The organism is Streptomyces sp. TBY4 (assembly GCF_024213195.1).
Lineage (GTDB): Bacteria > Actinomycetota > Actinomycetes > Streptomycetales > Streptomycetaceae > Streptomyces.
Window position 1 is genome coordinate 114,200 of record NZ_JANAVF010000007.1, and the last position, 53,744, is coordinate 167,943.

Annotated in this window: 51 protein-coding genes (1 of these 51 cut by a window edge); 23 read left to right on the top strand and 28 right to left on the bottom strand. The window is 71.7% G+C overall.

Annotation, left to right across the window (positions count from 1 at the left end; translation table 11 throughout):
* Both NLX94_RS18625 and NLX94_RS18630 read right to left on the bottom strand, forming a co-directional pair.
* Nucleotides 1-764 carry the 5' portion of a carbon starvation CstA family protein gene (locus NLX94_RS18625; protein ID WP_254384081.1) on the bottom strand. It extends 1,399 nt beyond the left edge of the window, so the window shows 764 of its 2,163 coding nt (coding positions 1-764); the start codon lies at nt 762-764; the stop codon falls past the left edge of the window.
* 223 nt (nt 765-987) lie between these two features.
* Nucleotides 988-1,752: a GntR family transcriptional regulator gene (locus NLX94_RS18630; protein WP_254384082.1), complete on the bottom strand. Its 765-nt coding sequence runs from the start codon at nt 1,750-1,752 to the stop codon at nt 988-990.
* A gap of 296 nt (nt 1,753-2,048) precedes the next feature.
* On the opposite strand from NLX94_RS18630, the gene NLX94_RS18635 reads away from it, so the two are divergent.
* The 4 genes from NLX94_RS18635 (at nt 2,049) to NLX94_RS18650 (ending at nt 6,917) form a co-directional block, all read left to right on the top strand.
* Nucleotides 2,049-3,329 carry an extracellular solute-binding protein gene (locus NLX94_RS18635; RefSeq protein WP_254384083.1) on the top strand — a complete coding sequence of 427 codons (1,281 nt, stop codon included), beginning with the start codon at nt 2,049-2,051 and terminating at the stop codon, nt 3,327-3,329.
* A 183-nt stretch (nt 3,330-3,512) separates the two neighbouring features.
* The gene (locus tag NLX94_RS18640; RefSeq protein ID WP_254384084.1) at nt 3,513-4,535 is read left to right on the top strand and encodes a carbohydrate ABC transporter permease; all 1,023 of its coding nucleotides are present in this window, start codon (nt 3,513-3,515) and stop codon (nt 4,533-4,535) included.
* 47 nt (nt 4,536-4,582) lie between these two features.
* A complete protein-coding gene (locus NLX94_RS18645) occupies nt 4,583-5,419 on the top strand; it encodes a carbohydrate ABC transporter permease (RefSeq protein ID WP_254384369.1) in 837 nt (278 codons plus the stop codon).
* Between the two features lie 7 nt (nt 5,420-5,426).
* A complete protein-coding gene (locus NLX94_RS18650; protein ID WP_254384085.1) occupies nt 5,427-6,917 on the top strand; it encodes a glycoside hydrolase family 3 protein in 1,491 nt (496 codons plus the stop codon).
* 127 nt (nt 6,918-7,044) lie between these two features.
* On the opposite strand, the gene nagB is transcribed toward NLX94_RS18650, so the two are convergent.
* Nucleotides 7,045-7,830: a glucosamine-6-phosphate deaminase gene (nagB, locus tag NLX94_RS18655; protein ID WP_254384086.1), complete on the bottom strand. Its 786-nt coding sequence runs from the start codon at nt 7,828-7,830 to the stop codon at nt 7,045-7,047.
* Between the two features lie 624 nt (nt 7,831-8,454).
* Here nagB and NLX94_RS18660 point away from each other — a divergent pair.
* A complete protein-coding gene (locus NLX94_RS18660; RefSeq protein ID WP_254384370.1) occupies nt 8,455-9,924 on the top strand; it encodes a sensor histidine kinase in 1,470 nt (489 codons plus the stop codon).
* Nucleotides 9,925-10,099: 175 nt separating this feature from the next.
* Here the strand turns inward: NLX94_RS18660 and NLX94_RS18665 are convergent, their stop codons facing one another.
* Both NLX94_RS18665 and NLX94_RS18670 read right to left on the bottom strand, forming a co-directional pair.
* Nucleotides 10,100-10,357: a WhiB family transcriptional regulator gene (locus tag NLX94_RS18665; protein ID WP_004937597.1), complete on the bottom strand. Its 258-nt coding sequence runs from the start codon at nt 10,355-10,357 to the stop codon at nt 10,100-10,102.
* 332 nt (nt 10,358-10,689) lie between these two features.
* The gene (locus tag NLX94_RS18670) at nt 10,690-11,655 is read right to left on the bottom strand and encodes a diacylglycerol kinase family protein (protein WP_254384087.1); all 966 of its coding nucleotides are present in this window, start codon (nt 11,653-11,655) and stop codon (nt 10,690-10,692) included.
* Between the two features lie 84 nt (nt 11,656-11,739).
* Between NLX94_RS18670 and NLX94_RS18675 the strand changes: the two genes are divergently transcribed.
* Complete coding sequence (locus NLX94_RS18675) at nt 11,740-12,186, top strand: hypothetical protein (RefSeq protein WP_254384088.1); 447 nt, start codon at nt 11,740-11,742, stop codon at nt 12,184-12,186.
* Nucleotides 12,187-12,262: 76 nt separating this feature from the next.
* Here NLX94_RS18675 and NLX94_RS18680 read toward each other — a convergent pair whose 3' ends face one another.
* The 3 genes from NLX94_RS18680 to NLX94_RS18690 form a co-directional block, all read right to left on the bottom strand.
* Nucleotides 12,263-13,324: an RNA polymerase sigma factor SigF gene (locus NLX94_RS18680; RefSeq protein ID WP_254384089.1), complete on the bottom strand. Its 1,062-nt coding sequence runs from the start codon at nt 13,322-13,324 to the stop codon at nt 12,263-12,265.
* Nucleotides 13,321-13,734: an anti-sigma regulatory factor gene (locus NLX94_RS18685; RefSeq protein ID WP_214949331.1), complete on the bottom strand. Its 414-nt coding sequence runs from the start codon at nt 13,732-13,734 to the stop codon at nt 13,321-13,323. The genes NLX94_RS18680 and NLX94_RS18685 overlap by 4 nt, the downstream gene beginning before the upstream one ends.
* A gap of 234 nt (nt 13,735-13,968) precedes the next feature.
* On the bottom strand, nt 13,969-14,229 hold the full coding sequence (locus tag NLX94_RS18690) for a UBP-type zinc finger domain-containing protein (RefSeq protein ID WP_254384090.1): 261 nt from the start codon (nt 14,227-14,229) through the stop codon (nt 13,969-13,971).
* Nucleotides 14,230-14,292: 63 nt separating this feature from the next.
* On the opposite strand from NLX94_RS18690, the gene NLX94_RS18695 reads away from it, so the two are divergent.
* Nucleotides 14,293-15,870 carry a Na+/H+ antiporter gene (locus tag NLX94_RS18695; RefSeq protein ID WP_254384091.1) on the top strand — a complete coding sequence of 526 codons (1,578 nt, stop codon included), beginning with the start codon at nt 14,293-14,295 and terminating at the stop codon, nt 15,868-15,870.
* A gap of 61 nt (nt 15,871-15,931) precedes the next feature.
* On the opposite strand, the gene NLX94_RS18700 is transcribed toward NLX94_RS18695, so the two are convergent.
* From NLX94_RS18700 to NLX94_RS18715, 4 genes are all read right to left on the bottom strand, one after another.
* Entirely contained in the window at nt 15,932-16,822 is an 891-nt protein-coding gene (locus tag NLX94_RS18700) for a 1-aminocyclopropane-1-carboxylate deaminase/D-cysteine desulfhydrase (RefSeq protein ID WP_254384092.1), read from the bottom strand.
* A 60-nt stretch (nt 16,823-16,882) separates the two neighbouring features.
* The gene (locus NLX94_RS18705; protein ID WP_254384093.1) at nt 16,883-17,473 is read right to left on the bottom strand and encodes an N-acetylmuramoyl-L-alanine amidase; all 591 of its coding nucleotides are present in this window, start codon (nt 17,471-17,473) and stop codon (nt 16,883-16,885) included.
* 110 nt (nt 17,474-17,583) lie between these two features.
* Complete coding sequence (locus tag NLX94_RS18710; protein WP_254384094.1) at nt 17,584-18,780, bottom strand: globin domain-containing protein; 1,197 nt, start codon at nt 18,778-18,780, stop codon at nt 17,584-17,586.
* 212 nt (nt 18,781-18,992) lie between these two features.
* A complete protein-coding gene (locus NLX94_RS18715) occupies nt 18,993-19,445 on the bottom strand; it encodes an Rrf2 family transcriptional regulator (RefSeq protein ID WP_254384095.1) in 453 nt (150 codons plus the stop codon).
* A gap of 225 nt (nt 19,446-19,670) precedes the next feature.
* Here NLX94_RS18715 and NLX94_RS18720 point away from each other — a divergent pair, with 225 nt between their 5' ends.
* The 5 genes from NLX94_RS18720 (at nt 19,671) to NLX94_RS18740 (ending at nt 23,870) form a co-directional block, all read left to right on the top strand.
* Nucleotides 19,671-21,077, top strand: coding sequence for a family 2B encapsulin nanocompartment shell protein (locus tag NLX94_RS18720; protein ID WP_254384096.1), 1,407 nt, complete (start codon nt 19,671-19,673; stop codon nt 21,075-21,077).
* Nucleotides 21,074-22,144, top strand: a complete 1,071-nt coding sequence (locus NLX94_RS18725; RefSeq protein ID WP_254384371.1) for a family 2 encapsulin nanocompartment cargo protein polyprenyl transferase — start codon at nt 21,074-21,076, stop codon at nt 22,142-22,144. Before NLX94_RS18720 ends, NLX94_RS18725 begins: the two co-directional genes overlap by 4 nt.
* Nucleotides 22,145-22,292: 148 nt before the next feature.
* On the top strand, nt 22,293-22,892 hold the full coding sequence (locus NLX94_RS18730) for a GNAT family N-acetyltransferase (RefSeq protein WP_254384097.1): 600 nt from the start codon (nt 22,293-22,295) through the stop codon (nt 22,890-22,892).
* Nucleotides 22,893-23,042: 150 nt separating this feature from the next.
* Complete coding sequence (locus NLX94_RS18735; RefSeq protein WP_254384098.1) at nt 23,043-23,627, top strand: dihydrofolate reductase family protein; 585 nt, start codon at nt 23,043-23,045, stop codon at nt 23,625-23,627.
* Nucleotides 23,628-23,663: 36 nt separating this feature from the next.
* Nucleotides 23,664-23,870 carry a hypothetical protein gene (locus NLX94_RS18740; RefSeq protein ID WP_254384099.1) on the top strand — a complete coding sequence of 69 codons (207 nt, stop codon included), beginning with the start codon at nt 23,664-23,666 and terminating at the stop codon, nt 23,868-23,870.
* Between the two features lie 55 nt (nt 23,871-23,925).
* Here the strand turns inward: NLX94_RS18740 and snpA are convergent, their stop codons facing one another.
* Nucleotides 23,926-24,585, bottom strand: a complete 660-nt coding sequence (gene snpA / locus NLX94_RS18745) for a snapalysin (protein ID WP_254384100.1) — start codon at nt 24,583-24,585, stop codon at nt 23,926-23,928.
* A gap of 206 nt (nt 24,586-24,791) precedes the next feature.
* On the opposite strand from snpA, the gene NLX94_RS18750 reads away from it, so the two are divergent.
* Nucleotides 24,792-25,736, top strand: a complete 945-nt coding sequence (locus NLX94_RS18750) for a LysR family transcriptional regulator (RefSeq protein WP_254384101.1) — start codon at nt 24,792-24,794, stop codon at nt 25,734-25,736.
* Nucleotides 25,737-25,745: 9 nt separating this feature from the next.
* On the opposite strand, the gene NLX94_RS18755 is transcribed toward NLX94_RS18750, so the two are convergent.
* Nucleotides 25,746-26,555: a hypothetical protein gene (locus NLX94_RS18755; protein WP_254384372.1), complete on the bottom strand. Its 810-nt coding sequence runs from the start codon at nt 26,553-26,555 to the stop codon at nt 25,746-25,748.
* A gap of 148 nt (nt 26,556-26,703) precedes the next feature.
* On the opposite strand from NLX94_RS18755, the gene NLX94_RS18760 reads away from it, so the two are divergent.
* Complete coding sequence (locus NLX94_RS18760; RefSeq protein ID WP_254384102.1) at nt 26,704-27,654, top strand: DUF4097 family beta strand repeat-containing protein; 951 nt, start codon at nt 26,704-26,706, stop codon at nt 27,652-27,654.
* A 1-nt stretch (nt 27,655) separates the two neighbouring features.
* Nucleotides 27,656-28,588, top strand: coding sequence for a PadR family transcriptional regulator (locus tag NLX94_RS18765; protein ID WP_254384103.1), 933 nt, complete (start codon nt 27,656-27,658; stop codon nt 28,586-28,588).
* Here the strand turns inward: NLX94_RS18765 and NLX94_RS38975 are convergent.
* The 5 genes from NLX94_RS38975 to NLX94_RS18790 form a co-directional block, all read right to left on the bottom strand.
* Nucleotides 28,585-29,775 carry an ALF repeat-containing protein gene (locus NLX94_RS38975; protein WP_308402464.1) on the bottom strand — a complete coding sequence of 397 codons (1,191 nt, stop codon included), beginning with the start codon at nt 29,773-29,775 and terminating at the stop codon, nt 28,585-28,587. The two genes, NLX94_RS18765 and NLX94_RS38975, sit on opposite strands and share 4 nt — an antisense overlap.
* A gap of 103 nt (nt 29,776-29,878) precedes the next feature.
* Nucleotides 29,879-30,391 (bottom strand): Clp protease N-terminal domain-containing protein, encoded by a 513-nt coding sequence (locus tag NLX94_RS18775; protein ID WP_254384104.1) that lies wholly within the window; start codon nt 30,389-30,391, stop codon nt 29,879-29,881.
* Nucleotides 30,391-30,600 carry a helix-turn-helix domain-containing protein gene (locus NLX94_RS18780; protein ID WP_243336126.1) on the bottom strand — a complete coding sequence of 70 codons (210 nt, stop codon included), beginning with the start codon at nt 30,598-30,600 and terminating at the stop codon, nt 30,391-30,393. Before NLX94_RS18780 ends, NLX94_RS18775 begins: the two co-directional genes overlap by 1 nt.
* A gap of 73 nt (nt 30,601-30,673) precedes the next feature.
* Entirely contained in the window at nt 30,674-31,636 is a 963-nt protein-coding gene (locus NLX94_RS18785; RefSeq protein ID WP_254384105.1) for a zinc-binding dehydrogenase, read from the bottom strand.
* 223 nt (nt 31,637-31,859) lie between these two features.
* Nucleotides 31,860-33,065, bottom strand: a complete 1,206-nt coding sequence (locus NLX94_RS18790) for an NADP-dependent malic enzyme (RefSeq protein WP_254384106.1) — start codon at nt 33,063-33,065, stop codon at nt 31,860-31,862.
* 524 nt (nt 33,066-33,589) lie between these two features.
* Between NLX94_RS18790 and NLX94_RS18795 the strand changes: the two genes are divergently transcribed.
* The 3 genes from NLX94_RS18795 to NLX94_RS18805 all read left to right on the top strand — a co-directional run bounded on the left by NLX94_RS18795 (nt 33,590) and on the right by NLX94_RS18805 (nt 36,321).
* On the top strand, nt 33,590-34,537 hold the full coding sequence (locus tag NLX94_RS18795; RefSeq protein ID WP_254384107.1) for an ABC transporter substrate-binding protein: 948 nt from the start codon (nt 33,590-33,592) through the stop codon (nt 34,535-34,537).
* 69 nt (nt 34,538-34,606) lie between these two features.
* Nucleotides 34,607-35,557: an amino acid ABC transporter permease gene (locus NLX94_RS18800; RefSeq protein ID WP_254384108.1), complete on the top strand. Its 951-nt coding sequence runs from the start codon at nt 34,607-34,609 to the stop codon at nt 35,555-35,557.
* Nucleotides 35,558-35,568: 11 nt separating this feature from the next.
* Nucleotides 35,569-36,321 carry an amino acid ABC transporter ATP-binding protein gene (locus NLX94_RS18805; RefSeq protein WP_254384373.1) on the top strand — a complete coding sequence of 251 codons (753 nt, stop codon included), beginning with the start codon at nt 35,569-35,571 and terminating at the stop codon, nt 36,319-36,321.
* 83 nt (nt 36,322-36,404) lie between these two features.
* Here NLX94_RS18805 and NLX94_RS18810 read toward each other — a convergent pair whose 3' ends face one another.
* Entirely contained in the window at nt 36,405-37,190 is a 786-nt protein-coding gene (locus NLX94_RS18810) for a trans-aconitate 2-methyltransferase (RefSeq protein WP_254384109.1), read from the bottom strand.
* A 67-nt stretch (nt 37,191-37,257) separates the two neighbouring features.
* On the opposite strand from NLX94_RS18810, the gene NLX94_RS18815 reads away from it, so the two are divergent.
* Nucleotides 37,258-37,887: a CGNR zinc finger domain-containing protein gene (locus NLX94_RS18815; RefSeq protein ID WP_254384110.1), complete on the top strand. Its 630-nt coding sequence runs from the start codon at nt 37,258-37,260 to the stop codon at nt 37,885-37,887.
* Here the strand turns inward: NLX94_RS18815 and sodX are convergent.
* Nucleotides 37,791-38,258, bottom strand: coding sequence for a nickel-type superoxide dismutase maturation protease (gene sodX, locus NLX94_RS18820; RefSeq protein WP_302169893.1), 468 nt, complete (start codon nt 38,256-38,258; stop codon nt 37,791-37,793). The genes NLX94_RS18815 and sodX overlap by 97 nt on opposite strands.
* Nucleotides 38,259-38,451: 193 nt before the next feature.
* Between sodX and sodN the strand changes: the two genes are divergently transcribed.
* On the top strand, nt 38,452-38,847 hold the full coding sequence (sodN, locus tag NLX94_RS18825) for a superoxide dismutase, Ni (protein ID WP_030709803.1): 396 nt from the start codon (nt 38,452-38,454) through the stop codon (nt 38,845-38,847).
* A 90-nt stretch (nt 38,848-38,937) separates the two neighbouring features.
* On the opposite strand, the gene NLX94_RS18830 is transcribed toward sodN, so the two are convergent.
* Complete coding sequence (locus tag NLX94_RS18830) at nt 38,938-39,123, bottom strand: DUF6104 family protein (protein ID WP_010061466.1); 186 nt, start codon at nt 39,121-39,123, stop codon at nt 38,938-38,940.
* Nucleotides 39,124-39,281: 158 nt separating this feature from the next.
* Between NLX94_RS18830 and NLX94_RS18835 the strand changes: the two genes are divergently transcribed.
* Nucleotides 39,282-40,508, top strand: coding sequence for an HEXXH motif-containing putative peptide modification protein (locus NLX94_RS18835; RefSeq protein ID WP_254384111.1), 1,227 nt, complete (start codon nt 39,282-39,284; stop codon nt 40,506-40,508).
* A gap of 166 nt (nt 40,509-40,674) precedes the next feature.
* Here NLX94_RS18835 and NLX94_RS18840 read toward each other — a convergent pair whose 3' ends face one another.
* The 5 genes from NLX94_RS18840 to NLX94_RS18860 form a co-directional block, all read right to left on the bottom strand.
* Nucleotides 40,675-44,601 carry a multifunctional oxoglutarate decarboxylase/oxoglutarate dehydrogenase thiamine pyrophosphate-binding subunit/dihydrolipoyllysine-residue succinyltransferase subunit gene (locus NLX94_RS18840; RefSeq protein WP_254384112.1) on the bottom strand — a complete coding sequence of 1,309 codons (3,927 nt, stop codon included), beginning with the start codon at nt 44,599-44,601 and terminating at the stop codon, nt 40,675-40,677.
* 257 nt (nt 44,602-44,858) lie between these two features.
* Nucleotides 44,859-45,953, bottom strand: coding sequence for a HAMP domain-containing sensor histidine kinase (locus tag NLX94_RS18845; RefSeq protein WP_254384113.1), 1,095 nt, complete (start codon nt 45,951-45,953; stop codon nt 44,859-44,861).
* Nucleotides 45,950-46,690: a response regulator transcription factor gene (locus NLX94_RS18850; RefSeq protein WP_254384114.1), complete on the bottom strand. Its 741-nt coding sequence runs from the start codon at nt 46,688-46,690 to the stop codon at nt 45,950-45,952. The genes NLX94_RS18845 and NLX94_RS18850 overlap by 4 nt, the downstream gene beginning before the upstream one ends.
* A 545-nt stretch (nt 46,691-47,235) precedes the next feature.
* Nucleotides 47,236-49,017 (bottom strand): glycoside hydrolase family 3 protein, encoded by a 1,782-nt coding sequence (locus tag NLX94_RS18855; protein WP_254384115.1) that lies wholly within the window; start codon nt 49,015-49,017, stop codon nt 47,236-47,238.
* Between the two features lie 62 nt (nt 49,018-49,079).
* Complete coding sequence (locus tag NLX94_RS18860) at nt 49,080-50,390, bottom strand: MFS transporter (protein ID WP_254384116.1); 1,311 nt, start codon at nt 50,388-50,390, stop codon at nt 49,080-49,082.
* A 148-nt stretch (nt 50,391-50,538) separates the two neighbouring features.
* Between NLX94_RS18860 and NLX94_RS18865 the strand changes: the two genes are divergently transcribed.
* Nucleotides 50,539-51,219 carry a TetR/AcrR family transcriptional regulator gene (locus NLX94_RS18865; RefSeq protein WP_254384117.1) on the top strand — a complete coding sequence of 227 codons (681 nt, stop codon included), beginning with the start codon at nt 50,539-50,541 and terminating at the stop codon, nt 51,217-51,219.
* A 16-nt stretch (nt 51,220-51,235) separates the two neighbouring features.
* Here NLX94_RS18865 and NLX94_RS18870 read toward each other — a convergent pair whose 3' ends face one another.
* Entirely contained in the window at nt 51,236-51,874 is a 639-nt protein-coding gene (locus tag NLX94_RS18870; protein ID WP_254384118.1) for a hypothetical protein, read from the bottom strand.
* A 260-nt stretch (nt 51,875-52,134) separates the two neighbouring features.
* Here NLX94_RS18870 and NLX94_RS18875 point away from each other — a divergent pair, with 260 nt between their 5' ends.
* The gene (locus NLX94_RS18875; protein ID WP_254384119.1) at nt 52,135-53,361 is read left to right on the top strand and encodes a hypothetical protein; all 1,227 of its coding nucleotides are present in this window, start codon (nt 52,135-52,137) and stop codon (nt 53,359-53,361) included.
* The last annotated feature ends 383 nt before the right edge of the window (nt 53,362-53,744 follow it).

Consider the following 53,744-nt stretch of genomic DNA (forward strand, 5'->3'; position numbering starts at 1 on the left):
ACCAGCGTCTCCTTCTCCAGGGTGAAGGTGCCCGCCAGCGAGGACTCGGCGACCCAGCCGCCCGCGACGATGGCGAGCAGCAGCAGCGCGACACCGAGGACGGAGACCTCGGTGACCCGGCCCGGGCGCAGGACGCGCAGGTAGAACCCCATGAAGAGGGCGATCGGGATGGTCATGCCGATGGAGAAGACGCCCCACGGGGAGTGCGCCAGCGCGTTGACGATCACCAGGGCCAGCACGGCCAGGAGGATGATCATGATGGCGAAGACGCCGACCAGCGCGGCGGCGCCGCCGACCGGGCCGATCTCGTCCCGGGCCATCTGGCCGAGCGAACGGCCGTTGCGCCGGGTGGAGAAGAAGAGCGTGACCATGTCCTGGACGGCGCCCGCGAAGATCACGCCCACGACGATCCAGATGGTGCCGGGCAGGTAGCCCATCTGCGAGGCGAGTACGGGACCCACGAGCGGTCCGGCGCCGGCGATGGCGGCGAAGTGGTGGCCGAAGAGCACGCGCCGGTCGGTCGGGTGGAAGTCGACACCGTTGTCAAGGCGTTCGGCGGGGGTGGCGCGGGTCTTGTCCACCTTCAGTACGCGGTGCGCGACGAAGCGCGCGTAGAAGCGGTAGCCGATCGCGTACGAGCCCAGGGCGGCGGCGAGCAGCCAGGCGGCCGAGATCTCCTCGCCGCGCGAGAGCGCCAGCACGCCCCAGCCGATGGCCCCCACGAGTCCGACGAGCACCCAGACGGCCACGGACTTGGGGGACATTCCCGATGTGCCCCCTGATGGAGAAGGCGAGTCCGGCGTGGTGCCCGGACTCGCCGCGTTCCCTGCCGACCCCGTTGCTGTCGGCTGTGCCGCTTCCGGCACTGGTTCCGTCATGATCCTTCGTCCCCTCGTTGATCATCTGCGTAAGCGCAGGGAATCTACGGGGGACCGCCCGCTGGGCGTAAGCCCCCGTCCGTATAGCGGAACGAGAGTCAACTACGAATCAGAGGGCGGGACGCTGGAGTCGGGCGACGAACTTGTAACGATCGCCGCGGTACACGGAACGCACCCACTCGACGGGCTCCCCGTCGGCGTCCAGCGAATGGCGGGAAAGCATCAGCATCGGCAGTCCGACGTCGGTGCCGAGCAGTCCGGCCTCCCGCGGGGTGGCCAGCGAGGTCTCGATGGTCTCCTCCGCTTCGGCGAGGCGCACGTCGTACACCTCGGCGAGGGCGGTGTAGAGGGAGGTGTACTTGACCAGCGAACGGCGCAGCGCGGGGAAGCGCTTGGCCGACAGGTGCGTGGTCTCGATGGCCATCGGCTCGCCGCTGGCCAGGCGGAGGCGTTCGATGCGCAGGACCCGGCCGCCCGTGGCGATCTTGAGGAGGCCGGCGAGGGTGTCGTCGGCGGTCACGTAGCCGATGTCCAGGAGCTGGGAGGTGGGTTCCAGCCCCTGGGCCCGCATGTCCTCGGTGTACGACGAGAGTTGGAGCGGCTGGGAGACCTTCGGCTTGGCGACGAAGGTTCCTTTGCCCTGAATCCGTTCCAGCCGCCCCTCGACGACGAGCTCCTGGAGGGCCTGGCGCACCGTGGTGCGCGAGGTGTCGAATTCGGCCGCGAGCGTGCGCTCGGGCGGCACCGGGGTGCCGGGTGGAAGGGTTTCGGTCATATCGAGCAAGTGGCGCTTGAGCCGGTAGTACTTGGGCACGCGTGCCGTGCGGGTGGCCGCCCCGCTGTCCGGCTCCGTGATCGCCCCTTCGGTGGCCATCGCCGCCCGCCTTCCCGACTCCAGTTTCGTTGCCGTCACCGGCTCCTCCGATATGTGCGGTCACATCGTGACACGGGAGGGAGGGCGGGCCTCCTCCCTCCCCCAGGTGTCGGTCCGATAACGGACCGAGCACCCGCTCATTAGACCCTTGACACCCCTAAAGGTCTAGGCCAAGCTCCAGCTACTGGTCTACACCAATATGGATCAGATCCCGGCCCCACGGGCAGTACTTGGTGCTTTTTGAGTCACCGCGGCGGGCAAGGGAAGTTGCAGGCAGCATCCCTGAGGAGGGTGGCGTGAAGCGCAAGCTCATCGTGGCGGTCAGTGTCGTGGGCATGATGGCCGGAGTCGCAGCGTGCGGCAACGGTGACGACGGCAAGGCCAAGGCCGAGGCGGGCCCCAAGGAGATCACCGTCTGGGTGATGGACGGCTCCGCGCCGAAGGCCTGGATCGACGCGGTCAACGCCGAGTTCTCGGCCAAGCACCCCGGTGTCACGGTCAAGGTCGAGACGCAGCAGTGGAAGGGCATCCAGGAGAAGGTCACGACGGCCCTCTCCGAGAACACCCCGCCGGACGTCCTGGAGCTCGGCAACACCCAGACCGCGGGTTACGCGGTCACCGGTGGCCTCGCCGACCTGACCAAGGACAAGGCGAAGCTCGGCGCGGACGCCTGGGCGAAGGGCATGCTGGCTTCGGCCGAGATCGACGGCAAGCTCTACTCGGCTCCGTGGTACGCGGCCAACCGCGTCGTCGTCTACGACAAGAAGGCCTACGCGAAGGCCGGCGTCACCCCGCCGACCACCCGCGAGGAGTGGGTCGCCGGTCTGGAGAAGCTGAAGGCGGCCGACCCGGCCTCGCAGCCGATCTACCTGCCCGGCCAGAGCTGGTACGTCCTCGCGGGCTTCATCTGGGACGAGGGCGGCGACCTCGCCGTCAAGGACGGCGCCAAGTGGAAGGGCGGCCTCGCCACCCCCCAGGCCGCCTCCGCGATCGACTTCTACAAGAAGCTCCAGTCCTTCTCCACCGCCCCGAAGGACAAGGACGAGGCGACCCCGCAGCAGTCCACCGACATCGTTCCCAAGGGCGGCGTCTCGTCCTGGATCGGTCTCGGCTGGGAGGCCGGCGGCGCGGAGAAGGCGCTGAAGGACGCGGGCAAGGAAGCCGACTTCGGTTACTTCCCGATCCCGGGCAAGACCGCCGACAAGCCGGGCACCGTGTTCCTCGGTGGCTCGAACCTGGCGATCGCCGAGCGCTCCAAGAACAAGGAGCTCGCCAAGGAGTGGCTGGCCCTCGCCGCAGGCAAGGACCAGATGACCAAGTACGCCGCCGAGACCAAGGGTGCGCTGCTCCCGAACCAGGTGGGCGCGAACTTCGCCCCGCCGGCGGGCTCCTTCGCCGAGGCCATGGCCAAGGCCGGCGCCAACGGCAAGATCACCCCGGTGACCGCGGGCTGGGCGAACGTCGAGACCGAGCCGAACCCGATCAAGGACTTCATGACCAAGGTCCTCAACGGCACCGACCCGGCCAAGGCCGGCGCGGACGCCGACGCCGAGATCGCGAAGCGCATCAACCAGTAGTACCGGGCACCACCTGAAGTACCTGCACTACCCGCAGTACCAGTAGTGATCGCACCGGGGGGTGCGGCGGGCGCCCTGAGCGCCCGCCGCGCCCCCGGTCGCGCATTGACACAAGTAAGCGCCGCCTGCTCCGAGCGGGGAAGCGGGTCCGGGTCGCCACAGTCAACCGCGAGGAAGCCAGACATGACCGTGCACTCCCAGGGAGCGGCGACCTCCGCTCCACAGGACGCACCACAGAAGTCCGTACGGGTGGCCGAGACGCCGCCGCCCGCCGGAGCCAAGGGAACGTCCACGTCTCCTCGCAGGGGCAGAAAGTCGCTCCCTGAAGGGTGGTGGCCCTACCTCCTGGTCGGGCCGGCCGTGCTCAGCATGGCGGGCCTGCTGCTGTATCCGCTGGTCAAGAACATCATCCTGTCGTTCCAGAAGGTCGACAAGATCGAGTTCATCCAGCGGAAGTCGCCGTTCACCGGTCTGGACAACTACACCCAGCTGCTGGGCGACTCGCAGTTCTGGACCGTCGTGGTCCGAAGCTTCGCCTTCACCGCGGCCAACGTCGCGCTGATCATGATCATCGGCAGCCTCATCGGCATCCTGCTGAACAAGCTCGGCAAGTGGATGCGCCTGGTCCTGTCGATGGCGCTGGTGATGGCCTGGGCCATGCCGATCGTCGCCTCCGTGACCGTCTTCCAGTGGCTGTTCGACGAGCAGTTCGGCGTCATGAACTGGGTGATGCGCACGCTCGGCTTCTCCGGCTACGAGCAGCACAACTGGTTCGGGACCGGCTTCGCCACCCTCGTGATCGTGACGATCCTGGTGGTCTGGGGCTCGATCCCCTTCGTCGCCCTGAACATGTACGCCGGTCTGACCACCGTCAGCGGCGAGCTGTACGAGGCGGCCCGGATGGACGGCGCCAACGGATGGCAGACCTTCTGGAAGGTCGTCTTCCCGAACCTCAAGTCCTTCTTCCTCGTCACCACCTTCCTCGAGGTCATCTGGGTCTTCAAGGCCTTCACCCAGGTGTACGCGATGAAGGCGGGCGGTCCCGACCGGGGCTCCGAGATCCTGCCCGTCTTCGCCTACGTCGAGGGCCAGAGCCAGTTCCACTACGGCCTGGCCGCGGCGATCTCCGTCCTGACGATCCTGATGCTCGTGATCGTCATGTCCTTCTACTTCCGTCTGATCCTGAAGCAGGAGGAGGAGCAGTGACCACCACCACCGCCCCGAAGCCCGCGCCGTCCGCGAAGCCCGCACAGCTGCGCAACCGCCGGCCGGTCCGTCCCGGAGCCGTCGCCAAGAACGTCGGCGCCCTGCTCCTGGCCCTCCTCTTCATCTTCCCCGTCTACTGGATGTTCTCCTCGGCGCTCAAGCCGTCCAGCGAGATCCTCTCCAAGGACCCCGTCTTCGTCTTCACCCCGACGCTGGACAACTTCACCAAGGCCACCGGTGTCGACCTGTTCTGGACCTACGTCACGAACAGCCTGATCGTCACCGTCGGGGCCGTCGCGCTGGCCCTGCTCGTCGCCCTCGCCGCGAGCTTCGCCATCGCCCGGATGAAGTTCAAGGGCCGCAAGGGCCTCGTGCTCGCCGTGATGCTGGCCCAGATGGCGCCCTGGGAGGTCATGGTCATCGCGATGTACATGATCGTCCGCGAGGCCGAGCTGCTGAACAACCTCGCCGTGCTGACCGCGATCTACTTCGTGATGGTCCTGCCCTTCACCATCTGGACCCTGCGCGGCTTCATCGCCGCCGTCCCGGTGACCCTGGAGGAGGCCGCCCAGATCGACGGCTGCACCCGCGGCCAGGCCTTCCGCAAGGTGATCTTCCCGCTGCTGGCGCCCGGCCTGATGTCCACCTCGCTCTTCGGCTTCATCACGGCCTGGAACGAGTTCGCGATGGTCCTGATCCTGCACAAGGACAAGACCGCGCAGACCCTGCCGCTGTGGCTGACCCAGTTCCAGACGGCCTTCGGCAACGACTGGGGCGCCACCATGGCCGCTTCCTCGCTCTTCGCGGTCCCGGTGCTGCTCATCTTCGTCTTCCTCCAGCGCAAGGCCGTCGGCGGCATGACCGCCGGCGCCGTGAAGGGATAACGGCCCCATGACTGTCCTTGCGCACCGCACGGATACTTTGACCCAGGACGCGCTGGCGGTGCTCCAGCCCGGGTTCGAGGGGACCACCGCCCCCGCATGGCTGCTGCGCCAGGTCTCCGAGGGACTCACCGCCGTCGGCCTCTTCGGCCGCAACATCGCCTCGCCCGACCAGCTCGCTGCGCTGACCGCGCAGCTGCGGGGCGAGCGGGACGACGTCCTCGTCGCCATCGACGAGGAGGGCGGCGACGTCACCCGCCTGGAGGTCCGGGGCGGCTCCTCCTTCCCCGGCAACCTGGCCCTCGGCGCCGTGGACGACGTGGACCTGACCCGCGACGTCGCCCGCGAGCTGGGCCGCTGGCTCGCCGAGTGCGGGGTCAACCTCAACTGGGCCCCGTCCGCCGACGTCAACTCCAACCCGGACAACCCGGTCATCGGCGTACGGTCCTTCGGCGCCGACACCCACCTCGCCGCCCGGCACACCGCGGCGTACGTCGAAGGCCTCCAGGCCGCCGGCGTCGCCGCCTGCACCAAGCACTTCCCGGGCCACGGCGACACCAACGTCGACTCGCACCACGCGCTGCCGCGCATCGACGTGGACCTCGACACCCTGGCCGCGCGCGAGCTCGTACCGTTCCGCGCCGCCATCGAGGCCGGCACCAAGGCGGTCATGAGCGCGCACATCCTGGTGCCCGCCCTGGACCCGACCCGCCCGGCCACCCTCAGCCCGCAGATCCTGACCGGTCTGCTGCGCAAGGAGCTCGGCTACGAGGGCCTCATCGTCACCGACGGCATGGAGATGAAGGCCATCGCCGGGACGTACGGGATCGAGCGCGGCTCGGTGCTGGCCATCGCGGCCGGCGCCGACGCCATCTGCGTCGGCGGCGGGCTCGCCGACGAGGGCACCGTCCTGGCCCTGCGCGACGCACTGGTCGCGGCGGTACGGGACGGCTCGCTGCCCGAGGAGCGGCTCGCGGAGGCGGCGGCCCGGGTCCGCTCGCTGGCCGAGTGGACCCGCCGGGTCCGTCAGGGCGCGCGGCCGGAGGGGAGCAGCGCGCCCGGCATCGGACTGGCGGCGGCCCGCCGCGCGGTGGTGGTGACGGGTTCGCCCAAGGCCGCCGCCCCGGTGAACGCCCCGTACATCGCCACGCTCACCCCGGTGGCGAACTTCGCGGTCGGCGACGAGACCCCGTGGGGGGTGGCCGGGGAGGTGTCCGCACTGATCCCGGGCACCGAGTCGGGCGTGTACCCGCAGGGCTCCACGGCCGCCGACATCCTGGCCGCCGCGGGGAACCGCACGGTCGTCGCGGTGGTCCGCGACGCGCACCGCCACCGCTGGATGACCGAGGCCCTGGACGCGCTCGTCGCGGCCCGGCCGAAGACGATCGTGGTCGAGATGGGCCTGCCGCGGGCCGAGCCCCGCGGCGCGCTGCACATCGCGACCCACGGCGCCGCCCGGGTCTGCGGGCGCGCTGCCGCGGAGGTCATCGCGGGCGTCTAGCAGGGCGAGCGGACCGGAGCCGGGCACCCGTCACGGGGGCGCCCGGCTCCGCCGCGTACGGAGCACACAGCGAAGGGCCGGGCCCCCCGACGGGGGAGCCCGGCCCTTCGGCGTGCGGCGGTGAGGCTTACAGACCCTGCCAGGCGGGCTTGTTGGCGTAGGTGTGCCGGAAGTAGTCCGCCAGCTTCAGCTTGGACGCGGCGGCCTCGTCCACGACCACCGTGGCGTGCCGGTGCAGCTGCAGCGCGGAAGCCGGTACGAGGGCGGACAGGGGGCCCTCGACGGTCTGCGCGACGGCCTCGGCCTTGCCCTCGCCGGTGGCCAGCAGGACCAGGTGGCGGGCGTCGAGGATGGTGCCGATGCCCTGGGTGATGACGTGGTGGGGCACCTGCTCTATGTCGTTGTCGAAGAAGCGCGCGTTGTCCACGCGGGTCTGCTCCGTCAGCGTCTTGATGCGGGTGCGGGAGGCCAGCGAGGAGCAGGGCTCGTTGAAGCCGATGTGCCCGTCCGTGCCGATGCCGAGGAGCTGGAGGTCCACGCCGCCGGCCGCGGCGAGGGCGCGGTCGTAGGCGTCGCAGGCGCCCACGATGTCCTCGGCCGAGCCGTCCGGGCCCATGAAGGAGGCCTCGGACAGCCCCAGGGGCTCCACGACCTCGCGCAGGACCACGGCGCGGTAGGACTCCGGGTGGCCGGCCGGCAGGCCGACGTACTCGTCGAGCTGGCAGACGCGGGCCTTGGAGGCGTCGACCTGTCCGGCCTTGACCTTGGCGGCCAGCGCCTCGTAGATGGGCAGCGGGGTAGAGCCGGTCGCCACGCCGAGCAGGGCGTCGGGCTTGCGGCGGACCAGGGCGGCCATGGCCTCCGCGATGAGCTCGCCGCCTGCCTTGGCGTCCGGGACGATGACAACTTCCACGCGGGGCCTGCCGATCTGGAGTGTGACGATGTGGTATAGACCAATCTAGCAGAGGCGAGACCCCGTCGCCGGGTTTCGCACACACTCATGGTGGGCCGGATCCGCGGCTCCGGCCTGTCGGGCTCGGGGAGCGGCGGTACGGGTGCGTGGGGGCTCTACGGCGCTGCGCCGGAGCGGTGTGGCGGGAGGCGGCCCGGCGGGCGCTCTACGGCGCGGGGCGGGGCGGGAGGGGCTGGGGGCGGCGGCCCTGTGGGCCCGGCCGCGGCATTCCTCTGCGACATTCCTCTGGGCCACGGTGCCGGAGCGGGACCCTCAGCCCGCCCGGCACCGTAGCCCGGAGTACTTACGGCCGTCGGGTGTGCGGTGCCCGACAGCCGGTGGGAGGTGACGCGCGGTCAGGGCAGAGCGCGCGGTTACCTCGATCCGTCCTCCTGTGCGGGGAGGGCGGAAGTCTTGATGCAATTGTGGACTAGACCAATCTGTTCTGTCCATCCAATGGAGCGACCCGGGTTACCGTCGCTTCCTCCAAGCCTACGCGGAAGCGGGGTCTCCTGGATACTCCGGAGTATCCACGCTGAGGAAAGTCATGGCCCGTACCCGGGGTACGCTCGCCACGTGCCCTCCATGAACGACCTCGTACGCCAGCACACCGCTCTCAGTGAAACCGACCTGGAGTGGCTCCACCTGCTGGTCTCGGAGTGGCAGCTGCTCTCCGACCTCTCCTTCGCCGACCTCGTGCTGTGGGTTCCCACGCTCGACGGCAGCCGGTACGTCTCCGTCGCGCAGATGCGCCCGAACACCGGCCCCACCTCGTACCAGGACGACATGGTCGGCCACTTGGTCCCGCGCGGCCGGCGCCCGCTGCTCGACGCCGCGCTCGACGAGGGCCGCATCGTGCGCGAGGGCGACCCGGAGTGGCGCGAGGAGGTGCCGGTCCGCGTCGAGTCGATTCCCGTCCGCCGCGAGGGCCGGGTCCTCGGGGTGATCGCGCGCAACACCAACCTGCTCACTGTGCGTACACCCAGCCGGCTGGAGCTCACCTACCTCCAGTCCGCCTCCGACCTGGCCCAGATGATCGCGGCGGGCGCCTTCCCGTTCCCCGGCCAGCAGGTCGACATGGACGCCTCCCCGCGGGTCGGCGACGGCCTGATCCGGCTCGACGCCGAGGGCGTGGTCACGTACGCCTCGCCGAACGCGCTCTCCGCCTACCACCGGCTCGGCCTCGCCTCCGACCTGGTCGGCCAGCACCTGGGCACCATCACCTCCGAACTCGCCCCCTCCCGCGGCCCGGTGGACGAGGCCCTGGTCAAGCTCGCCAGCGGCTGGGCCCCCCGCGAGACCGAGGCCGAGGGCAGCGGCGGGGTCATCCAGCTGCGGGCCATCCCGCTCAAGCCCAAGGGCACCCGGATCGGCTCGCTCGTCCTGTGCCGCGACGTCACGGAACTGCGCCGTCGCGAACGTGAATTGATCACCAAGGACGCGACCATCCGGGAGATCCACCACCGGGTCAAGAACAACCTCCAGACCGTGGCCGCGCTCTTGCGCCTGCAGGCCCGCCGGATGGATTCGCCGCAGGGGCGGGAGGCGCTGAACGAAGCCGTCCGCCGTGTCGGATCGATCGCGATCGTGCACGAGACGCTTTCTCAGAACCTGGACGAGCGGGTGGAGTTCGACGAGATCGCCGACCGCGTGATCGCGATGGTCGCCGAGATCTCCCCGGGCAAGGTCGCCTGCCGGCGCACCGGCCGCTTCGGAATCCTGGACGCGGAGGTGGCCACCCCGCTGTCGATGGTGCTGACGGAGATCCTCCAGAACGCCCTGGAGCACGCCTTCACCCAGGGGGAGGGCGGCACCGTGGAGGTGTCCGCGGCCCGTTCGGGCAGCGGCCGCGACGACGCCCGGCTGCTGATCTCGGTGGTCGACGACGGCTGCGGTCTGCCCGAGGGCTTCGACCCCCAGCGGGCCGGGAACCTCGGGCTGCAGATCGTACGGACCCTGGTGGAGGGCGAGCTCGGCGGCACCTTCGACATGGTCGCGTCCGAGCCGCGCGGCACCAAGGTCGTCCTCGACATACCGGCGAGCCCGCAGAAGTAGCGCGCCGGCCCGGTGACTCAGGGTGATGTCACGGACGGTGACGCCCTGGGCTGCGCACCGGGCCCGGACAGCACTGAACCCCGGACCGAATGGTTTTCGGTACGGGGTTCAAGAGCACGTTGCTGAGCGCTTATATGGGTACTACGCGCTGCGGCTCGAGGCTCGAAAGTCGATGTCAGGCGGTTGCGTTGCGCGCCCGATTGCGAGCGGCGCGGCGCTTCATTGCGCGGCGCTCGTCCTCGCTGAGACCGCCCCAGACACCGGAGTCCTGACCGGACTCGAGCGCCCACTGCAGGCACTGCTCCATGACGGGGCAACGGCGGCAGACGGCCTTGGCTTCCTCGATCTGCAGCAGCGCAGGACCGGTGTTGCCGATGGGGAAGAAGAGTTCCGGGTCTTCCTCGCGGCAAACGGCGTTGTGACGCCAGTCCATGGCTGCTCCATCTCCTTGTATTGCGGGCAGGTTGCTTGTGAATGTGAACGCTTTCACGAATCCCTTCGTGAGGGAAGGGAGACCGCCCAGTTTGGGGAAAAACTCGCCCTGGGCTGCCGGAGATTCGTGGAGGGGTTCTGGCGGTCTGTGTGGGTGCCGGGTTCTGCGGGCTGTCCCGATCGCCATGTAGAGATTCGCAAACCTCGGACGGGGATACAACCCCTTCCGGAAAGTTTTTTTTGATTCGTCGGTGTCTACTAGGTCACAGCCCTACTTCCTAGGGGTGGACCGGCGTGTAAACGTTCGAGTGGAAGGACTTTCGGCCCTTCCACTCACACAATCACACGCAGTGCACGGCGTACGCCTGTGAACCGAACGCTGGTGCGCAGACCGAGGTGGTCTCCGTCCATCTGGAACGGAAGCGGCACCTTCGAATGCAAGGTGAAGTCGGTCAGATCGTGCAGAGACACCGCGTGCTTGCCGTGCGGACCGCGCTCAGGAGTCGAGGTCAGGAGCTGTGTCGCGTAGCGAGCGACCGCCGGAGTTGACAAACGGTTCAGTGCCAATACGTCAAGTGCGGTATCGAACGACGCCTCCGGGGAGGCGTACAGCGGCCGATTGCCCAGATATGTCCAGGGTGACGTGTTGCACACTATCGACAGCACCAGGTCCGTCACCGGATCCGCACCGGGCCGTTCCAGCGTCACCGTGCCGTGCCGGCGGTTGGGCTCTTCCCAGAACTGGCGCATCAGCTGTCGCACGTACAGGGCATGGGTCGAACGCTTGCCCCGTTCCCGCTGCTGTTCGACGCGGCCCACGACGCCCGCGTCGAAGCCGAAGCCCGCGCAGAAGGTGAACCAGCGCGCCGGAACCGACTCGTCCTCCGTGCACGGGGTGCCGGCCGCGAGCCCGAGGCCCACCGTGCGTTCGCGCCGCTCCCGCAGCGCGTCCAGCAGGGCGCCGGTCGCCTCGACCGCGTCGTTGGGCAGGCCGAGCGCGCGGGCGAAGACATTGGTGGAGCCGCCGGGGACCACCGCGAGTCCGGGCAGCCGGTCCGGATCGGGGCCCTCGTGCAGCAGTCCGTTGACCACTTCGTTGACGGTGCCGTCACCGCCCAGGGCCACCACCAGGTCCATGCCGGTCTCGGCCGCCCTGCGGCCCAGGTCCCGGGCGTGGCCGCGGTACTCGGTGGTGACCGCCTCCAGCTTCATCTCGCTGGCGAGCGCGTGGGTCAGGACGTCGCGCGTGCGCGCACTGGTGGTCGTCGCTGCTGGGTTGGCCACGAGGAGTGCACGCATGGACGCCAGCCTACCGACCCGTTCATACGCATCCCATACTGGCCGTCCCCTTCGGGACGGGAGGGGCGCGGCTACCCTGCTGGGGTGAGTACGAAGCCCACCCCCACCGAGTCCGCCGTCCCCGCCCCGCTGCCGCGCCGGCTGACCGCGGCCGCCGCACTGAACGCGCTGCAGGGGCTGGCCCTGGCCTGCTTCGGCGTCTACATGCTGTACGTGGGCATCGCCGGCGCCCCCGACTCCCCGCAGCAGGCCGAGACCGGCGGGGTCACCCTGCTCGTCCTCGCCGCGCTGCCGCTGACCGCGGCGCGCGGACTGCTCCTGGGCCGCCGCTGGAGCCGCGGTCCGGCGGTGATCACCCAGGTGATGTCCCTGCCGGTGGCCCTGACGCTGTGGAGCGGCGGCGGCGCGCTGAAGACCGGCTCGGTGTTCCTGGCGCTGGCCGCGGTGGCCGTCCTCGTACTCCTGGTGAACCCCACGGCGACCGAGGCGCTGGTGCGCACCGCCGCCGGGCCGGGCGAGCAGACCCGGTAGCGGTACCCGGTAGCAGGTACGGAGGCCCGTTCCCCGGTGGGGAACGGGCCTCCGTGTTCTTGAGCCTCCTGCGTTCCTACTCCTCGACCAGCAGCTTCTCGCGGAGCTGGGCCAGGGTGCGGGCCAGCAGCCGGGAGACGTGCATCTGGGAGATGCCGACCTCCTGCGCGATCTGCGACTGGGTCATGTTGCCGAAGAACCGCAGCAGCAGGATCCGCTTCTCCCGCGGCGGCAGCCCTTCGAGCAGCGGCTTGAGGGACTCGCGGTACTCGACGCCCTCCAGCGCCTCGTCCTCCGACCCCAGGGTGTCCGCGACCGCCGGCGATTCGTCGTCGGTGTCCGGGACGTCCAGCGAGAGCGTGCTGTAGGCATTGGCCGATTCCAGGCCCTCCAGCACCTCCTCCTCGGAGATCCCCAGCCGCTCGGCCAGCTCGTGCACCGTGGGGGAGCGGCCGTGCTGCTGCGAGAGTTCCGCCGTCGCCGTGGTCAGCGAGAGCCGCAGCTCCTGCAGGCGCCGGGGGACCCGTACCGCCCAGCCCTTGTCGCGGAAGTGGCGCTTGATCTCGCCGACCACCGTGGGCGTGGCGTACGTGGAGAACTCGACCCCGCGGTCCGGGTCGAAGCGGTCCACCGACTTGATCAGACCGATGGTGGCGACCTGGGTCAGGTCGTCCAGCGGCTCGCCGCGGTTGCGGAAGCGCCGGGCCAGGTGCTCGACCAGCGGCAGGTGCATCCGTACGAGCCGGTTGCGCAGCTCCGCCTTCTCCGGGGAGCCGTCGGGCAGCGCCCGGAGCTCGATGAAGAGGGCCCGCGCACCGCTGCGGTCGCGCGGATCCGGCAGGGGCGCCGGCGCCGTGAACACCGGAGCCCGCAGGGCTTCCGCGGGGTCCGCGGCCGGGGCCGGGGCCGCCGACGGGGCCGTGGCAGCGGCCCCCGGTGGCTGGACCGGCAGTGTCTGGTCGTGCTGGTTCTCGCTCACAGGGCCCGCCCGTCGCTCCGCCGAGTCCAAAAAGCCGTCATCCGCATCCGTGTCAGCCGGGTGCGGCCGGGCGTGCTGCTGCTCCGGAATGCCGCCGTCGACCTCGTGTCCTACCCGGGGCCGATCCCCGCCCCGCACCGGGACCTCCCCGCCGCTCACGCCGGGCCTGGTCCCGCGCCGCGCTGTTTGTAGAGGCTGATGCTCACCGTCTTGTTCTCCTCGACCGTGGCCTCGACCTTCCCGGCGAGAGCCGAGAGGACCGTCCACGCGAACGTGTCGCGCTCCGGCGCCCGGCCGTCGGTGGTCGGGGCGGAGACGGTCACCTCCAGCGAATCGTCCACCAACCGGAAGACGCAGCTGAGGACGGAGCCGGGCACGGCCTGCTGGAGCAGGATCGCGCAGGCCTCGTCCACCGCGATGCGGAGGTCCTCGATCTCGTCGAGGGTGAAGTCCAAACGTGCCGCGAGGCCGGCCGTGGCCGTCCGCAGCACCGACAGGTAGGCACCCGCAGCGGGCAGCCGGACTTCCACGAAGTCCTGGGTCCCGGGCTCGCCTGCGATCTGGGACACCCTCACCTCCAAGGTGGTACGAGCTCTGTTCGCCGTGACGCTATCGCGATCCGGGCGATCGTGTCGCGGCACCCCTGTCGGAGGGTGCACACCCCCTTGCGCACAGCTGCACACAGCTGGCCGAAAGGCCGTGCCTGCGACCAGTGACTGATGGTAAGCCCATGGGTACGCACAGTGGCTAGGGGTCTGCGGGCCCAAATCAGGGGAACCGGCGGAGGGTTGACCTACCCCGCTTCAGACGATCGAACCGTCGACAAAACACCAACGCCAGGTCTCGCCCGGTTCGAAGCTGCGCATCACCGGATGTCCGGTCTCGCGGTGGTGCGCCGTGGCGTGCCGGTGGGGCGAGGAGTCGCAGCAGCCGACGTGCCCGCACGCCAGGCACAGGCGGAGCTGGACGGGATGGCTGCCGTCAGCCAGACATTCGGGGCAGGTCTGGGCAAGCGGGGCCGGCTCGGGGCGCGGCAGTTCGGCAACGTGCGTGCACTCGCTCATGATGGCCAGCGTACTGAGGTGTGGGCGCCCGGGATGACGTGACTCAAGCGAGGGTGATCTTCGATGGAGGTATTGCCGCTGGTGGCGCTGGTCGCCGGCTGTGCGGTCGTCGCGGGCCTGGCCCGCCGCACCCCGGTGCCCGCGCCCCTGCTGCTGGTGGCCGCAGGACTGGCCGCGGCCTACGTGCCGGGCGTGCCCGAGTACGGCCTGGACCCGCACATCGTGCTGCCGCTGCTGCTCCCACCGCTGCTCTACACGGCCGCGGTGGACAGCTCGTACCTGGACCTGCGGGCGAACCTGCGGCCCGTGGCGCTGCTCTCCGTGGGGTACGTGCTCTTCGCGACCCTGGTCGTCGGGTACGCGGCGTACCTGGCGGTGCCGGGGCTCTCGCTGCCGGTGGCGCTGGTGCTGGGAGCGGTCGTCGCCCCGCCCGACGCGGTCGCGGCGACGGCCATCGCCCGCAAGCTCGGGCTGCCGAACCGGATCACGACCATCCTCCAGGGCGAGTCCCTGGTCAACGACGCCACCGCGATCACCGCGTTCAAGGTCGCGCTGGCCGCGGCGGTCGGGGTCAGCGCCGGCTGGACGGACGGGATCCAGGAGTTCCTGCTGGCCTCGGTGGGCGGGGTCGCGATGGGCCTGCTGCTGATGGTCCCGATCCACATCCTGCGCAAGCGGATGCGCGAGCCGCTGCTGCAGAACACTCTGTCGCTGCTGATCCCCTTCGTGGCCTACGCGGCCGCCGAGCGGGTGCACGCTTCGGGGGTGCTGGCGGTCGTGGTGGTCGCGCTGTACCTCGGGCACCGCAACTGGCAGGTCGACTTCGCGACCCGGCTCCAGGAGGAGGCGGTCTGGAAGATGGTCGCCTTCATCCTCGAATCGGTGGTCTTCGCGCTGATCGGGCTCCAGCTGCCGGTCGTGCTGAAGGGGCTGGGGGAGTACGAGGGCCTGGCGGCGGCGGGCTACGCGATCATCGTGTTCCTCGTGGTGGTGGCGGCCCGCTTCGCGTGGGTCTTCCCGGCGACGTTCCTGCCGAGGCTCTCGCCGCGGATCCGCGCGCGGGAGCCGGAGACGACCTGGAAGGCTCCGGTCATCGTGGGCTGGGCGGGCATGCGGGGCGTGGTCTCGCTGGCGATCGCCTTCTCGGTGCCGATGAGCGTGCCGCACCGGAACCTGATCCTGTTCCTCACCTTCACGACGGTGATCGGCACGCTCGTGGTCCAGGGTCTGACCCTGCCGCCGCTGATCCGGCTGCTGCGGCTGCCGGCCAGGGACACCCACGCGGAGACCCTGGCGGAGGCGCAGGCCCAGAGCGAGGCGTCGAGGGCGGCGGAGGACCGGCTGACGGAACTCCTGGCCTCCCCCGCGAACGCCCTCCCGCCCCCGCTGGCGGACCGGCTGCGCACGGTGCTGGAGCGCCGGCGCAACGCGGTGTGGGAGCGGCTGGGGGAGGTCAACGCGGTGACGGGCGAATCCGCGGACGACGTCTACCGCCGCCTGGCGGGGGAGATGATCGCGGCGGAACGCGAGGTCTTCGTCTCCCTGCGCGACGCCCGCCGCATCGACGACGAAATGCTCCGCGCCCTGCTCCGCCGCCTGGACCTGGAGGAGGCGGCGGCCTACCGGGAGGAGTCGACGTAGCGAATCCGGCCCCGCCGGCGTTCGAGTCAGCCCGCGGCCCGGTCCGTATCCGTCGGGCGGGTCAGGGGCGGCCCGTGATGACGGCGGCCAGGGTCGTGCCCCGGGGGAAGGCGCCCGCGCGGGTCAGGTCGAGCAGGGCCCAGAGGAGCTTCGCCACGTAGATCCGCTCCACCGGCAGGCCGTGGCGGGCTTCGAAGTCCGCCGCGAAGCCGTCCAGTTCGGCGGGGACCCGGGCGTAGCCCCCGTGGGTGTAGCCCTCGGCCAGCGACCAGTCGCCCGCCGGACCGCCGAACGCGGCCGCCTGGAGGGAACGTATCTCCGCCTCCAGGAACCCGCCCCCGACCACCGGTACCCCCAGCGCCCGCGCCCCCGCGCCGAGCCCCGCCGCCAGCCCGGCCAGCGTGCCCCCGGTCCCGCAGGCCACGGCGGCCACGTCGCAGGTGCCGTCCAGCTCGCGGCCCAGCTCGGCGCAGCCGTGCAGGGCGAGGGCGTTGCTGCCGCCCTCGGGGATCACGTAGGCCCCCTCCGCGCCCGCCAGCGCGGGGAGGCCGGCCTTGTCCCGGTAGGCCGACCGCGTGACGAAGTGGAGCCGCATGCCGTCCGCCGCGCACCGGGCCAGCGAATCGTTCAGCGGCCGCCCCGCGAGCTCGTCCCCCCGTACGATCCCGACCGTCGCCAGCCCCAGCAGCCGGCCGGCCGCGGCGGTGGCCCGCAGGTGGTTGGAGTAGGCCCCGCCGAAGGTCACGAGCTCCGGGTACCCGCCCGCGACGGCGGCCCGCAGATTCGGCGCGAGCTTGCGCCACTTGTTGCCGGGCAGCTCCGGATGGACCAGATCGTCCCGCTTGAGCAGCAGGCGCACCCCGTGCGCGGCGAACCGCTCGTCCCGGGCCTCCCGGACGGGGGAGGGCGGCCGGGGCCGCAGGATCTGCTCGGGGTCGACTGGATGTTCCACCCGCCCATTGTGGGTACCGGAGCGCGCCGCGCGCCGCGCGGGGTTCAGTGCCGGCGGGGCCTACTTCAGGCGTTCTTCGACGCGGGTGCGCATCGAGGCCATCGTGAAGCCCTTCGGGTCGATCTTGCCCGGGCGCCATTCCAGGTGGCCGATGACCGAGCGGGCCGTCCAGCCGTGGGCGCGGCACAGGGCGGCCGCGGCGCGGGCCATCGCGTCGAGCTGGGGGGCGGGCCAGGGGTCCTCGCCGTCGCCGAGGTTCTCGCACTCGAAGCCGTAGAAGTGGCGGTTGCCGTCGGTGTTCGCGTGCTGGTCGGGCGGGAGGCGCTTCTCCGCGATCACCGCCGCCAGGACGTCGGAGTCGCCCGCGCCCGCGTGGTTGGTGCGGCCGTGGCCGACCAGGTGGACCCGGCCGTCCTTGCTGATCACGCCGTGGCAGAGCGGGCCGGGGAGGTCCGCATCGCCGTCCCGGCAGAGCTGGACGGTGTACGCGGTCCCGCGGGTGACGGTGTGGTGGAGCATCACGCCGTGCACCGGGCCCCAAGGGCCCTTGTGGTTGCGGTTGCGGGTGCGCCAGTCGCCGACTTCGACGACCGTCAGGCCTTCCGCCCGCAGGGCTGCGATGAACCGGTCAGCGGACAGGGGTGCGGACATGACCGCCTCCTCTTGCTGTGAGTAGCCGTGTGATTACTCAACGTGTAGTGGAGGTGGTCGTTCCGTCGCAAGGGCGCGCACCCGGCGCACGGTTCACGGCTCGCGGCGGTTCACGCCGAGGCGAGCCACAGGTCGGGGCCGAAGACCTCGTAGGCGATGTCCGCGGGCGCCACGCCCTTGGCGATCAGCTGCTCGCGCGCCGCCCGCATGAAGGGGAGCGGTCCGCAGAGGTAGGCCTTGGTGCCCGGGGCGACGGGGACGGAGGCGAGGTCGAGCCGGCCCTCGTGGTCTCCGGCTTCGGCGCCGGCCTCGTACCAGAAGTGCGCCGAGGCATCGGGGAGCTTGCCGGTCAGGGTCCGGTGGCCGGCGCGCAGGGCGTGGTCGGCGGGGGAGCGGTCGGCGTGCAGGACGGTCACCGGGGCTGTGTGTGCGGTGTCGGCGAGGTGTTCCAGCATCGAGAGCATCGGGGTGCAGCCGATGCCGGCGGAGGCGAGGATCACCGGGGCGGTGGAGTCCTGGAGGACGAGGTCGCCGTAGGGGGTCGAGACGCGCAGGGCGTCCCCGGTGCGGACGTGGGCGTGCAGGTGGTTGGAGACCTCGCCGTCGGGGCCGTCGGCGGCCGGGCCGTGGACCCGCTTGACGGTGATCGAGCGGACCGGGGAGCCGGGGGCGCTGGAGAGGCTGTACTGGCGGATCTGGCGGGCGCCGTCGGGGAGTTCGACCTGTACGGAGACGTACTGGCCGGGCTTGAAGCCGGGCGCCGGGGAGCCGTCGGCCGGGGTCAGGTGGAAGGTGGTGCAGTCGGCGGTCTCCTCGACGCGGGCGGCCACCGTCCAGGCGCGCCAGACGTCGCCGGCGAGGACCTGCTGCTCGGCGTAGAGGCGCTCCTCGATGGTGATGAGGGCGTTCGCCATGAGCCAGTAGACCTCGTCCCAGGCCTCGGCCACCTCGGGGGTGACGGCCTCGCCGAGGATCTCCACGATGGCCTCGAAGAGGTACTTGTGGACGACGGGGTACTGCTCGCGGGTGACGCCGAGGGAGGCGTGCTTGTGGGCTATCCGGTTCAGCATCACGTCGGGGCGGGCGTCGGGGTGCTCGACCAGGTAGGTCGCGAAGGCGGCGATGGAGCCGGCGAGGGCCTGCTTCTGGAGGCCGGCGTTCTGGTTGCCGCGGTTGAAGAGGTCGCGGATCAGCTCGGGGTGGGCCGCGAAGAGCTTCCGGTAGAAGAGCTCCGTGATGTCACCGATGGTCGCGCCCACGGCGGGAAGGGTGGCTCGTACGGTCGCGGTCGACTTCTCCGAAAGCATCGGGTGACTCCTCGGGTCGGGGTGGAGCGCTTAAATGGAATGTGAGATGCGTATTTGTGGGCGCAGGTGGGCCGCGGCCGTCCGGGGGCGTGCGGGGGTGTCCGCGGTCGTCGGGGGTGTCCCGGACGGTGCGGACTTCTGTTCGAAGTGTCCGCGGAGATCAGGCTATGCGGGCCGGTGGCCGGTGCGAACCGGCCATCCGGCCCTTGCCGTCAGGGACTTCCGGCCCCCGGCGATCCGCCCGAAATACCGAGCAGGAGCGGCCCTGTCGGGGCTGCGACCAGGTCGTTCACCGTCAGCGGGTCCAGGGAGGCGAAGAAGGCCTCCTGGGCCCGGCGCAGCGCCCCGCGTAGGACGCACGCGCTCCGCAGCGGGCACGGGACGGTGCCGTCGCAGTCCACGACGTCGCCGGCGCCCTCCAGTTCGCGGATCACCCCGCCCACCGAGGCGGCGCGGCCGGCGGGGGTCAGGGCGAGGCCGCCGCCGCGTCCGCGGCGGGCCTCGACCAGACCGAGATGCTGCAGCTTGGCGACCACTTTGGCGGTGTGGGTGTACGGGACCTCCATGGTCGCCGCCACGTCGCGGGTGGTGGGGAGGTCCGCCTCCGCGACGGCCAGGCGCATCAGGACGCGCAGGGCGAGGTCGGTGAATCGGGTCAGCCGCATGGGTTCAGCGTAGAAAACTTGCATCCACGGTGCAAATTTAAACGGGGGCCTCACCGGGGATGGCTGAAACGGGTGGGGTCCGAGTGCCTCGCGGGGTGGGAGGTGAACCGATGAGCGTGCCCAGCCACGAACGGAGTAGTCCCACCCTTTTGTGTAATGGTCCCACCACGGTCCGTGCTGAAAGGCTCCCCCCGCAGATTCATGGAGTGATCGAAGGGGAAATTCATGTCGGTCCAGGCGGGTTCCGAATCCGAGACCCAGGCACCGCAGCGCAGTCTGGGAACATCGGCCGCGCGGAACTTGGCAACCACGACCAAGTCCGCTCCGCAGATGCAGGAGATCACCTCGCGGTGGCTCCTGAAGATGCTCCCCTGGGTGTCCGTCCAGGGCGGCACGTACCGGGTCAACCGGCGGCTGAGCTACTCCGTCGGCAACGGCATCGTGGAGTTCGTCAAGACCGGCACGCAGGTGCAGGTGATTCCGGCGGAGCTGGGAGAGCTCCCGGTCCTGCGCGACTACGACGACCCCGACGCACTGGCCGAACTCGCCGCCCGCTGCCAGCAGATCGACTTCGAACCGGGCCAGGAACTCACCTCCTTCGGCAGCCCCGCCGACAGGGTGTTCCTGCTCGCCCACGGGCGCATCGACCAGATCGGCCCCGGCCCCTACGGTGACGACGCCGTCCTGCAGACCGTCGCCGACGGGGCCTACTTCGGCGAGGACGCCCTCGTCGACGAGGAGGCCATCTGGGAGTACACCGCCCGCGCCGCCACCGCCGGCACCGTGCTCGCCCTCTCCCGCCAGGACTTCCAGCTCCTCGCCGACCGGGTCGACTCGCTGCGGGCGCACCTGGACTCCGTACGGGCCCTGCCGGAGCAGCGCACCAACACGTTCGGCGAGGCCGCGATCGACCTCTCCGCCGGCCACCAGGGCGAGGCCGTGCTCCCGGGCACCTTCGTGGACTACGAGGCCCGGCCGCGCGAGTACGAACTCTCCATCGCGCAAACGGTTCTGCGCGTCCACACCCGCGTCGCCGACCTGTACAACCAGCCGATGAACCAGACCGAGCAGCAGCTGCGGCTCACGGTCGAGGCGCTGCGCGAGCGCCAGGAGCACGAGATGCTCAACAACCGCGACTTCGGCCTGCTGCACAACGCCGACTACGACCAACGCATCCAGCCCCACGACGGAGCGCCCAGCCCCGACGACATGGACCAGCTGCTCAGCATGCGGCGCGACTCCAACCTCTTCCTCGCCCACCCCAAGGCCATCGCCGCCTTCGGGCGCGAGTGCAACAAGCGCGGCCTCTACCCGGAGACGGTGGACGTCGCAGGGACCCGGGTCCCGGCCTGGCGCGGGGTGCCGATCTTCCCGTGCAACAAGATCCCGATCAGCGACGCCCGGACGACCTCCATCCTCTGCATGCGCACCGGCGAGGAGCAGTCCGGCGTGATCGGACTCCACCAGCCCGGAATCCCGGACGAGATCGAGCCGAGCACCTCGGTGCGGTTCATGGGGATCAGCGAGCAGGCGATCATCTCGTACCTGGTCACCACCTACTTCTCCGCCGCGGTGCTGGTGCCGGACGCCCTCGGCGTCCTGGAGAACGTCGAGATCGCGCGCTGGCGCTGACCGTGTCGACCACCGAGGCGATCGCCACCGGCGAGGGGCAGGAAGCCGCCGTCCTGCTGGAGCGGACAAGAGAAACGGTCAACCCGGAACTGCGCCGGGCCGTCGGGAGCCTGCCCGGCTCGATGCGGAACGTGGCGATGTACCACTTCGGCTGGGAGCACGAGGACGGCACCCCGGCGGCGGGCAGCACCGGCAAGGCCATCCGGCCCGCCCTGGTGCTCGCCGCCGCGCAGGCCCTGCGCGGGGACGGGGCGGCCGGGGGAGCGGGGGAGCCGGGGGAGGCCGTGCGGGCGGCGGTGGCCGTGGAGCTGGCGCACAACTTCACGCTGCTGCACGACGACGTCATCGACAAGGACGTGCGCAGGCGCGGGCGGCCGACGGCCTGGACGGTCTTCGGGATCTCGGACGCGATCATCACGGGCGACGCCATGATGGCGCTCGCGCTGCGGCTGCTCGCCGAGGACCCGCATCCGGCCTCTGCCGCGGCCTCGGCGCGGCTCGCCGCCTGCATCGTCGAGCTCTGCGCGGGCCAGCAGGCGGACTGCGCCTTCGAACAGCGCCACAGCGTGTCGCTCGACGAGTGCCTGACCATGGCGACGGCCAAGACCGGAGCCCTGCTGGGCTGTGCGTGCGCGCTCGGCGCCCTGTACGCGGGGGCCGGCCCGGAGGAGGTCGACGCCATGGACGCCTTCGGCCGGGAGGCCGGGCTGGCGTTCCAGCTCATCGACGACCTGATCGGCATCTGGGGGGACCCCGGCCACACCGGGAAACCCGCCGGGGCCGATCTGCTGGCCCGCAAGAAGTCCCTCCCGGTCGTGGCCGCCCTCACCTCGGGCACCGCGGCCGGCGAGGAGCTGGCAGCCCTGTACGCGGGTCCCATGGCCGGGGACGACGTGGCCGCGGCGGCCGCGGCGGTGGAGCGGGCCGGTGGCCGGGACTGGGCGCAGGCGCACGCCGCCGACCGGATGGGGCGGGCGGTGCAGCAGCTGTCGCGGGCCGTCCCGGACCTCGGGGCGGCGGGCGGGATGCTGGCGCTGGCGGAGTTCGTGACGCGGCGTACGAACTGACCGGGCGAGGGGGGCGCGGGGGCGCGGGGGGACCCCGGAGGCCTGTTCCGGCACCGCACGGTGCCGGAACGGGCCTTTCTGCGTTCCCGGGGCAACTCTAGGATCGCTCACGGTTGTTGACGCGTGAGTGATGTGAAGGGTGTGACCCATGGGGCTGGAGATACGTCAGGCCGGGCCGTCCGACCGGGACGCCGTGGCGCGGCTGCTCGACGAGGCCTTCCGCAGTGATCCCGTGAGCAGCTGGGTGTTCCCGGACCCGGAGCACCGCGCCGCGGTGCACGGGAAGTTCCTGGGCGTCTTCGTGGACGTGGCGCTGGCCGAGGGCCGGATCGACTGTGCGGTGGACGGTTCGGCGGCGGCGCTGTGGCTGCGGATCCCGGCGGCCGATCCGGAGGCCGGGCACGTCGAGGACGAGATCCCGGCGAAGATGCGGGCCGTCGCGGACCCGGACAACGAGCGGTGCGAGCTGGTGGGCCGGCTCACAGGGGCGGTGCACCCGGTGGCGGAGGAGCACGAGTACCTGCTGATGATCGCGGTCGCCCCGGGGCGGCAGGGCGAGGGCCTGGGCACGGAGCTGATCCGGCCGGTGCTGGAGCGCTGCGACCGCGACGGCGTACCGGCCTACCTGGAGGCGAGCAGCGAGCGCAGCAAGGGGCTGTACGAGCGGCTGGGCTGGGAGTTCACGGGCGAGGCGGTGCGGCTGCCGGACGGGCCGCTGATGTGGCCGATGTGGCGCAAGCCGCGGTGAGTCCTCGGGCGTGGCGAGTACCCGGGCGCGGTGGGTCCTCGGGCGCGGTGAGCCCTCGGCCACGATGACCCCCTTGCGATACCACTTCACCTGAAGTACTTTGATCGACGTGCCTCGCTGGGGGCGCACTGTCGAACGGAAGAGAATCGCTTGCGCAAGCTCACGTACTTCGTCGCCGCCTCGGTCGACGGGTTCATCGGTGCCCCGGACGGCGACGCCGATTTCATCTACAGCTACCTCGACCCGGAGTTCATCGGCTTCCTCAAGGCCGAGTACCCCGAGACCATCTCCACCCCGGGACGCGCACAGCTGGGGATCGCGGACGCCGAGCCGAAGCACTTCGACACGGTGATCATGGGGCGCGGCACGTACGAGCCCGGCCTCAAGCAGGGCGTGACCAGCCCGTACGGGCACATGCGCGAGCAGTACGTCGTCTCGCGCTCGCTCACGGTGTCGCCGGACCCGGAGGTGCGGCTGATCGGCGGCGACGTGGTGGGAGCGGTCCGCGAGCTGAAGGCGCGGGACGGGCTCGGCATCTGGCTGTGCGGTGGAGCGGACCTCGCGGGGCAGCTGATCGACGAGATCGACGCCTTCGTCGTCAAGACGTACCCGGTCTTCGTCGGCACCGGCATGCCGATGTCGCGCGCCGGATTCGGGTCGCGCCCCCTGGAGCTGACCGGGGTCGAGCCCCTGGGCGGCGGCCAGGTCGTCACCTCGTACGCCGTCAAGCGCTGACCCGCCGAAGCGGCGAAACCGGCCTACCGTGGAGGTATGGCCGGTGAACAGCATGACCAGCAGGCGCACGGGAAGGTCGCCCCGCGGGCCGGGCACGACCAGCAGTCGTGCCCGGCCTGCGGGAGCCCCGTCGACACGATCGTCGGACGGCGCAAATCCCTCGGGATCTTCGTTCCGGAGTGGACCGCGGGTCCCTGCCGGAACGCGGAGTGCCCGCGGTACGTCGGCCCCGAGGCGGGCTAGCGGGGCGGCCCGGTAGGAGGACCGGTCCCGGCGCGGGACCGGCCCCCGGCGGGGATCAGCCCTTCGCGTCCAGACCGGACGCGACGAGGCCGTTCGCCCACAGCTGGTTGACGCGCGAGCGCTCGGCGGCGTTCGGGGTGGCGTTCTGGCAGGAGGTGCCGGGGCCGCCGCCCGACATCAGCTCGCTGCACGGACCCGAGTAGTGGTCCGGCAGGCCGAGCACGTGACCGGTCTCGTGCGAGGTCACGCGGGTGGAGTTGTACTGCTGGTTCTGCCGGTAGTCCAGGAAGATGTAGCCCCGGCCGTGGCCGTCCGTGCTCGCGTAGGAACCGCGCGAGTCGTTGCCCTCGCGGTACGAGAAGTTCCCGCCCGAGGACACCTCCTGCAGCCGGACGTTGGTCACCGAGCTGTTCCAGATCTGCGTGGAGCGGGCTATCTGCGTGCGGAAGCTCGGCGCGTTGCGGGTGTTGTAGGTGACGGTCACGGCCGCCAGGCCCGGGTTCGCGGCGCGCTGCTCGGCCACCGAGCGCTGGACCGCCTCGAAGAAGGCGCGGTTGGCGGCCTGGTTCTCCTTCGACTGCTCGTACGCGGCGTACGTGCCGGGGCTGCCGGCGCCGGCGGAGGCGGTGGCGGTGGTGCCCGGGACGACGGCGCCGAGGACGGCGGCGACGCCGAGGCCGACGGCGGACAGGGTGGTCTTGCGGGAGTGGCGCATGTGGGGGACTCCTGCTCATCCGGTGCGGTGGGGGGTCGTTCGGTACCGGAGTCTGCGGGAGCGGGAGGGGTCGGCGGATGATGTCAGACCCCGATAGCGCCGGGCTATCGGGAGGATTTCGGAAGCCCAACTCACAAGAGAATGGCGGGATTCGAGGGGATACCGGTTACTGGTGCGGTCGGCTCGCACCGGCCTACCCTCGGGGCATGGAGCTTGAGGTCAGGCACCTGCGCGCCCTGTGCGCCATCGCCGACGCCGGCAGCCTGCACAAGGCCGCCCGGCAGCTCGGCGTGAGCCAGCCCTCCCTGACGACCCAGCTGCGGCGCATCGAACGGGCCCTGGACGGGGAGCTGTTCCTGCGCGAGCGCACCGGATGCCGGCCGACTCCCTTCGGGCGCACCGTACTCGGACGGGCGCGCCCGCTCCTCGCCGAGATGGCCGCCCTCGTCGCGGAGGCGCGGGCGCTGTCCCAGGGCCCCCGGCTGAGGATCGGCTCGACGGCCAGCCGCGCCCTGCCCGGCTGGCTCCGGCGGCTGCACCGGCGGCTGCCCGACACGGAGACCGACCTGATGGTCGACGTGTCCGCCAACGCGCTGCTGCGGATGACGGCCTCGGGCCGGCTCGACGTGGCCTTCGTGCACGAGGTCGAGGGCAGCCCGCTGCGGGTGCCGGACGGCTTGGAACTACGGGTGCTGATGGAGCGGGAGCCGCAGTTCGTGTCCATGTCCCGGGACCATCCGGCGGCGGCGCTGGCCGTGGTGGAGCTGCGGGACCTCGCCGCCGATCGGTGGACCGTGGACCCGTCGGTGGACGGCGAGTGGGACGGACTGCGCCGGGTCCTCGCGGGCGCCGGCCTCGACCCGCCCCTGCTGCACGCCGATTACCACACGGCCGCCTCGCTGATCGTCTCCGGCGAGGCCGTCGCCCCCTGCCAGCCCACTTCGGGACCGCGCGAGGACATGGCGATCAGGCCGCTCTCGGGCGACCCGCTCGCCGTGCGCCTCCTCCTCGCGACCCGCCCCGGGGTGCACGCGCAGATGTCCGAGGGGGTGTACGAGGACCTCCGCGCGGCCTACCGCGAAGCGGCCCTGGAGACTCCGCCCTACCGGGCCTGGCTGCGCCGCAACGCGAGCCCGCTGCTGGCGGTGTAGGGGGACGGCCTAAGTGCGGCGGCGGGCCCGGTCGTAGGCCAGGGCGGCCGCGCCGTGGGTCACCAGGACGGTCCCCGCGGCCAGCCAGCCCGGGCTGCGGCGGCGGGCCGCCCACAGCATCAGGGGGGCTCCGGCGGCCAGTTGGGCCGCACCCGCCAGGCGTGCCTTGGGGCCCCGGAGCCACGGGCCCAGGGGGCTGTCCTCGACCACCGCGAGCTCCGCCCGCACCGTGTCGCGCCAGCCCGCCCACTCCACCCGCTCCGCCCCCGGCGCGACCCGGGCCGCCTCCCGCAGCCGGTCGGCCGGTTCGCCCGGGGTCAGGCCCGCCGGCAGCGCCAGCCCCGCGCGGGCCAGCAGCGCGATGACGCCGAGCAGCCGGGCCTCGCCGTCCGCGGCGGCGTCGGGGCGGGTGAGGCGCTCCAGTTCCTCCAGGTCCAGGACCGGGTCGAGGCCGAGCCGGGCCGCCAGCGTCCGCATGGCCCCGGGATCGGGCTCGCCGTGCGGACGGCCCGCCGCGTCCCACTCGTAGGCCGCCGACCTCCGGAACCCCGAGGAGAGCACGAAGCCGGTCCGGCCCTCCTCCCACCACAGGCTCAGCACCGGCCAGTTGGAGCTCAGTGCGACCGCCGCGCCCCAGCCCGCCAGGACCTCCGCCACGGATTCCGCGCCGCCGAGCCAGGGCTTGGCCTCGGGCACCAGCGCGCTCCACTCGCCGGCCGGGGCCAGCAGCAGGCGTTCGCGCAGGATGTGCGCGGCGGGTCGGGCGGCGAGGGGATCGGCGCGGCAGAGCAGGAGGCCGCCCGCCGTGGTCTGGGAGATCGACATGCCCACACGCTAAGCCAAAACCGCCCAAAGTGATGATTTTGGATCATCCTGGCGCGCTTGACTTCCCGAAACCGCGATATATCGTGTTGGACAGAAGACGCGATATGTTGCGTGCACGTACGCCCGAGGAAGGATCAGCACCATGGCAGAGGCAGCGCGGGAGCCGCAGAGTCCGCCGAAGGTATGGTCGGTCGCCGAACCGCAGAAGCTCGCCTTCGAGGAGCCGGTGACCGAGGTCCGCGTCCGGGTGGCCGGCGGCACGGTCAATGTGGTCGCCGGCGACGCCGACGCGGGCCCGGCCCGGCTGGAGGTGTCCGAGGTGGACGGGCCGCCCCTGTACGTGGTGCAGGAGGGCGGAACCCTCACCGTCTCCTACGAGGACCTCCCCTGGAACGGCACCCAGGGGCTCAAGCAGTGGTTCGAGAGCAAGCCCTGGAAGGCCTGGTCCGCCTCCGACTCCGGCCGCAAGGCCTGGGAGCGCAGTGCGACCGTGACCCTCACCGTCCCGGCCGCCACCCGGGTGCAGCTGGCCGCCGTCAGCGCCACCGTCTTCGTCTCCGGCATCGACGGCGGCACCGACATCCACGGGGTCTCCGGCGACACCACGCTCGTCGGCCTGTCCGGCCGGGTCAAGGCGCACACCGTCTCCGGCGGGGTCGAGGCCCAGTCCGTGACCGGGGAGCTCGGATTCCACTCCGTGTCGGGCGGCCTGACGGTCGTCGACGGCGCCGTGGGCAGCGTACGGGCCGACTCGGTCAGCGGGGACATGCTGATCGACCTGGCCCTGGACGACCGGCCCGCGCCCCGCCCCGTGGACATCTCCCTCAACTCCGTTTCCGGGCAGGTGGCCATCCGCCTCCCGCACCCGGCCGACGCCCGGGTCGAGGCCAACACCGCCACCGGCGGCGTCTCCAACGCCTTCGAGGACCTGCGCGTCTCCGGCCAGATGGGCGCCAAGAGGATCACCGGCACCCTGGGCGCCGGCACCGGCACCCTGCGCGCCACCACCGTTTCCGGCTCCATCGCGCTGCTGCGCCGCCCGGCCGAAGAGCCGGCCGCCGCCCCGCTCGCGCTCGACAAGAAGGTGCTCTGACATGCCGCCCGTCTTCGCCCACGGCCGCCTCCGCCTCTACCTCCTCAAGCTGCTCGACGAGGCCCCGCGCCACGGGTACGAGGTGATCCGGCTGCTGGAGGAGCGGTTCCAGGGGCTCTACGCGCCCTCCGCGGGCACCGTGTACCCGCGCCTGGCCAAGCTGGAGACCGAGGGCCTGGTGACGCACGCGACCGAAGGCGGGCGCAAGGTGTACTCGATCACCGACGCCGGCCGGGCCGAACTGGCCGACCGCGGCGGCGAACTGGCCGATCTGGAACTGGAGATCCGCGACTCGGTCTCCGAGCTGGCCGCCGAGATCCGCGCCGACGTGAGCGGTGCGGCGGGCGATCTGCGGCGCGAACTGCGGGCCGCGGCCAGCGCGTCGGCCACGCAGGTGGAGGACGAGGGCTGGAAGGCCGCCAAGGAGGAGCTCCGCAAGGCCAAGGCCGAGTGGAAGGAACAGGCGCGCCGGGCGAAGGACGAGAGCAGGCGGGCCCGCGAGGAGGCCCAGCAGGCGCGCCGGCAGGCCAAGGAGGCGCAGGAGCGGGCGCGCGAGGAGGTCCAGCGCATCGCCGGCCAGCTGCAGGAGCAGTTCGCGAAGTCGGGCGGAGTCCTGGGCAGCCTGGCGGGAGCCTGGCTCGGCGGCTCGGGCACCGGCTCCGGTTCCGGCTCTACGACGGCACCCCCGGCCCCCTCCGCCCCGTCGGCCCCCTCCGCCGCGGCTTCCGCCCCCGACGCGGACTGGGCGCGGGACGTGCCCGCGACGGGGGACCCGGCCCGCGACCTGGACCGGCTGCTGGACCGCTTCCGCGACGACATCCGCGACGCGGCCCGCGACCGGGGGGTCAGCGCCGATCAGCTGGCGCAGGCCCGTACCCACCTGGCGGAGGCGGCCGCCCGCATCGCCTCCGCCCTCGGGGGTTCGGCGGTCTAGGCCGTCCGGCGCTCCGAGCCGGCGCGGCGCATCCGGGCGGCGAGCAGCAGGCCCGCGCCGGCGACGAGCGCGGTGCCCGCACCGCCCGCGATCCACACCGAGTCTCCGGCGCCGGTGGTGGCGAGGGGGCCGCCGTTGCCGCCCTGCGGGGTGACATCGGTGTTCCCCGCGCCGCCCCCGGAGCCGGAGCCGGAGCCGGAACCGGAGCCCGTGCCGGGGCCGGGCTTGTTCTCGCCCGGCTTCTCCTCCTCGTTCCCCTTGCCCTGCTCCTCCTCGGCCTTCTTGTCCTTCGCGCGGGCCTCGTGCTGGCCCGTCTTCAGGAATTCGGCGCGGTCGGCGGGGGTGCCCGCCAGTGCGGCGCGGCCGGCCTTGACCACTTCCGGGCCGCCGGCGTCGATGATCTTCGCGATCGCGACCCGGTTGTCCTGGTCGCGGGCCTCGTGCTGGCCGGTCTCCAGGAAGGCGACGCGGTCGGCGGGAGTGCCGTTGAGCGCCGCGAGGCCCGCCTTGACCAGTTCCGGGCCGCCGCCGTCGATGGTCTGGGCGATCGCGACCCGGTTGTCCTGGTCGCGGGCCTCGTGCTGGCCCGTCTTCAGGAACTCGATGCGGTCGGCGGGGGTCCCCTTGAGCGCCTCCTTGGCCTTCTCCTTCAGGATGGGGCCGGCGCCGTTGATCAGCCGGGAGATGTCGACCTTGTTGTCTTCGTCGCGCAGCTCGTGCTGGGTGACCGCGAGGAAGTGGCGCATCTGCTCCAGGTTCGGGTTGCTCTTGAGGAGCTGCTGGATGCCCTCCTTCAGCCCGGGGCCGGCGCCGTTCAGCAGGCGCAGGATCAGGATCCGGTAGTCGTCGAGGCGGATGTCGTGCTGGTCGGTCTCGATGAACTTGCGCATGGCCGCCGGGCCGTCGGCGATGGCCTTGTGGCCGGCGTCCTTCATGTGCTGGCTGGCCATCGGGTCGGCGATGATCGCGAGGATGGTCTTGCGGTCCTGCTCGGCCTGGTCTTCCTTGCCGGACTCGTCCTTGCCGGACTCGTCGGCGGTGCCCTGGTCAGGGGCGGTCGGGGCCGTCGGGGTGCCGGTGGCCGGCGTGCCCGACTCCTGGCCGGTCGCGAAGGCCGGGGACGCGAGGAATACGGCCGGAGCCAGAGCGGTGGCGGCTACCGCCGCCGCGATACGGGACAACTTCACGGTCAAACCCCCCAGGGAAACGTTCTTTCGTCGTAGACGACCCGCCGGAGGCGCCGATGGTTGTACGCGACAGCAAAGAACTTGGAGGGGGTGTTCCGCTTCCTCAGGCCGCCAGGGCCGCCTCGGCCCTTGCGTACGTGACCCCGTGGTCCGCGAGGACCTCGGCGGGCGTGCCGGGGCGGGAGAGGAGGGAGAGGAGCAGGTGGAGGGTGGAGATGTGGCGCTCCTTGCGGCCCAGGGCGATCCGCAGGGACTGCTCCAGGACCTTCTTGGCACCCGGGGTGAAGCGGGTGTGGCCGGAGCGGCCGCGGGGGGCCGGGTCCGACAGGGAGCCCTCGCCGTGGGTCTCCTCGACGCGGGAGACGATCTGGGCGAGGTCGATGCCGAGGCCCGCGAGGGCCTCCTCGTCCGCCCTGGACATCCCGCCCCGGCGGCGGGCCGCCGCCAGGTCCGCCGTGATCGCGTCCTGGTCGACGCCCAGGGGGTCCAGGGCTCCGAGCGAGAGCAGGGAGAGGAGCAGGTGCTCCTCCCCGACCCGCTGCGCCCCGGTCCGCTGGGCCTCGGTGACCGCGCCCGTCACGGTGGAGCGGGCTTCCCGGGTGAATCGTTCGAACATCAGAGCCTCCCGTGCTTCTTGTGAACGGCCTGCCGGCTGACGCCCAGCTCGGCCGCGATCTCCTGCCAGGACCAGCCCTGTGCGCGGGCTCCGCGCACCTGTACGGCCTCCAGCTGCTCCAGCAGCCGCCGGAGGGCGGCCACGGCACGCAGGCCCACGCGCGGGTCACGGTCACCGGCACGCTCGGCCAGATCGGTAGCTTCCGTCATGCGTGTCAATGTAGGTTGACGCACGGGAGGGTGTCAACCCACATTGACAACAGCGGGGGCCGGGCGGTGAGGGCTAGACGGTGAGGACGATCTTCCCGAAGACGTCGCCCGACTCCAGCTTCTCGAAGCCCTCGCGGGCCCGGTCCAGCGGCAGGGTCTCGTCGATCACCGGGCGGACCCCGGTCGCCGCGCAGAAGGACAGCAGGTCCTCCAGCTCGTCCTTCGAGCCCATCGTCGAGCCGACCACCTTGAGCTCCAGGAAGAAGATCCGGGTCAGCTCGGCGTGCGCCGGGCGGTCCCCGCTCGTGGCGCCCGAGATGACGAGGGTGCCGCCGGGCCGCAGCGATTTGACCGAGTGCGACCAGGTGGCGGCGCCGACCGTCTCGATGACCGCGTCGACCCGCTGGGGGAGCCGCGCGCCGGGCTCGTAGGCCTCCACGGCGCCCAGCTCGACCGCCCGCTTGCGCTTGGCCTCGTCGCGGCTGGTCGCGAAGACCCGCAGGCCGGCCGCCTTGCCGAGGACGATGGCGGCGGTGGCGACCCCGCCGCCCGCGCCCTGGACCAGGACGGAGTCACCGGGACGGACGCCGGCGTTGGTGAAGAGCATGCGGTAGGCGGTCAGCCAGGCCGTGGGCAGGCAGGCGGCCTGTTCGAAGGAGAGCTCGGCAGGCTTGCGCAGGACGTTCCAGGCGGGGACGGTGACCTGCTCGGCGAAGGTGCCCTGGTAGTGCTCGGTCAGGATCGAGCGGGGCTCGCGGGGGCCGACTCCGTGGCCGGTCTGGCCGATGACGGAGTGCAGGACGACCTCGTTGCCGTCCTGGTCGATCCCGGCGGCGTCGCAGCCGAGGATCATGGGGAGCTTCTCCTCCCCGAGGCCGACCCCGCGCAGCGACCAGAGGTCGTGGTGGTTGAGGGAGGCGGCCTTGACGTTCACGGTCACCCAGCCTGGGCGGGCCTGCGGGGCGGGGCGGTCGCCCAGCTCAAGGCCGCTCAGCGGCTGGTCACGGTCGATTCGGGCAGCGTAGGCAGCGAACATGGCCGCGAGGCTACCGGTCGGTAGGCCGGGGATCCAGGGCCTGCCCGGCCCGGCGGGCGGTCGGCCGTGTGCGCCCGGGCCCTGCGGGGCCGTCCCCGCGCCCTTCCACCGTTCCCCGGGCTCCGCCCGGACCCGCGCCTCACACGCCGGCGGGGCTGGATGCGAAGCGGGGCCCGTCCGAATCGATCGGACGGGCCCCGCTTCGTACGGCTCGGTGCAGCGATCAGACCAGGCGGGCCACGCCGTCGGCCTTGGCGGCGGCGGCGACCGCGGCCGTGACGGCCTCGGCGACGCGCGCGTCGAACGGCGACGGGATCACGTAGTCGGCGGTGAGCTCGCTGTCGGCGACGACACCGGCGATGGCGTCGGCAGCCGCGATCTTCATGTTCTCGGTGATCCGCGAGGCCCGGACCTTGAAGGCGCCCGCGAAGATGCCGGGGAACGCCAGCACGTTGTTGATCTGGTTCGGGAAGTCCGAGCGGCCCGTGGCCACGACCGCCGCGTACTTGTGCGCGACGTCGGGGTGGACCTCCGGGTTCGGGTTGGCCATGGCGAAGACGAAGCAGTCCTTCGCCATCGTCGCCACCGCGGCCTCGGGGACCGTACCGCCGGAGACGCCGATGAAGACGTCCGCGCCGACGAGGGCGTCCTCCAGGGAACCGGTCTGGCCGGTCTTGTTCGTCAGGCCCGCGATCTCCGCCTTGACGTCCGTCAGGTCGGAGCGGTCGGCGGAGACGACGCCCTTGCGGTCGGTGACGCAGACGTCGCCGATGCCCGCGTCCACGAGGATCTTGGCGATCGCGATGCCGGCGGCACCGGCGCCCGAGATCACGGCGCGCAGGTCGCCGAGGGTGCGACCGGTGAGCTTCGCGGCGTTGCGCATGGCGGCCAGCGTCACGATGGCCGTGCCGTGCTGGTCGTCGTGGAAGATCGGGATGTCCAGCGCCTCCTGGAGGCGGCGCTCGATCTCGAAGCAGCGGGGCGCCGAGATGTCCTCCAGGTTCACCCCGCCGAAGGACGGCGCGAGGCGGATCACGGTCTCGACGATCTCGTCCGTGTCCTTGGTGGCGAGCGCGATCGGAACCGCGTCGACCCCACCGAACTGCTTGAAGAGAATGGCCTTGCCCTCCATCACGGGGAGGGAGGCCTCGGGCCCGATGTCACCGAGTCCGAGCACGGCCGTACCGTCGGTGACGACGGCGACCACGTTGGACTTCCAGGTGTACTCGTTCACGAGCTCGGGCTGCTCGGCAATGGCGCTGCACACCTTCGCAACGCCGGGCGTGTACGCCAGGGACAGGTCGTCCTTGTCGTTGACGGGCACGGTGGCCACGATGGCCATCTTTCCGCCCCGGTGCAGCGCGAACACTGCATCCGGGTTGTTGTCCGTCACGCTGTCGCTGCGAGGATTGACGATCTCCGCTGCCACTGTCTTAACCCCTTAAGTCTTTGAATCGTTGAGGGTGGCCACTCCTGGTTAAGGGGTGGGCGGGCACCGCGTCCGTCTCCGCGCCGACGGGTTTAGGTCCGTCTCCGCGGAGGGGAGGTTCGTACGCGCGGGCGCGCCGCACGCGCGCCCTGAGCCCCGGATGAGGGGTGTAAGGATCTGTTCTACCCGAAGAACGCTCACCCAGACGAGTCGATTCCCGCTCGATCATCAACTCCTTGTCCCGGTTTTGGCGAAAAGTCCAAACCTCTCTGTCCGATGGGCGAGACGCGCCGTAAAACGTGCGGCAAAAGGCGCAGGTCACGACCGTTCGTGCGGCTCTGAGGGGCCTTGTCCGCAGTCCTGTTGGGTACGAAGCGGCTGCCGTTATCCGATTTTGACCTGACGGGCTGCCTGAATGACTCAGTCCGAATGGCAAGATGCCCCTAATCACACAAGGTCGCGACACTCGATGGGGCGTGCCCGACCGCTTATCGATGCTTTCCACCTGCCGGAGGAACCAGCTCATGACCGCAAGCACCACCCGCCGTACGACCGCTGCCCGGTCCCGGATCGCCGCGGTCGGCGCGATCGCGGTCGCCGGCGCCCTGATCCTCACGGGCTGTGGAGACCAGACCGAGAAGAAGGGGTCCGGGGACGCCACGAAGTCCAACAGCGCCCCCCTCTTCTCCGCCCTGCCGAAGAAGATCCAGGACGCGGGTGTCATCAAGGTCGGTACGGACGCGGCGTACGCGCCGATGGAGTTCACCGAGGGCGGCAAGATCGTCGGTGTCGACCCCGACATCGCCGAGGCCCTCGGCAAGCAGCTCGGTGTGAAGTTCGAGTTCACCTCGGGCAGCTTCGACGGTCTGATCACCTCGATCTACACCGGCCGCCAGGACGCGATCATGTCCTCCATCACGGACAACGAGAAGCGCCAGAAGGGCCTCGACGACGAGGGCAAGCAGATCGGCAAGGGGATCGACTTCGTCGACTACTTCTCCTCCGGCGTCTCGCTCCTGGTCAAGAAGGGCAACCCGCAGGGCATCAAGTCCCTCGACGACCTGTGCGGCAAGACGGTCGCCGTCCAGCGCGGCACCACGTACGAGGACACCTTCAAGGCCCAGGCCGAGAAGTGCGGTGACAAGAAGCTCACCATCGAGGCCTTCGACACCGACGCCGAGGCCCAGACCCGCGTCAAGGCCGGCGGCGCCGTGGCCGACCTCAACGACTTCCCGATCGCCGCGTACGCCGCGAAGACCTCGGGCGGCGGCAACGACTTCGAGGTCGCGGGCCAGCAGTCCGACGTCGGCCTCTTCGGCATCGGCGTCAGCAAGGAGAACACCCAGCTCCGCGACGCCCTGAAGCAGGCCCTCGACGCGATCATCAAGGACGGCTCCTACGCCAAGGTCCTGGAGAAGTGGAACGTCAAGGACAGCGCCGTGCAGTCGGCGACGGTCAACGCAGGCAAGTGACCCGTGCGGACCGGCGGGCGACCGTGCCCGCCGGTCCCGGTTCCTGAGCTCCACTGAAGGGCAGTCATTGTGACTGACAAGATCGACAAGGGTCCGGCGGCGACCCCGCCGGCCGGGCCCGGCGCCTCGGGCACCCCGTACGAGGCCATCAAGGCAATTCCGGTGCGGCATTACGGCCGCTGGATCAGCGGCGCTGTGGTCGTCGTGCTGCTGGGCTGGCTGGTGTACGCCTTCTCCCAGGGCAACGTGATCTGGGCGACGGTCGGGGACAAGCTCTTCGACCCGTCCATCCTGTCCGGCCTGGGCAACACGGTGATCATCAGTGTCTCCGCGATGGCCCTGGGCCTGGCCCTCGGCATCCTCTTCGCGGTGATGCGTCTGTCGAAGAACCCGGTCACCAACACGGTGGCCTGGCTGTACATCTGGTTCTTCCGCGGCACCCCCGTCTACGTCCAGCTCCTGGTCTGGTTCAACCTCTCGCTGATCTTCCAGTACGTGAACCTGGGACCGATCTACAAGCAGGAAACCGTCGAGCTGATGACCCCGTTCATGGTCGCCCTCCTGGGGCTCGGCCTGAACGAGGGCGCCTACATGGCGGAGATCGTCCGCGCGGGCATCCAGTCCGTCGACGAGGGCCAGAGCGAGGCCTCGCACGCGCTGGGCATGACCCAGACCCAGACGATGCGCCGGGTGGTCCTGCCCCAGGCCATGCGGGTGATCATCCCGCCGTCGGGCAACGAGTTCATCAACATGCTGAAGACCTCCTCGCTGGTCTCCGCCGTCCAGTACACGGAGCTGTTGCGGGCCTCGTCGAACATCGGCTCCACCGCCGGGGCGATCATGGAGATGCTGTTCGTGGCCTCCATCTGGTACCTCGCCCTGACCAGCGTCTTCAGCGTCGGCCAGTACTACCTGGAGCGCCGCTACGCCCGCGGTTCGCTGCGCTCCCTGCCGCCGACGCCGTTCCAGCGGCTGAAGGCGAATCTGAACATGTTCCGCCGTACGGAGGTGGCGAAGTGACCGCCCAGCCGATGGTCAAGGCCGAGGCCGTCCACAAGTCCTACGGCCCCGCCCACATCCTGCGGGGCATCGACCTCGAGGTCGCCCCGCGCGAGGTGTTCTGCCTGGTCGGCCCGTCCGGCTCCGGCAAGTCCACCTTCCTGCGCTGCATCAACCACCTCGAGCGCATCAACGCAGGCCGCCTCTCCGTCGACGGCCAGCTCGTCGGCTACAAGGAGAAGGCCGGGAAGCTGTACGAGCTGAAGGACAGCGAGGTCGCAGCCCAGCGCCGCGACATCGGCATGGTCTTCCAGCGCTTCAACCTCTTCCCCCACATGACGGCCATGGAGAACGTCATGGAAGCCCCCGTCATGGTCAAGGGCGAATCCAAAGCCGTCGCCCGCGCCCGCGCGGTCAAGCTCCTGGACCGCGTCGGACTCGGCGACAAGGGCGGGAACTACCCCACCCAGCTCTCCGGCGGCCAGCAGCAGCGCGTCGCGATCGCCCGTGCGCTCGCGATGGAACCCAAGCTGATGCTGTTCGACGAGCCGACCTCCGCCCTCGACCCGGAACTCGTCGGTGACGTCCTGGACGTCATGCGGGACCTCGCCGAGTCCGGCATGACCATGATCGTGGTCACCCACGAAATGGGCTTCGCCCGCGAAGTCGGGGACAACCTCGTCTTCATGGACGGCGGCGTCGTCGTCGAATCCGGCCACCCCCGCGAGGTCCTGGGCAACCCCCAGCACGACCGCACCAAGGCCTTCCTCTCCAAGGTGCTGTAACGGCCGAGCCACACGCGTGAGGGGCGGTACGGGATCCCCGTACCGCCCCTCACGCATGCGCGGCCCGCGCCGCGGGCCCGGGCCTACTTCAGGCCCAGCACCAGCCCGTCGGAGGGCGAGCGCCAGACCGTACGGGCCTCCGCGAAGCCGGCGCCGAGCAGCGTGGCCGTGTGCCAGGACGCGGGCGGGGTGTCGCCGTCGGCGTGCTCCCCGTAGATCTCGAAGCGGGCCTTCGTGGGCTCGGCGAGCTCCGGGTCGGCGGCCGCGAGCTCCCACCACTCGCGCCAGTCCAGCGCCCCGGCCGCCTTCGCCCGGTCCATGCCGGCGTGCCGGTGGGCGCGCTCGGCGGCGTTGATCCGCGGGGTGGCGGGGTCGGGCATGTGGTCGGCGTTCATGAACACCCCGCCGGGGCGCAGCAGGGGCGCGAGCTGCCCGTACAGGACGGCGAGCTCCTCGCTGGGCAGCCAGTGCAGGGCGGTGGCCGTGAGGATGGCGTCGTAGGAGCCGTGGGGGAGGGTGGTGTGCCAGTCGGGGGACTTGAGGTCGGCGGTCACGAAGGTGACGCGGGGGTCGCCGGCGAAGTGGCCGCGGGCGATCGTCAACAGCGCGGGGTCGAGGTCGACTCCCGTACTGGTGGATTCCGGGAACCTCTTGAAGACGCGGTCCGTGATACTTCCCGTACCGCACGCGAGGTCCAGGATCCGGGGGGCCGTGCCGGCCAGGGCCTCCAGCATGTCCAGCATCACCCGGAACCGCTCCTCGCGGTCGGGCATGTACCACTCCTGCTGCCGGTCCCAGCTGTCCTGCCAGGCCTGCCAGTCGGGCGGTGCCGTGTGGGAGCGCGCCGTATCCGCCACGAAATCCTCCATGCGTAATACCCTCGAACATGTCTCAGCCGTTACCCGAGACACTAATCCGCAGCCGTAAGGACTACAAGTGGAACTGGCCCATTACTCGGACTACGCCGTGCGCCTGGTCAACACCGAGGAGCCGGCCCGCAACAAGGACTCGCTGACCTCCGTGGACGCCGTCCGCGCCCTCTTCGGCACCAGCGTGCAGATGGCCCGCCGGGTCACGGACGGCGACGTCACCCGCTTCCGCAACGTCCGCGGCAGGCTGCGCACCGTCTTCGAGGCAGCCGACGGCGGAGACCACGTCCTCGCCGTCGACCTGCTGAACTCCCTGCTCATGGAGTTCCCCGTCAGCCCCCAGGTGTCCGGGCACGAGACGATCGGCGAGCACGGCGGGCCGAACTGGCACATCCACCTCGCCGACCACCCCTCCAACGCCTCCGCCGGCTACGCCGCCATCGCGTGCTTCGGGCTGGCCTTCCACCTCACCGAGCACGGCCCGGACCGGCTCGGCCTCTGCCAGGCCCCGCCCTGCCGCAACGCCTACCTCGACACCTCCACCAACCGCTCCCGGCGCTACTGCTCCGACCGGTGCGCCACGCGCGCCAACGTGGCCGCCTACCGCGCCCGCAAGCGCCTGGAGGCCGAGGAGTCCGCCCGCAGCGGACGCAGCGCCGAGGCGGCCCAGGAGAGCCACGCCCTCAGCGAGCGCTGATCCCGCGCCGCGTGCTCCGGCCGGGGCCGCGGCCGGAAGCGGACCAGCGCGGTCGCCAGCACGAGCTCGTCGGGGACCGCGCCGTAGTCCGTGCTGTCGCCCGTCTCGTTGAACGGGTTGTCGCCCAGCACCCACCAGCCGCCGGGCCGCCGCTCCACCGCCCGTTTGACGACCAGCAGGTCCTGCTGGAACGGATGGCGCAGCACCACCACGTGGCCCGGCCGCACGGGTGCCCCGTAGCGGACCAGGACCTGGTCCCCGTTCTCCAGGGTCGGCGCCATCGAGGGGCCGCTCACCTCCACGGTGCCGATCCGCCTCAACGGCGACTCCCACTCCCGCGCCCCGCCGCGCGAGCGCGTGCTCCCCGCCATCCGTGACCTCCCTCGACCGCGCCCGTCCACTCTTCGTGCCTCCCGCATGCTGCCGCACTCTTCCGTACATTCGGTCACCGGTCCGGGTGCGCCCCTGGACTTTTGTCCCAACCGCACGGGGGCGCCCGCGAAATCGTCTTTCTCACGGAGTAATCTCCCCCTTGAGAAGACGATCACGAGGAGGACAAACTCCATGCTTTCCCGCCTCTTCGCCCCCAAGGCGAAGGTCTCCGCCCACTGCGATCTTCCGTGCGGCGTGTACGACCCTGCCCAGGCCCGCATCGAGGCCGAGTCCGTCAAGGCCGTGCAGGAGAAGTACCAGGCCAACGACGACGCCGACTTCCGCGCGCGCGCCATCACCATCAAGGAGCAGCGCGCCGAGCTCGCGAAGCACCACGTCTCCGTGCTGTGGAGCGACTACTTCAAGCCGCCGCACTTCGAGAAGTACCCGCAGCTCCACACCCTGGTCAACGACACCCTGAAGGCCCTCTCGGCCGCCAAGGCGTCGAACGACCCGGCGACCGGCGCCAAGGCGCTGGAGCTCATCGCCGAGATCGACCGCATCTTCTGGGAGACCAAGGCCGCCTGATCAGGCACTGCGCCTGATCGGCCCCGTCCCGGGCACGATGACGAAGGGGCCCGACCGCACCGCGGTCGGGCCCCTTCGCCGTGCCGCGGGCTACTCGTCCTCGTCGTCCTCGTCGTCCAGGCGGGCCAGCCAGGTGGCCAGGCGTTCCACCGGGACCTCGAAGTCCGGGTTCAGATCGACGAAGGTGCGCAGCTGCTCGGCGAGCCACTCGAAGGTGACCTCCTCCTCGCCGCGCCGCTTCTCCAGCTCCTCGATGCCGCGATCGGTGAAGTACAAGTCGGGCTCCGTGCAGTGGTCGGGTGTTCGGGTGTTCGGGTGTGCCCCGTCCCGTCAGGATAATCCGCCGGACCGGCGGGCCCGGACCTGACCGCTTTCCGCCGTTCGCGGAGCCCCTCCCCAGGGCAGGGATGGAGGGTCCGGGGCGGGAGGTGCGCATGGATGACCCCGAGCCGAGCGACGGCGTGCTGAGGGCCCTCGGTTCCACCGAGCCGTCCGCCGAGGGGACCGCGCTGGTGCGCGGCGTACGGCGGGCACGGCGGCTGCGGCTGCTGCGGGAGCTCGCGGAACTGCCCGGCGCCCGGGCCGGGGAGGCGGCCGAGCGCTGGGCCCTGCTGGAGGAGGCCGGGCGGCGCGACCCCCGTGCGGCGGGCGAGGTGGTGCACTATCCGGCCACCGGGGTCTGGGCCGAGGAGACCCTGCGCCGGCTGCGCACCCGGCACGGCCCGCCCGCCGACCTCGGACACCTCGGGGCACTCGCCGCCGCCGCGGCGCTGCGCGCCGGGATCGGCTTCAAGATCACGCTGCGGCCCGCGCACGGACGCCTCGTCCTGCCCACCCTCGGGCTGCTGCGCCCGGACCGGCCCGGCCCGATCGCCCTGACCGAGGGATCCTGGGACCCCGGCCATCCGGAGGCGCTGGCCCTGCACGCGCTGCCCGACGGGCGGACCGCCCTCGACGACCTGGACCCGTACCGCGCCCCGTACACGGTGCCCGCCGCCCGCCGGCTCACCCCCAAGGGGCACAAGCGCTGGGACACCCAGTGGTCCGGGGCGCTCACCCTGCTGCGGCGCTACGACACCGCCCGCGCCGAGGAGACCGGGCGGCTGCTGCGCTGCATGGTCCCGCTGTCCGGCGCCTCCCGGTCCTACGGCGCGACCCTGCCCGCGGCGCCCGGCTCCGTCCTGGCACGGGCGCAGCCGCCGCCCGCGCTGGCGGCGACCCTCGTGTTCGAGGTGCAGCACGGGAAGCTGGCGGCCCTCGCGGAACGGCTCCCGCTGCACACCGCCGACCGCGCGGCACGGTACTGGGCACCCTGGCGGGCCGATCCACGGCCGCTGGAGGGGCTCCTGAGGGGCGCGTACGCACATCTCGGACTGGCGGGCTACTGGCAGCGCGCGGCGCTCTACGGGGCCAGGGGGGCGTGGGCGCAGCACGCGCGGGTGCGGGCGCAGGTGGCGGCGGTGCTGCCCGTCCTGGACGCCTGCCCGGAACTCACCGCCGGGGGGCGGGTGTTCGTCGGGGCGATGGCCGCGGCCGAGCGGGCCATGGACGGGGTGCCCGCGCCGGGGTCCCGCTATGCGGTGGCCCGCGCGGTGGTGGAGCGGGACCGGGCCGCCTGGTGCGAGGCCCACCCGAACCTGGCCCCGTACGCCGCCGCCTGACGCGGGCTGCGGGGTGTGCCGCTGCGCGGGGCCGTCCCCTACCCGCCCTTCCACCGTTCCCCGGGGCTCCGCCCCGGACCCCGCTCCTCAAACGCCGGACGGGCTGGAAAGGCCGGAAGGCCCGGCTCCCCGTTGGGGGAGCCGGGCCTTCCCGGAGATCCGAAGCCTAGGCTTCGAAGACCTCGTTCAGGAGGAGCTGCTGCTCCGCCTGGTGGCGCTTGGCCGAGCCGACCGCCGGGGACGAGCCGTGCGGGCGGGAGATGCGGCGCAGGCGCTCGCCGGCCGGGATGTCCGCGCCGACCGCCAGGTCGAGGTGGTCGATCAGGTTGAGCGCGATGAAGGGCCACGCGCCCTGGTTCGCCGGCTCCTCCTGGGCCCAGATGTACTTCGCCGCGTTCGGGAACTTGGCGATCTCCGCCTGGAGCTCCGCACCCGGGAGGGGGTAGAGGCGCTCGATGCGGATGATCGCGGTGTCCGTGATGCCGCGCTTCTCGCGCTCGGCCTCCAGGTCGTAGTAGACCTTGCCCGCGCAGAAGACCACCTTGCGGACGGCGTTCGGGTCCACCGCGGAGTCGCCGATGACCGGGCGGAACGAACCGCTCGTGAACTCCTCCGCCTTCGACGCCGCCGCCTTCAGGCGCAGCATCGACTTCGGGGTGAAGACGATGAGCGGCTTGTGGTGCGGGTTGTGGACCTGCCACCGCAGGAGGTGGAAGTAGTTCGACGGGAGGGTCGGCATCGCGACCGTCATGTTGTCCTGCGCGCACATCTGCAGGAAGCGCTCCGGGCGAGCGGAGGAGTGGTCCGGGCCCTGGCCCTCGTACCCGTGCGGGAGGAGGAGCGTGACGCCGGACGTCTGGCCCCACTTCTGCTCGGCCGAGGAGATGAACTCGTCGACGACGGTCTGCGCGCCGTTGACGAAGTCGCCGAACTGGGCCTCCCAGAGGACCAGCGCGTCCGGGCGGGCCAGCGAGTAGCCGTACTCGAAGCCCATGGCCGCGTACTCGGAGAGCAGCGAGTCGTAGACGTTGTAGCGGGCCTGGTCCTCGGACAGGTAGAGCAGCGGGGTGTAGTCCTCGCCCGTCTCCCGGTCGATCAGGACTGCGTGGCGCTGGCCGAAGGTGCCGCGGCGGGAGTCCTGGCCGGACAGCCGGACCGGGGTGCCCTCCATCAGCAGCGAGCCGAAGGCCAGGGTCTCGCCCATGCCCCAGTCGATGGTGCCGTCGTCGATCATCGCCGCGCGGCGCTGCAGCTGCGGCAGCAGGCGCGGGTGGACCGTGTGGCCCTCGGGGATGTTGACCTGGGCCTCGGCGATGCGCTTGACGACCTCCTGGGAGATCGCGGTGTTCACGGCGACCGGGAACTCCTGCGCGACCTGGGCGGGCGCCACCGGGGCGGCCGAGGGCTGCGTGGCGGCCTCGCGGACCTCCGCGAAGACCTTCTCCAGCTGGCCCTGGAAGTCCTGGAGCGCCTGCTCGGCCTCTTCCAGGGTGATGTCGCCGCGACCGATGAGGGACTCGGTGTACAGCTTGCGCACCGAGCGCTTCTTGTCGATCAGGTCGTACATCAGGGGCTGCGTGAACGCCGGGTTGTCGGACTCGTTGTGACCGCGGCGGCGGTAGCAGATGAGGTCGATGACCACGTCCTTGTTGAACGCCTGACGGAACTCGAAGGCCAGGCGCGCGATGCGGACCACGGCCTCCGGGTCGTCGCCGTTCACGTGGAAGATCGGCGCCTCGATCATGCGGGCCACGTCGGTCGCGTACATCGAGGAACGCGAGGACTCCGGGGCGGCGGTGAAGCCGACCTGGTTGTTGATGACCACGTGCACGGTGCCGCCGGTGCGGTAGCCGCGCAGCTGCGACATGTTCAGCGTCTCGGCGACGACGCCCTGGCCCGCGAAGGCCGCGTCGCCGTGCAGGGCGACGGGCAGGACCGTGAAGTCCGTGCCGCCCTTGTTGATGATGTCCTGCTTGGCGCGGACCACGCCCTCCAGGACCGGGTCCACCGCCTCCAGGTGCGAGGGGTTGGCGACGAGCGAGACCTTGATCTGCTCCCCGTCCAGGCCCGTGAAGGTGCCCTCGGCGCCCAGGTGGTACTTGACGTCGCCGGAGCCGTGCATGGACTTCGGGTCGAGGTTGCCCTCGAACTCGCGGAAGATCTGCGCGTACGACTTGCCGACGATGTTCGCCAGGACGTTCAGGCGGCCGCGGTGGGCCATGCCGATCGCGACCTCTTCGAGGCGGGCCTCGGCGGCCGAGTCGATGACGGCGTCGAGCAGCGGGATGACGGACTCGCCGCCCTCCAGGGAGAAGCGCTTCTGGCCGACGTACTTCGTCTGCAGGAAGGTCTCGAAGGCCTCCGCAGCGTTCAGCCGGCGCAGGATCCGCAGCTGCTCCTCGCGCTCCGGCTTGGAGTGCGGGCGCTCGATGCGGTCCTGGATCCAGCGGCGCTGCTTCGGGTCCTGGATGTGCATGAACTCGACGCCGGTGGTGCGGCAGTACGAGTCGCGCAGCACGCCGAGGATGTCGCGGAGCTTCATCATCGACTTGCCGGAGAAGCCGCCGACCGCGAACTCGCGCTCCAGGTCCCACAGGGTGAGGCCGTGCTCGGTGATGTCGAGGTCGGGGTGCTTGCGCTGCTTGTACTCCAGCGGGTCGGTGTCGGCCATGACGTGGCCGCGGACCCGGTAGGAGTGGATCAGCTCGAAGACGCGGGCGGCCTTCGTGACGTCGTCGTCGTGCGAGGCGTCGATGTCCCGGAGCCAGCGGACCGGCTCGTACGGGATGCGCAGCGCCTCGAACACGTCGTCGTAGAAGCCGCTCTCGCCGAGCAGCATGTTCGCGACGATGCGCAGGAACTCGCCGGAGGCCGCGCCCTGGATGACCCGGTGGTCGTAGGTCGAGGTCAGGGTCATGACCTTGGAGATGCCCAGCTTGTTCAGGGTGTCCTGCGAGGTGCCCTGGAACTCGGCGGGGTAGTCCATGGAGCCGACGCCCATGATGACCGACTGTCCGGGCATCAGGCGGGGCACGGAGTGGACGGTGCCCAGGCCGCCGGGGTTGGTGAGGGAGACCGTCACCCCGGTGAAGTCGTCCATCGTCAGCTTGCCGATGCGGGCCCGGCGGACGATGTCCTCGTAGGCCTGCCAGAACTCGAAGAAGTTGAGGGTCTCGGCCTTCTTGATGCCGGCGACGACGAGCTGGCGGTCGCCGTTGGGCTTCACCAGGTCGATCGCGAGGCCGAAGTTGATGTGCTCCGGCTTGACCAGCGTCGGCTTGCCGTCCTTCTCCGCGAAGGAGTAGTTCATCGACGGCATGGCCTTGATGGCCTGCACCATCGCGTAGCCGATGAGGTGGGTGAAGGAGATCTTCCCGCCCCGGGCGCGCTTCAGGTGGTTGTTGATGACGATGCGGTTGTCGAACAGCAGCTTCACCGGGACGGCGCGGACGGACGTGGCCGTCGGCACTTCCAGCGAGGCGTTCATGTTCTTGACCACGGCAGCCGCCGGGCCGCGGAGCGTCACCAGGTCGGGGCCCGTGGGGGCCTCGGTGGCGGGCGCGGCCTTCTGGGGGGCTACGGAGGCGGTGGGGGCCGCGGCCGCAGCCGGGGCCTGGGAGGCGGGGGCAGCCGGTGCGGCGGCGGCCGGGGCCTGGGAGGTGACAGTCACAGCAGGGGCACCAGAGGGGGTGGCAGGTACAGGGGCAGGTGCTGACACGGGCGTCGTGGCCGCGGCCACGGCGGCGGCGGGCGCGGGGCTCGCCGTCCCTGTGGCGGCGGCGTCGGAAGCCTGCGGAGCCGTGGCGGTGACGGGGGCGGCGGCCTGTGCGGAGGCGCCGTCCGTCGTCGTCGCGGCGGGGGGAGCGGGCCGGTCCGTGGGCTTGTCCGCCTTCACCGGAGCGACAGCGCCCCCCGGCTTGTAGTCGGCGAAGAAGTCCCACCAGGCCCGGTCGACCGAGTTCGGGTCCTGGAGGTACTGCTGATAGATCTCGTCGACGAGCCACTCATTGGCGCCGAAGCCTGGGGCGGGGTTCTTCCCGCTCCCTCCTGCTTCGGTCGTGGTGCTCGAGTTATTGGGGGACTGTGGCGACACGGCGGCAACCGCCCTCTTCCGCTTCACAAGGTATGGACAGCGGGAATAAAGGCTACGCCTCCCGGGCCGTGAGATGCAGACCGGGCGGGACTTACGTCGCGTAGGTCACATCGAACGGCGGGTTTCACCACCTGGAATGGCGGGAAACAAGCGTGGTTCGGGCAGGAGGCACCGCGGTTGCGGCCCCCTGGCTTCGCACCCCTGACGGACCCCGGCGTGTGTGGCCGAGATCATGTCCTTCCCACTCGAACCCTACGTCAACCCGGCGCCTGCGAGCTGCCCGGAAGCGTGACAAGGATCCGGCAGCCCCGTGACGATTCGGCCACTCCGATGTCGCCCCCGTGCAGGCCGACCGCCCAGCGGGCGATGGCCAGACCCAGCCCCGTACCGCCGTCGCCGCCCCTCGCGCTGCCCCGGTTGAACCGCTCGAAGACCCGGTGGCGCTCCGCCTCCGGGATTCCGGGACCTTCGTCCCGCACTTCGAGCACCAGACCCCCGGGCGCGTCGCCCGCCCGGGCCTGGACCGTGACCCGGCCGTGCGGGGGGCTGTGCTTGACCGCGTTGTCGATCAGGTTCGCCACCACCTGGTGCAGCCGCTCGGCGTCCGCGTACGCCGTCAGGTCCGGCGGGGACACGTCCAGGTGGAGGTGGACGTCGTTGCGGGTGTGCCCGCCCGAGCCGGAGGACAGCCCCGGCCGGCCGGCCGCCGCCAGCCCCGATTCCTTCAGCACCCCCGACAGGTACGGCCACACCTCGAAGCGGCGGGCCCGCAGCGGCACCACCCCGTTGTCCACGCGGGAGAGGTCCAGCAGGGTCTCGACCAGCCGCCCCAGCCGCTCGGTCTGCTTCAGGGCCGTGCGCATGGTCTCCGGATCGGCGGCGGAGACCCCGTCCACCACGTTCTCCAGTACCGCCCGCAGGGCCGCGATCGGGGTGCGCAGCTCGTGCGAGACGTTGGCGACGAGCTCCTTGCGGTGCCGGTCCACCGCCTCCAGGTCGTCCGCCATCAGATTGATGGTGGAGGCCAGGTCGCCCAGCTCGTCGCGGCGCCCCGCCCCGCGCACCCGGCGCGTGTAGTCCCCGTGGGATATCGCCCGGGCCACGGTGGTCATGTCGTCCAGCGGCGCCGTCAGGCTGTGCGCCACGAACTGGGTGATCAGCATCGAGGCGATCACCGAGAACACCGTGATGAAGCGCACCTCGGTGGCCGTGCGCAGGGCCACCATCAGCAGGCCCGTGGTGATGAAGACCGACACCACCACGAGCGTGCCCAGCTTGGTCTTGATCGAGAACGGGGAGAAGGGCCGCAGCCCCCCGGGCGGCCGCTGCCCGGGCGGCCGGTAGCCGCTCACGGCTGCGCCGGGGTCTCCAGGGCGTACCCGACGCCGTGGACCGTACGGATCCGCTCGGCGCCGATCTTCCGGCGCAGCGCCTTGATGTGGCTGTCGACCGTACGGGTCCCGGACGCGTCGGCCCAGTCCCACACCTCCGCGAGGAGCTGCTCCCGCGAGAGCACCGCCCGCGGGGTCCCGGCCAGGCACACCAGCAGGTCGAACTCCGTCGGCGTCAGGTGCACGTCCTCGGTGTGCACCCGGACCCGGCGCTGCGCGTGGTCGATCTCCAGATCGCCGAGGCGCAGGGTGGCCCCGCGCGGGGCGTGCGCGGCCAGCGTGGCCCGCTCCACCCGCCGCAGCAGTACGTGGACCCGTGCGGCCAGCTCGCGCATGGAGAAGGGCTTCGTCATGTAGTCGTCGGCGCCGACCCCGAGCCCGACGAGCATGTCGGTCTCGTCGTCCCGGGCGGTGAGCATGAGCACCGGCACCGGCCGCTGGGCCTGGACCCGGCGGCAGACCTCCAGGCCGTCGAAGCCCGGCAGCATGACGTCCAGGACCAGCAGCTCCGGCAGCCAGCTCTCGGCCGCGGCGACGGCCGCCGGCCCGTCCGCGGCCGTCTGGACCTGGAAGCCCTCGGCGCGGAGCCGGGCCGCGATGGCCTCCGCGATGGTGTGGTCGTCCTCGACGACGAGTACCCGGCGCTGCGCGCCGGGGGTGGCCGCGGCGCCGTTGTGGGTGGTGTGCGTCTGTTCCATGTCCCGCCCCTGAAGATCCCGCGTCGTGGTAGGGGTGCAGCGTAGAGGAGAGGTCCGGCTCCGGCTATGACGGGTTCCGCACGCGGGTCCGCCGCACGGGGGCTCTGCCCCCGGACCCCCGCGCCTCAAACGCCGGCGGGGCTGGTTTCGGCCGGTGCCGCCCGCACGGAAACGCCGACGGGCTGGAAGATCCAGCCCGCCGGCGTTCGAGGCGGGGGCTCCGGGGCGGGGCCCCGGGCCGTTCGGATCCGGGCGGAGCCCGGGGAACGGCAGAGCCCGGGGTGTCCGGGGCGGGCCCGGGTCTTTCGGGTCCGGGCGGAGCCCGGGGAACCGCAGAGCCCCGGGGGCCTACGGCTCCGCCCGGACCCGTAGGCCCTCGGGTCTTTCGGGTCCGGGCGGTGCCCGGGGAACGGGAGAGCCCGGGGTGTCCGGGGCGGGCCCGGGTCTTTCGGGTCCGGGCGGAGCCCGGGGAACGGGCGAAGGGCGGGTAGGGGACGGCCCCGCAGGGCACACCACCCGCACCCGCCCACCGGGCTCCGCCAGGGTCAGGAAAGGGTCAGGCCGTGGCCGTGCGGGAACACCGGGTTCTCGGTGTCGTTCGGGACGTCGGGCCGGGAGGCCTCGACGGCCGCCATCGAGCGCGGGAGCTCGAAGGGCAGGCGCCCCTCGGCGGCGGCCCGCCCGAACGCCACGTCCAGCAGCGCCGCGTCCGACGCCCCGTAGTCCGCGATCAGCGCGGCCGCCCGCTCCGCGATCTCGGGGATCACCGCGGCCCGCTCCAGATTGATGCAGACCAGGGTCGGGACGGCGTCCAGGAGGGACAGGATCCCGGTGAGTTCCGGCTCGGGGAAGGCCAGCGAACCCGAGTGGAAGAAGGACTCGAAGATGTTCGTGCGGGGCTCGTGCGGGGTGCGCAGCCGCAGCACCGCCAGGTCCGCCGCGGCCGGGTCGGACACGATCTCCCCGTACGCCGCCGCGACGTCCTCGTCCACGTCCTTGACGTACAGCTTCGGCCGGCCGGAGACCGGCAGGGTCCCCCCGGTGTTGGTGAGCACCGTCAGGGAGCGCCGCTGGGCCGCGGCGCCGGCCGCTGCGAAGTCGGCGCGGCCGACGGTCCCGGCCGCCGCGTCCGGGTCCACGTACGGGTTCTCGAAGAGGCCGAGGACGAACTTCTCGCGCAGCAGCCGGCGTACGGACGCGTCGATCCGGGACTCCGCGATCCGGCCCGAGCGGACCAGCTCCACGACGACCTCGGGGCACTGCTCGCCGCCGAACTGGTCCGAGCCCGCCTCCAGCGCCAGGGCCGCCCGCTCGGCGACGCTCAGGTGCTCCACGCCCCAGGCGCGGGCCGGGTGCGCCTCGCCGAAGATCACCGAGTCCGTGATCAGGCCCCAGTCGGTGCAGACGATGCCCTGGAAGCCGAGCTCCTCGCGGAGCAGGCCGGTGACGACCCCCTTGTTGAAGCCGAAGCCGACCTCCTCCCAGTCGGTGCCGATCGGCTGGCCGTAGTACGGCATCATCTGCGAGCAGCCGGCCGCGATGGCCGCCTTGAACGGCTCCAGGTGGTGCTCGCGCAGGCCGCCCGGGTAGACCTGCTCCTTGCCGTGCGCGAAGTGCGGGTCCTCGCCGTCCTTCTGCGGGCCGCCGCCGGGGAAGTGCTTGACCATCGCCGAGACCGAGGCCGCGCCGAGGGTCTCGCCCTGCAGGCCGCGCACGTAGGCCCGTACGAGCTCGCCCGTCAGCTTCGCGTCCGAGCCGAAGGTGCCCGACTGGCGGGCCCAGCGCGGCTCCGTGGCCAGGTCGATCTGCGGGTGCAGTGCCACGCGGAAGCCGACGGAGAGGTACTCGCGCCGCATGATGTCGGCGAACTCGAACACCAGCTCCGGGTCGCCGATCGCGGCGAGGCCGATCGCCTCGGGCCAGGCGGAGAAGGCACCGGCGTTGAAGGAGGCGCCGACGTTGTCGGTGAAGGAGTGCCGGGGGTCGGTGGACAGGGTCACCGGGATGCCGAGGCGGGTGCCGGCGGCCATCTCCTGGACGGCGTTCTGCCAGAGCGCCATCTCGCGGGCGCCGTAGCTGCCGAGCAGGTTGAAGTGGGTGAGGTGGCGGCCCTCGATCAGCTCGGGGGTGGTGAACGGGAGGATCGAGCCGTCGGTCTCGGTGACCGGGGTGCCGTCCGGGTTCATCATCAGCATCGAGTGGAAGAGCTGGCCGGCCTTCTCCTCCAGGGTCATGCGGGAGAGCAGGTCCTCGACGCGCTGGTCCACGGGGAGGGCGGGGTCGCGGTAGGGGAGGGCGGTGCCGGGGGTGCTCGGGGTGGCGGTCATGGCGGGGCTCCTGAGGAGGTCGGGCGCGCGGGAGGTCGCGGGGGCGGGTGCGGGCGGGGGCGTTACTCGACCGAGCGGATCAGCTGGACCAGGGCGGCGCCGACGGCCGCTGCGATGCCGCCGACGAGGAAGAGGGCGCCGTAGTTGCCCCCTCCGCCGATGGCCAGGACGAACGGCGCGAGCATCGGGACGAGGGACTGCGGGAGGGCGTTGGCGATGTTGAGGACGCCCATGTCCTTGGCGGCGGTCTCCGGGTCGGGCAGGACGGCGGCGGCGAGCGCCACGTCGACCGCGAGGTAGAGGCCCTCGCCGAAGCCGAAGACGGCCACCGCGAAGAGGAACATCCCGAAGGTGCCCGCGGTGGCGATCAGCAGCAGCCCGACCCCGATGACGAAGGCGGACGCGAGCACGAAGGGCTTGCGGCGGCCGGTGGCGTCGGAGAGCCAGCCGCCGGCGAGGGAGCCGGCCACGACACCGCCGACGGTGACGAGGGTGGTCGTGAACATCTTCGCGGCGACATCGCCCTCGGCGACCCCGAGGCGGTCCATCAGGAAGTACACCTGGTAGCTGGTCACGCAAGCGATGCCGATGAACACCAGGAAACGGCTCGCGAAGTTCCACGAATAGTCGGGGTTCTTGCGCGGATTCACCCAGAAGCTGTGCAGGAACTCCCGCCAGCCGTACGGGGCCACGGACTCGGCACGGGCCGGCCGGTCGGGCATCACGGCGGCCAGGACGCACACCCCGAGGACGCCGACGACGGCCGGGACGATGAAGGCCAGCGCCATGTTGTCCGTGAAGAGCTGCGCGAGGAAGCTGCCCGCCACCATCGAGACGGACAGCATCATGCCGACCATGCCGGAGACGCGGCCGCGCTGGTGGTCCGGGATCAGATCCGGGATGCAGGCGGTGACCATGCACAGGGCGGCGTTGCAGCCGAGCTGCGCGATGGCCCAGCCGACGAGCAGCGCGGTGACGCTGGAGCCGAGGCCGACGACGGTCAGCCCGACGGCGGCCACCGCCATGCCGCCCACGAGCCAGGGGCGGCGGCGGCCGAACCGGCTGGTCGTGCGGTCGGAGAGGGCGCCGAAGAGAGGGTTGCCGACGAGGGCGAGGAGGGCTCCGACGGAGAGCACCTTGCCGAGGGCGGCGCCGCGCTCGGCCTCCGGGACGATCTGGGCCACGCGCAGGGCCAGGGTCACGACGATCGGGGTGAAGACGGCGATGCAGACGCCGAGCTGGGCGGCGACCAGGCCGAAGATCAGCTTGGCGGGGGCGTCGGCGGGTCGGCCGTCCGGCCTGGCCGGATCGGGTCGGTCAGTGGCGCCGGTGGCAGCGGGTGCGGTGCTTCCGGGGTCCTGCGTGAGCGGCATGGGGGCTCCAACGTCTCCGCGTCGGCCTCGTCACCGACCGGGCGGTTTCACCGTAGGCGCGAAAACCATGTACCCACTAGGTTTTCGCGGAGTGAGCTGGATCACTCGCTCCGGATGGCCGGAAACAGTCGGGTTTAGGGTGGTCCGCATGGCACAGGACAAGGGCCGAACGGCCCCCGAGGCGGCGGCTTCCAAGGCGGCGGCCCCCAGGGCGGCGGCCGCCCGGGGCGGCTACGCGGTGGGCGACGCCCGTCGCCAGAAGATCCTCGACACCGCGGTCGAGCACTTCGCGCAGTGGGGCTTCCACGCCTCCTCGCTCGCCCGGATCGCCAACGACTGCGGGATCACCCAGGGCGGCCTGCTCCACCACTTCCGCGGCAAGGAGGACCTGCTGCTGTCCGTCCTCGCGCAGAGCGAGCAGCACGACGTGGAGCGGCTCTTCAGCGGGCCCGAGGAGGAGGTCCCGCGGGTCGCCGCGCACTTCGCCGCGGTGGTCGCCCTCGCCGAGGAGAACGCCCGCCGGCCCGGGCTCGTACGGATGTACAACACGCTGGTCGGCGAGTCCGGAAACCCGGGCCACCCCGCGCACGCCTACTTCCGGCAGCGCTACGAGCGGGTCCTCGGCTACAGCGTCGACCTGCTCCGGGCGGGGGTCGCGCGCGGCGAGGTGCGGCCGGACACGGACTGCGAGGCCGTCGGCCGGGAGATCATCGCCGTGATGGACGGGTTCCAGATCCAGTGGGTGCTGGACCCGGAGGGCGTGGACATGGCCGTCCTGCTGCGCGACTACCTGGACCGGCGGCTGCGGGAGATCGCGGCGGGGCCGTGAGGGTTCGGCTTCGGCTTCAGCTGGGCTCGAAGGACGGCAGGGCGCCCAGGACCCCCTCCAGGGGCTGCGGCAGCGTGGTCTGGTCCGCGGCGACCTCGTAGCCGCCGTGCCGGAAGGCGTACGTGAAGGAGTCGAAGACCGGCTGCTTGGGCATCGAGATCCGCGGCAGGCGGGGGAAGTCCGCCTTCTGGAGCGCGGTGCGCAGTTTCGTGAGGGCGGCCGCCGAGAGCTTGCCGCGATCGACGGTCTCGGCCTTGGCGTTGAGCCGCAGGAACGATCCGTCACCCTTGATGATCAAGGTGGCGGTCTTTCCGGCGATGCCCCCGCTGCGGGTGACCGCGACGAGCGTCTCACCGGCGGCGGGAGTCGAGGCGCTGGGTGCGGGTGCGGGAGCGGAGGTACTCGGCGCGGGCTCCGGGGGGACACTGGTGCCCGGGTTCGGGGTCTGACCGGGGGAGGGAGTCCCCGGTGCCTCCGTCGCCGTTCCGGAGGGAGGGTTGGTGGGGGTCGGGGTGCCGGTGCTCGCGCTCGCACTCGCGCTCGCGTCCGGGGTCGCGGAGGCCCCGTCTTTGGCCCCGTCGTCGGAACACCCGCCCAGGGCCGTCACCGCGGCCACCGCCACGGCCACCGCCGCGGCCGCCCTCGCCCGGCCCACTCGCCCATCACGTGCTCGCACGCCCCACCCCCGCAGGTATCCGGCTCGAACCCCGAGTATGGAGTCAGCACCACCCGCACGGATAGCACTCGGAGGCCGACATCCGCCGCTTCGCCCCCTGGCGCTGGCTGCCGCCGCTCACCGCCGTCGCACTCGGCCTCTGGGGCCTCTCGCGCGGCGGCTCCCTGTGGCGCGACGAGTCCGTCACGTGGCAGGTCGCGCACCGCCCGCTCGGGGAGCTCTGGGCGCTGCTCGGTCAGGTGGACGCCGTCCACGGCCTCTACTACCTGCTGATGCACGCGGTCTTCGCGGCGACGAGCCTGGTCACCGGCGCCGACCCGGGGCTCTGGTCCCTCCGCCTCCCCTCGGTGGCCGCCACCGCCCTCGCCGCGTCCGGCGTGGCCGCGGTGGCCCACCACCTGGCGGGCGGGCGGCACGGCGACCGCGCCGGGCGGGTCGCGCTGCTGGCCGGGGTCGCGTACGCGCTGCTGCCGCCCGTGCAGATGTACGCGCAGGAGGGGCGCTCGTACGCGTTCGTCGCCGCGGCCGTCGTCTGGGCCACGTATCTGATGCTGCGCGAGCGCTGGGTCGGCTACGCCGTCGTGCTCGGGCTGGGGTGCTGGCTGCACGAGTTCGCCGTACTGGCGCTGCCCGCGCACGCGTTCGCCGCCCGGCGTTCGCGCGGCTGGCGGCTGGCCGCCGGGGCGGTGGTGGCCGCGCTGCTGCCGCTCGCGCTGGTCAGCGCGCGGCAGGCGCAGCAGCAGCTGGGCTGGCTCGGGCGGCCGAGCTGGCAGGACTGGGCGGCGTACGGGGTCCTCGCGGCCGCCTCGCTGCTGCTGGCCCGGGGGGCCGAGCGGGAACTCGTACGGGTCGCCCTGCCCCTGGCGCTGCTGCCGCCGGGGCTGCTGCTGGCGGTCTCGCTGGTGCACCCCTGGTACGTGGACCGGTACGTCCTCTACGCCCTCGCCGGCCTCGCCCTGCTGGTGGGCGCGCGGCTGGCCACGGCGCGGGGGTGGTGGGTGTGGCCGCTGGTCGGGGTCCTGCTCGTCCCGGCCGGGTTCTGGTCCGCGTGGCTGCGGACGCCCGAGAGCCGCAAGGACGACGCGCGGGCGGTGGCGGCGGTGGTCGGTGGCCTGTCGCGCCCGGGCGACGCGGTGCTGTTTCTGCCGTCGCGGCGGCGCGAATGGCTGCTGTCCTCGCCGGAGGCCTACGGGGCGCTGCGGGATGTCGCCCTGTCCCGCAGTCCGGGGGCTTCGCGGAGCCTCCAGGGCGTGGAGCGGACTCCGGAGGAGATCCAGGCGGCCCTGCTGGACCCGGGCGTCACCCGGGTGATCGCCCTCCTGGACCCGGTCGGGCAGCCGCTGGACGGCTACCCGGCCGAGGCGGTGAAACGCCAGACGCTGGTCTCCTCCTTCGAGCTGTGCTCTGTGACGGCCGTGCGGGGCGCGCGGGTGGCGCTCTTCGCACGCCCGGGCGCCTGCCCGTAGCCGGGGGCGCTGCCGCCGGCGGGGCTGGGTTGTGGCTGGGGTCCGGCTGCACGGGTGGGGCTGGCTGCGGGTGGGGCGGTGCCGGGGTCGGGGTGGGGTGTTGGCCGGGACTGCATGATTTAGGCGCCCTACCCACAACTCCGACAGGCCGGCGGCTCCCTCTAGCGCCACAAATCACGCTTTACGTCCCGGCCAACACCCCACCCCGCCCCCGTCCCCGCCCCCCGGCCGCCTGCGTCCCCCCGCATCCGGCCCCGGGCTGGGGTTGGTCTTTTTAGCCGTCCGGCGTTTGAGGACCGGGGTCTGGGGCGGAGCCCCAGGGGGTCCGGGCGGAGCCCCAGGGGGTCCGGGCGGAGCCCCAGGGGGTCCGGGCGGAGCCCCAG

What these genes read in the sequence shown, in the direction of transcription:
- NLX94_RS18630 (WP_254384082.1), bottom strand. Translation starts at nt 1,752, where the DNA reads ATGGCCACCGAAGGGGCGATCACGGAGCCGGACAGCGGGGCGGCCACC.
- NLX94_RS18640 (WP_254384084.1), top strand. Translation starts at nt 3,513, where the DNA reads ATGACCGTGCACTCCCAGGGAGCGGCGACCTCCGCTCCACAGGACGCA.
- NLX94_RS18650 (WP_254384085.1), top strand. Translation starts at nt 5,427, where the DNA reads ATGACTGTCCTTGCGCACCGCACGGATACTTTGACCCAGGACGCGCTG.
- NLX94_RS18660 (WP_254384370.1), top strand. Translation starts at nt 8,455, where the DNA reads ATGAACGACCTCGTACGCCAGCACACCGCTCTCAGTGAAACCGACCTG.
- NLX94_RS18665 (WP_004937597.1), bottom strand. Translation starts at nt 10,357, where the DNA reads ATGGACTGGCGTCACAACGCCGTTTGCCGCGAGGAAGACCCGGAACTC.
- NLX94_RS18670 (WP_254384087.1), bottom strand. Translation starts at nt 11,655, where the DNA reads ATGCGTGCACTCCTCGTGGCCAACCCAGCAGCGACGACCACCAGTGCG.
- NLX94_RS18690 (WP_254384090.1), bottom strand. Translation starts at nt 14,229, where the DNA reads ATGAGCGAGTGCACGCACGTTGCCGAACTGCCGCGCCCCGAGCCGGCC.
- NLX94_RS18695 (WP_254384091.1), top strand. Translation starts at nt 14,293, where the DNA reads ATGGAGGTATTGCCGCTGGTGGCGCTGGTCGCCGGCTGTGCGGTCGTC.
- NLX94_RS18705 (WP_254384093.1), bottom strand. Translation starts at nt 17,473, where the DNA reads ATGTCCGCACCCCTGTCCGCTGACCGGTTCATCGCAGCCCTGCGGGCG.
- NLX94_RS18710 (WP_254384094.1), bottom strand. Translation starts at nt 18,780, where the DNA reads ATGCTTTCGGAGAAGTCGACCGCGACCGTACGAGCCACCCTTCCCGCC.
- NLX94_RS18715 (WP_254384095.1), bottom strand. Translation starts at nt 19,445, where the DNA reads ATGCGGCTGACCCGATTCACCGACCTCGCCCTGCGCGTCCTGATGCGC.
- NLX94_RS18720 (WP_254384096.1), top strand. Translation starts at nt 19,671, where the DNA reads ATGTCGGTCCAGGCGGGTTCCGAATCCGAGACCCAGGCACCGCAGCGC.
- NLX94_RS18730 (WP_254384097.1), top strand. Translation starts at nt 22,293, where the DNA reads ATGGGGCTGGAGATACGTCAGGCCGGGCCGTCCGACCGGGACGCCGTG.
- NLX94_RS18740 (WP_254384099.1), top strand. Translation starts at nt 23,664, where the DNA reads ATGGCCGGTGAACAGCATGACCAGCAGGCGCACGGGAAGGTCGCCCCG.
- snpA (WP_254384100.1), bottom strand. Translation starts at nt 24,585, where the DNA reads ATGCGCCACTCCCGCAAGACCACCCTGTCCGCCGTCGGCCTCGGCGTC.
- NLX94_RS18750 (WP_254384101.1), top strand. Translation starts at nt 24,792, where the DNA reads ATGGAGCTTGAGGTCAGGCACCTGCGCGCCCTGTGCGCCATCGCCGAC.
- NLX94_RS18760 (WP_254384102.1), top strand. Translation starts at nt 26,704, where the DNA reads ATGGCAGAGGCAGCGCGGGAGCCGCAGAGTCCGCCGAAGGTATGGTCG.
- NLX94_RS18765 (WP_254384103.1), top strand. Translation starts at nt 27,656, where the DNA reads ATGCCGCCCGTCTTCGCCCACGGCCGCCTCCGCCTCTACCTCCTCAAG.
- NLX94_RS18775 (WP_254384104.1), bottom strand. Translation starts at nt 30,391, where the DNA reads ATGTTCGAACGATTCACCCGGGAAGCCCGCTCCACCGTGACGGGCGCG.
- NLX94_RS18780 (WP_243336126.1), bottom strand. Translation starts at nt 30,600, where the DNA reads ATGACGGAAGCTACCGATCTGGCCGAGCGTGCCGGTGACCGTGACCCG.
- NLX94_RS18785 (WP_254384105.1), bottom strand. Translation starts at nt 31,636, where the DNA reads ATGTTCGCTGCCTACGCTGCCCGAATCGACCGTGACCAGCCGCTGAGC.
- NLX94_RS18795 (WP_254384107.1), top strand. Translation starts at nt 33,590, where the DNA reads ATGACCGCAAGCACCACCCGCCGTACGACCGCTGCCCGGTCCCGGATC.
- NLX94_RS18805 (WP_254384373.1), top strand. Translation starts at nt 35,569, where the DNA reads ATGGTCAAGGCCGAGGCCGTCCACAAGTCCTACGGCCCCGCCCACATC.
- NLX94_RS18810 (WP_254384109.1), bottom strand. Translation starts at nt 37,190, where the DNA reads ATGGAGGATTTCGTGGCGGATACGGCGCGCTCCCACACGGCACCGCCC.
- sodX (WP_302169893.1), bottom strand. Translation starts at nt 38,258, where the DNA reads ATGGCGGGGAGCACGCGCTCGCGCGGCGGGGCGCGGGAGTGGGAGTCG.
- sodN (WP_030709803.1), top strand. Translation starts at nt 38,452, where the DNA reads ATGCTTTCCCGCCTCTTCGCCCCCAAGGCGAAGGTCTCCGCCCACTGC.
- NLX94_RS18835 (WP_254384111.1), top strand. Translation starts at nt 39,282, where the DNA reads ATGGATGACCCCGAGCCGAGCGACGGCGTGCTGAGGGCCCTCGGTTCC.
- NLX94_RS18850 (WP_254384114.1), bottom strand. Translation starts at nt 46,690, where the DNA reads ATGGAACAGACGCACACCACCCACAACGGCGCCGCGGCCACCCCCGGC.
- NLX94_RS18855 (WP_254384115.1), bottom strand. Translation starts at nt 49,017, where the DNA reads ATGACCGCCACCCCGAGCACCCCCGGCACCGCCCTCCCCTACCGCGAC.
- NLX94_RS18860 (WP_254384116.1), bottom strand. Translation starts at nt 50,390, where the DNA reads ATGCCGCTCACGCAGGACCCCGGAAGCACCGCACCCGCTGCCACCGGC.
- NLX94_RS18865 (WP_254384117.1), top strand. Translation starts at nt 50,539, where the DNA reads ATGGCACAGGACAAGGGCCGAACGGCCCCCGAGGCGGCGGCTTCCAAG.